General features: G+C 50.1%; 56 protein-coding genes and 2 tRNA genes (1 of these 58 cut by a window edge). 39 read left to right on the forward strand and 19 right to left on the reverse strand.

All coding sequences use genetic code 11. The annotated features are described in order from the left end of the window. Nucleotides 1-212 precede the first annotated feature (212 nt). From A8990_RS14515 to A8990_RS14525, 4 genes are all read left to right on the forward strand, one after another. Nucleotides 213-560 carry a hypothetical protein gene (locus A8990_RS14515; protein ID WP_116189762.1) on the forward strand — a complete coding sequence of 116 codons (348 nt, stop codon included), beginning with the start codon at nucleotides 213-215 and terminating at the stop codon, nucleotides 558-560. 47 nt (nucleotides 561-607) lie between these two features. Beyond that, nucleotides 608-784: a hypothetical protein gene (locus A8990_RS31560; RefSeq protein WP_181909583.1), complete on the forward strand. Its 177-nt coding sequence runs from the start codon at nucleotides 608-610 to the stop codon at nucleotides 782-784. Nucleotides 785-818: 34 nt separating this feature from the next. Then, nucleotides 819-974 (forward strand): small acid-soluble spore protein P, encoded by a 156-nt coding sequence (locus A8990_RS14520; RefSeq protein ID WP_116189763.1) that lies wholly within the window; start codon nucleotides 819-821, stop codon nucleotides 972-974. A 189-nt stretch (nucleotides 975-1,163) separates the two neighbouring features. Continuing rightward, on the forward strand, nucleotides 1,164-2,246 hold the full coding sequence (locus tag A8990_RS14525) for a hypothetical protein (RefSeq protein WP_147306814.1): 1,083 nt from the start codon (nucleotides 1,164-1,166) through the stop codon (nucleotides 2,244-2,246). 65 nt (nucleotides 2,247-2,311) lie between these two features. On the opposite strand, the gene A8990_RS14530 is transcribed toward A8990_RS14525, so the two are convergent. From A8990_RS14530 to A8990_RS31565, 4 genes are all read right to left on the reverse strand, one after another. Beyond that, a complete protein-coding gene (locus tag A8990_RS14530) occupies nucleotides 2,312-4,312 on the reverse strand; it encodes a methyl-accepting chemotaxis protein (protein ID WP_147306815.1) in 2,001 nt (666 codons plus the stop codon). A gap of 163 nt (nucleotides 4,313-4,475) precedes the next feature. Beyond that, nucleotides 4,476-4,937 (reverse strand): VOC family protein, encoded by a 462-nt coding sequence (locus A8990_RS14535; RefSeq protein WP_342772846.1) that lies wholly within the window; start codon nucleotides 4,935-4,937, stop codon nucleotides 4,476-4,478. 3 nt (nucleotides 4,938-4,940) lie between these two features. Further along, the gene (locus tag A8990_RS14540) at nucleotides 4,941-5,495 is read right to left on the reverse strand and encodes a GNAT family N-acetyltransferase (protein WP_116189766.1); all 555 of its coding nucleotides are present in this window, start codon (nucleotides 5,493-5,495) and stop codon (nucleotides 4,941-4,943) included. A 65-nt stretch (nucleotides 5,496-5,560) separates the two neighbouring features. Continuing rightward, nucleotides 5,561-5,666 (reverse strand) — tRNA-Ser (locus A8990_RS31565). 485 nt (nucleotides 5,667-6,151) lie between these two features. On the opposite strand from A8990_RS31565, the gene A8990_RS14545 reads away from it, so the two are divergent. Next, entirely contained in the window at nucleotides 6,152-10,573 is a 4,422-nt protein-coding gene (locus tag A8990_RS14545; protein ID WP_116189767.1) for an S-layer homology domain-containing protein, read from the forward strand. Nucleotides 10,574-11,026: 453 nt separating this feature from the next. Here the strand turns inward: A8990_RS14545 and A8990_RS14550 are convergent. Further along, nucleotides 11,027-11,103, reverse strand: a tRNA-Arg gene (locus tag A8990_RS14550). 392 nt (nucleotides 11,104-11,495) lie between these two features. On the opposite strand from A8990_RS14550, the gene A8990_RS14555 reads away from it, so the two are divergent. After that, nucleotides 11,496-11,756: an aspartyl-phosphate phosphatase Spo0E family protein gene (locus tag A8990_RS14555; protein ID WP_281272508.1), complete on the forward strand. Its 261-nt coding sequence runs from the start codon at nucleotides 11,496-11,498 to the stop codon at nucleotides 11,754-11,756. Here A8990_RS14555 and tadA read toward each other — a convergent pair. After that, nucleotides 11,662-12,147, reverse strand: coding sequence for a tRNA adenosine(34) deaminase TadA (gene tadA / locus A8990_RS14560; RefSeq protein ID WP_116189769.1), 486 nt, complete (start codon nucleotides 12,145-12,147; stop codon nucleotides 11,662-11,664). The genes A8990_RS14555 and tadA overlap by 95 nt on opposite strands. A 336-nt stretch (nucleotides 12,148-12,483) precedes the next feature. Between tadA and A8990_RS14565 the strand changes: the two genes are divergently transcribed. From A8990_RS14565 to cuyB, 5 genes are all read left to right on the forward strand, one after another. Further along, nucleotides 12,484-14,697, forward strand: a complete 2,214-nt coding sequence (locus A8990_RS14565; protein WP_245996023.1) for an ATP-binding protein — start codon at nucleotides 12,484-12,486, stop codon at nucleotides 14,695-14,697. A 43-nt stretch (nucleotides 14,698-14,740) separates the two neighbouring features. Next, complete coding sequence (locus A8990_RS14570; protein WP_116189770.1) at nucleotides 14,741-15,445, forward strand: oxidoreductase; 705 nt, start codon at nucleotides 14,741-14,743, stop codon at nucleotides 15,443-15,445. Between the two features lie 34 nt (nucleotides 15,446-15,479). Next, nucleotides 15,480-16,175: a 23S rRNA pseudouridine(2604) synthase RluF gene (rluF, locus tag A8990_RS14575; RefSeq protein ID WP_116189771.1), complete on the forward strand. Its 696-nt coding sequence runs from the start codon at nucleotides 15,480-15,482 to the stop codon at nucleotides 16,173-16,175. 316 nt (nucleotides 16,176-16,491) lie between these two features. Continuing rightward, a complete protein-coding gene (locus A8990_RS14580) occupies nucleotides 16,492-17,988 on the forward strand; it encodes a Mur ligase family protein (RefSeq protein WP_116189772.1) in 1,497 nt (498 codons plus the stop codon). 25 nt (nucleotides 17,989-18,013) lie between these two features. Then, nucleotides 18,014-18,724 (forward strand): cysteate racemase, encoded by a 711-nt coding sequence (gene cuyB / locus A8990_RS14585; protein WP_245996024.1) that lies wholly within the window; start codon nucleotides 18,014-18,016, stop codon nucleotides 18,722-18,724. Nucleotides 18,725-18,771: 47 nt separating this feature from the next. Here the strand turns inward: cuyB and motB are convergent, their stop codons facing one another. Beyond that, the gene (motB, locus tag A8990_RS14590) at nucleotides 18,772-19,602 is read right to left on the reverse strand and encodes a flagellar motor protein MotB (protein WP_116189774.1); all 831 of its coding nucleotides are present in this window, start codon (nucleotides 19,600-19,602) and stop codon (nucleotides 18,772-18,774) included. Then, nucleotides 19,586-20,386: a flagellar motor stator protein MotA gene (gene motA / locus A8990_RS14595; RefSeq protein ID WP_116189775.1), complete on the reverse strand. Its 801-nt coding sequence runs from the start codon at nucleotides 20,384-20,386 to the stop codon at nucleotides 19,586-19,588. The genes motB and motA overlap by 17 nt, the downstream gene beginning before the upstream one ends. Before the next feature lie 204 nt (nucleotides 20,387-20,590). Between motA and A8990_RS14600 the strand changes: the two genes are divergently transcribed. Both A8990_RS14600 and A8990_RS14605 read left to right on the forward strand, forming a co-directional pair. After that, entirely contained in the window at nucleotides 20,591-20,890 is a 300-nt protein-coding gene (locus tag A8990_RS14600) for a hypothetical protein (protein ID WP_425463907.1), read from the forward strand. A 39-nt stretch (nucleotides 20,891-20,929) separates the two neighbouring features. Continuing rightward, nucleotides 20,930-21,244, forward strand: coding sequence for a 4a-hydroxytetrahydrobiopterin dehydratase (locus tag A8990_RS14605; protein WP_342772848.1), 315 nt, complete (start codon nucleotides 20,930-20,932; stop codon nucleotides 21,242-21,244). A 118-nt stretch (nucleotides 21,245-21,362) separates the two neighbouring features. On the opposite strand, the gene A8990_RS14610 is transcribed toward A8990_RS14605, so the two are convergent. The 3 genes from A8990_RS14610 to A8990_RS14620 form a co-directional block, all read right to left on the reverse strand. Continuing rightward, the gene (locus A8990_RS14610) at nucleotides 21,363-21,566 is read right to left on the reverse strand and encodes a DUF378 domain-containing protein (protein WP_116189776.1); all 204 of its coding nucleotides are present in this window, start codon (nucleotides 21,564-21,566) and stop codon (nucleotides 21,363-21,365) included. A gap of 161 nt (nucleotides 21,567-21,727) precedes the next feature. Then, a complete protein-coding gene (locus A8990_RS14615; RefSeq protein WP_245996025.1) occupies nucleotides 21,728-22,249 on the reverse strand; it encodes a GNAT family N-acetyltransferase in 522 nt (173 codons plus the stop codon). Nucleotides 22,250-22,310: 61 nt separating this feature from the next. After that, on the reverse strand, nucleotides 22,311-22,976 hold the full coding sequence (locus A8990_RS14620; protein WP_245996026.1) for an HAD family hydrolase: 666 nt from the start codon (nucleotides 22,974-22,976) through the stop codon (nucleotides 22,311-22,313). A 78-nt stretch (nucleotides 22,977-23,054) separates the two neighbouring features. Between A8990_RS14620 and A8990_RS14625 the strand changes: the two genes are divergently transcribed. The 3 genes from A8990_RS14625 (at nucleotide 23,055) to A8990_RS14635 (ending at nucleotide 28,061) form a co-directional block, all read left to right on the forward strand. Next, the gene (locus tag A8990_RS14625; protein WP_245996027.1) at nucleotides 23,055-24,206 is read left to right on the forward strand and encodes an aminoglycoside phosphotransferase family protein; all 1,152 of its coding nucleotides are present in this window, start codon (nucleotides 23,055-23,057) and stop codon (nucleotides 24,204-24,206) included. A gap of 146 nt (nucleotides 24,207-24,352) precedes the next feature. Continuing rightward, nucleotides 24,353-26,092: an ABC transporter ATP-binding protein gene (locus tag A8990_RS14630; protein ID WP_116189779.1), complete on the forward strand. Its 1,740-nt coding sequence runs from the start codon at nucleotides 24,353-24,355 to the stop codon at nucleotides 26,090-26,092. Further along, nucleotides 26,085-28,061, forward strand: coding sequence for an ABC transporter ATP-binding protein (locus tag A8990_RS14635; RefSeq protein WP_245996028.1), 1,977 nt, complete (start codon nucleotides 26,085-26,087; stop codon nucleotides 28,059-28,061). The genes A8990_RS14630 and A8990_RS14635 overlap by 8 nt, the downstream gene beginning before the upstream one ends. Before the next feature lie 404 nt (nucleotides 28,062-28,465). Here A8990_RS14635 and A8990_RS14640 read toward each other — a convergent pair whose 3' ends face one another. Then, nucleotides 28,466-28,981, reverse strand: a complete 516-nt coding sequence (locus tag A8990_RS14640) for an SRPBCC family protein (protein WP_116189780.1) — start codon at nucleotides 28,979-28,981, stop codon at nucleotides 28,466-28,468. A gap of 216 nt (nucleotides 28,982-29,197) precedes the next feature. Here A8990_RS14640 and A8990_RS14645 point away from each other — a divergent pair, with 216 nt between their 5' ends. The 7 genes from A8990_RS14645 (at nucleotide 29,198) to A8990_RS14685 (ending at nucleotide 37,625) form a co-directional block, all read left to right on the forward strand. Next, nucleotides 29,198-29,854, forward strand: a complete 657-nt coding sequence (locus A8990_RS14645) for a DUF2306 domain-containing protein (RefSeq protein ID WP_116189781.1) — start codon at nucleotides 29,198-29,200, stop codon at nucleotides 29,852-29,854. Between the two features lie 42 nt (nucleotides 29,855-29,896). Then, nucleotides 29,897-30,751, forward strand: a complete 855-nt coding sequence (locus tag A8990_RS14650; RefSeq protein ID WP_116189782.1) for a sulfurtransferase — start codon at nucleotides 29,897-29,899, stop codon at nucleotides 30,749-30,751. Between the two features lie 853 nt (nucleotides 30,752-31,604). Continuing rightward, nucleotides 31,605-33,344 (forward strand): ABC-F family ATP-binding cassette domain-containing protein, encoded by a 1,740-nt coding sequence (locus tag A8990_RS14665; protein WP_116189785.1) that lies wholly within the window; start codon nucleotides 31,605-31,607, stop codon nucleotides 33,342-33,344. Between the two features lie 31 nt (nucleotides 33,345-33,375). Further along, nucleotides 33,376-34,932, forward strand: coding sequence for an ABC-F family ATP-binding cassette domain-containing protein (locus A8990_RS14670; protein ID WP_116189786.1), 1,557 nt, complete (start codon nucleotides 33,376-33,378; stop codon nucleotides 34,930-34,932). 278 nt (nucleotides 34,933-35,210) lie between these two features. Beyond that, complete coding sequence (locus A8990_RS14675) at nucleotides 35,211-35,498, forward strand: hypothetical protein (protein ID WP_116189787.1); 288 nt, start codon at nucleotides 35,211-35,213, stop codon at nucleotides 35,496-35,498. Between the two features lie 212 nt (nucleotides 35,499-35,710). Beyond that, a complete protein-coding gene (locus A8990_RS14680) occupies nucleotides 35,711-36,865 on the forward strand; it encodes an enolase C-terminal domain-like protein (protein WP_116189788.1) in 1,155 nt (384 codons plus the stop codon). A 49-nt stretch (nucleotides 36,866-36,914) separates the two neighbouring features. Then, nucleotides 36,915-37,625: a phytanoyl-CoA dioxygenase family protein gene (locus A8990_RS14685; RefSeq protein ID WP_116189789.1), complete on the forward strand. Its 711-nt coding sequence runs from the start codon at nucleotides 36,915-36,917 to the stop codon at nucleotides 37,623-37,625. 307 nt (nucleotides 37,626-37,932) lie between these two features. Here the strand turns inward: A8990_RS14685 and A8990_RS14690 are convergent, their stop codons facing one another. Then, complete coding sequence (locus A8990_RS14690) at nucleotides 37,933-39,159, reverse strand: hypothetical protein (RefSeq protein WP_116189790.1); 1,227 nt, start codon at nucleotides 39,157-39,159, stop codon at nucleotides 37,933-37,935. Between the two features lie 754 nt (nucleotides 39,160-39,913). On the opposite strand from A8990_RS14690, the gene A8990_RS14695 reads away from it, so the two are divergent. The 5 genes from A8990_RS14695 to murI all read left to right on the forward strand — a co-directional run bounded on the left by A8990_RS14695 (nucleotide 39,914) and on the right by murI (nucleotide 45,226). Further along, nucleotides 39,914-41,386 carry a DHA2 family efflux MFS transporter permease subunit gene (locus A8990_RS14695; RefSeq protein WP_245996029.1) on the forward strand — a complete coding sequence of 491 codons (1,473 nt, stop codon included), beginning with the start codon at nucleotides 39,914-39,916 and terminating at the stop codon, nucleotides 41,384-41,386. 176 nt (nucleotides 41,387-41,562) lie between these two features. Continuing rightward, nucleotides 41,563-42,342, forward strand: coding sequence for a DeoR/GlpR family DNA-binding transcription regulator (locus A8990_RS14700; RefSeq protein ID WP_181909585.1), 780 nt, complete (start codon nucleotides 41,563-41,565; stop codon nucleotides 42,340-42,342). Continuing rightward, nucleotides 42,339-43,112, forward strand: a complete 774-nt coding sequence (locus A8990_RS14705) for an alkaline phosphatase family protein (RefSeq protein ID WP_116189793.1) — start codon at nucleotides 42,339-42,341, stop codon at nucleotides 43,110-43,112. Before A8990_RS14700 ends, A8990_RS14705 begins: the two co-directional genes overlap by 4 nt. Further along, nucleotides 43,100-44,395: an MFS transporter gene (locus A8990_RS14710; protein WP_116189794.1), complete on the forward strand. Its 1,296-nt coding sequence runs from the start codon at nucleotides 43,100-43,102 to the stop codon at nucleotides 44,393-44,395. Before A8990_RS14705 ends, A8990_RS14710 begins: the two co-directional genes overlap by 13 nt. 66 nt (nucleotides 44,396-44,461) lie before the next feature. Further along, entirely contained in the window at nucleotides 44,462-45,226 is a 765-nt protein-coding gene (murI, locus tag A8990_RS14715) for a glutamate racemase (RefSeq protein ID WP_116189795.1), read from the forward strand. Nucleotides 45,227-45,326: 100 nt separating this feature from the next. On the opposite strand, the gene A8990_RS31570 is transcribed toward murI, so the two are convergent. From A8990_RS31570 to A8990_RS14725, 4 genes are all read right to left on the reverse strand, one after another. Continuing rightward, a complete protein-coding gene (locus A8990_RS31570; RefSeq protein ID WP_181909586.1) occupies nucleotides 45,327-45,488 on the reverse strand; it encodes a hypothetical protein in 162 nt (53 codons plus the stop codon). A gap of 94 nt (nucleotides 45,489-45,582) precedes the next feature. Further along, nucleotides 45,583-46,272 carry an LbetaH domain-containing protein gene (locus tag A8990_RS14720; RefSeq protein ID WP_116189796.1) on the reverse strand — a complete coding sequence of 230 codons (690 nt, stop codon included), beginning with the start codon at nucleotides 46,270-46,272 and terminating at the stop codon, nucleotides 45,583-45,585. Nucleotides 46,273-46,332: 60 nt separating this feature from the next. Next, nucleotides 46,333-46,563, reverse strand: a complete 231-nt coding sequence (locus A8990_RS31255; protein ID WP_147306816.1) for a hypothetical protein — start codon at nucleotides 46,561-46,563, stop codon at nucleotides 46,333-46,335. Between the two features lie 90 nt (nucleotides 46,564-46,653). Next, entirely contained in the window at nucleotides 46,654-47,259 is a 606-nt protein-coding gene (locus A8990_RS14725) for an Hcp family type VI secretion system effector (RefSeq protein ID WP_116189797.1), read from the reverse strand. 240 nt (nucleotides 47,260-47,499) lie between these two features. Between A8990_RS14725 and A8990_RS14730 the strand changes: the two genes are divergently transcribed. Beyond that, on the forward strand, nucleotides 47,500-48,168 hold the full coding sequence (locus A8990_RS14730) for an RNA polymerase sigma factor (RefSeq protein WP_116189876.1): 669 nt from the start codon (nucleotides 47,500-47,502) through the stop codon (nucleotides 48,166-48,168). An 85-nt stretch (nucleotides 48,169-48,253) separates the two neighbouring features. Beyond that, nucleotides 48,254-48,664 (forward strand): VOC family protein, encoded by a 411-nt coding sequence (locus tag A8990_RS14735; protein WP_116189798.1) that lies wholly within the window; start codon nucleotides 48,254-48,256, stop codon nucleotides 48,662-48,664. An 80-nt stretch (nucleotides 48,665-48,744) separates the two neighbouring features. Here the strand turns inward: A8990_RS14735 and udk are convergent, their stop codons facing one another. Then, a complete protein-coding gene (udk, locus tag A8990_RS14740; RefSeq protein WP_116189799.1) occupies nucleotides 48,745-49,374 on the reverse strand; it encodes a uridine kinase in 630 nt (209 codons plus the stop codon). Between the two features lie 169 nt (nucleotides 49,375-49,543). Between udk and A8990_RS14745 the strand changes: the two genes are divergently transcribed. From A8990_RS14745 to A8990_RS14765, 5 genes are read left to right on the forward strand one after another with little or no spacing between them, the layout of a single operon-like run. After that, nucleotides 49,544-51,082 carry a YfcC family protein gene (locus A8990_RS14745; protein ID WP_181909587.1) on the forward strand — a complete coding sequence of 513 codons (1,539 nt, stop codon included), beginning with the start codon at nucleotides 49,544-49,546 and terminating at the stop codon, nucleotides 51,080-51,082. Further along, on the forward strand, nucleotides 51,079-52,188 hold the full coding sequence (locus tag A8990_RS14750) for a M14 family metallopeptidase (protein WP_181909588.1): 1,110 nt from the start codon (nucleotides 51,079-51,081) through the stop codon (nucleotides 52,186-52,188). Before A8990_RS14745 ends, A8990_RS14750 begins: the two co-directional genes overlap by 4 nt. A 26-nt stretch (nucleotides 52,189-52,214) precedes the next feature. Then, nucleotides 52,215-53,048 (forward strand): imm11 family protein, encoded by an 834-nt coding sequence (locus A8990_RS14755; protein WP_116189802.1) that lies wholly within the window; start codon nucleotides 52,215-52,217, stop codon nucleotides 53,046-53,048. Nucleotides 53,049-53,078: 30 nt separating this feature from the next. Continuing rightward, nucleotides 53,079-53,597: a GNAT family N-acetyltransferase gene (locus A8990_RS14760; RefSeq protein WP_116189803.1), complete on the forward strand. Its 519-nt coding sequence runs from the start codon at nucleotides 53,079-53,081 to the stop codon at nucleotides 53,595-53,597. Nucleotides 53,598-53,604: 7 nt separating this feature from the next. Continuing rightward, nucleotides 53,605-54,597 carry a Gfo/Idh/MocA family protein gene (locus tag A8990_RS14765; RefSeq protein WP_245996030.1) on the forward strand — a complete coding sequence of 331 codons (993 nt, stop codon included), beginning with the start codon at nucleotides 53,605-53,607 and terminating at the stop codon, nucleotides 54,595-54,597. Nucleotides 54,598-54,648: 51 nt separating this feature from the next. On the opposite strand, the gene A8990_RS14770 is transcribed toward A8990_RS14765, so the two are convergent. Continuing rightward, nucleotides 54,649-55,272, reverse strand: coding sequence for a DUF2306 domain-containing protein (locus A8990_RS14770; protein WP_116189805.1), 624 nt, complete (start codon nucleotides 55,270-55,272; stop codon nucleotides 54,649-54,651). Between the two features lie 268 nt (nucleotides 55,273-55,540). Between A8990_RS14770 and A8990_RS14775 the strand changes: the two genes are divergently transcribed. From A8990_RS14775 to A8990_RS14790, 4 genes are all read left to right on the forward strand, one after another. After that, nucleotides 55,541-56,002 carry a phage tail protein gene (locus A8990_RS14775; RefSeq protein WP_116189806.1) on the forward strand — a complete coding sequence of 154 codons (462 nt, stop codon included), beginning with the start codon at nucleotides 55,541-55,543 and terminating at the stop codon, nucleotides 56,000-56,002. A gap of 162 nt (nucleotides 56,003-56,164) precedes the next feature. After that, a complete protein-coding gene (locus tag A8990_RS14780; RefSeq protein WP_116189807.1) occupies nucleotides 56,165-56,467 on the forward strand; it encodes a hypothetical protein in 303 nt (100 codons plus the stop codon). 112 nt (nucleotides 56,468-56,579) lie between these two features. Then, entirely contained in the window at nucleotides 56,580-56,780 is a 201-nt protein-coding gene (locus tag A8990_RS14785; RefSeq protein WP_245996031.1) for a fibronectin type III domain-containing protein, read from the forward strand. 169 nt (nucleotides 56,781-56,949) lie between these two features. Next, nucleotides 56,950-57,671: the 5' end (the start) of a WG repeat-containing protein gene (locus A8990_RS14790; protein ID WP_116189809.1), read on the forward strand. The gene runs 1,354 nt beyond the window's last position; 722 of the gene's 2,076 nt are visible here — the first part of the coding sequence; it begins with the start codon at nucleotides 56,950-56,952; its stop codon lies beyond the right edge, outside the window.

Raw genomic sequence — 57,671 nt, forward strand, 5'->3', positions numbered from 1 at the left:
ACACACCGTGTTTGTAGGCCCAGGCGTGATAGTCGCCCAAACAGCGCCCGAAATGGGCGCTGTGCGACGGAGCGAATCCCACCCTCTCCGCCATTCATAACAGCGCTCACGCGAACCAATCGCTTTGGCGCTTTTTGCTGTTGCAGACGGTGCTGATGACCGCATAAAAACACCGCCAAAGCCGCATATTATCGGCATGGAGGTGGTAAGCGATGAGCAAGTACGATGAGCTCGCAATCGATCAGCAGCAGCTGACGGAAGCGTGGCAGCGCACACTGCCAACGACGATCAATGAGGCGGATCGCGCCGAAGTGCATGCCGACGAAGCGGATCCGGCAGCTCTGCGCGTCACGATTCATGCAGCTGGGCACCAGATGTATGATTTTGACTTTAAGGTCGCCTATGTGGATGGCCGTGAAGTGCAAACGACACTTATCGACGTGGAGAAGGACGGCCGCACGGTCGACGAAAGAACAGAGATCGTTCAAGAATTGGTGCAGGACTACACCCGTCATATTCATGAATGTGCGCAAGCGCTGCATGATCTGACGCATCCATAAGCCTTCTGGCCGTATAACGCATAAGGAAAGGCAGGCGAACCGAACTCATGACGAAAGTAAAAGGCACTGCAGATAAGAACCTAAGCAATGTCGTCGAGGATCTCGATAAAAATCCGGTTAACAGTCATCATGCCCAGCAGCTGCAGCAGGATACGAATGACCGTCGTCATCAGGACGACATTAATCATGATCAGCCATCCGACCTGTTCCACTCGCGCAGCTAGTTTGTGAATTCTTAGTAAAGAGGTGCTATCCAGTATGGGCGGCAAGTCCAAGAGCGTTCCTGTACCTAATCCGGATGAACAGCGTGCCAAGTCACGCTCGAATAATGATTCGAATCAGCCGGTAGCCCACTCGGGCTCGAAGAAAACGAAGCAGGCGAATCACGTAAGTCATCATAACCCGCAAGGGTAAGCACGAATCAGATACGTAAACACGCAGCCCTCTGAGACGGAATAAGGTCCGTTGTCAGGGGGCTTTTTGGCATGGGGAAAGATAGGAATTGGGAGCATTTCAATCTTCCGATCAGCCGGAGGATCAGGTAAAATGGAAAGTGCTTGTTTGTTTGCTTGCTTATGTGTTCATGGGAGAGGGGTTATTTCATTGAAAATGTTGAAGACAAGTGCAATTGTGCTGCTCACAGCAGCATTAGTCGTCCTAAGTGGATGCAGCAGCTCCAAGTCAGCGAAAGAAACGATGCTTAGTGCAATGGCGAATAATCAAGCAGCCAAGAGTATGACATATACCGGCAAAATCACACTGGATGAGCTGACACTGCCACAGACAGCAGCAGGGGCTGGCCAATTGCCGGCTGCAGCGCCGCTCGTGCTGTCCGTCCTCAAAGGTGCCGTCATTAACATTCACGGTAAGCTGCAGACTTCACCGGAGCGGGCTGAGTTGACGATGGATATGACGCTCGGCAGCGGGGATGTGAAGCTGAATCTATCGATTCCGATGATCATTACGGCGGATAAAATGTGGATTAAGGTGCCGCAGGTTCCCGGCTTCCCGATCCCTGAGACCATCTCGGGCAAGTTTGTTGAGATCGATGTGAAGATGCTGGAGCAGGAGCAAGGGGCTGGAGCAGGATTAGGCGATCTTACTGCCGTACAAAATATCGGTCAGGATCTGCTTAAGCCGCTGCTTGACAGCCTGGACGAGAAGACGTTCTTCTCCGAGCCGAAGGCCGCAGATATTAGCGGACTTCCGGAAGGCCAGAAGGCAGACAAGTTCGTACGGTTTTCTGTGGATGAGTCGAACAAGGATGCAGCTATAACGGCGGTAATGGAGAAAGCGGCACCGCAGATTATTGATCTATTACTGGGTAATGAAGCGTATATGAAGGCACTCCAACTGAAGAAGGAGCAGCTGGAAACCGCGAAGAAAGAGCTAGCAGACGGCGGCAAAATGAAGGATACTGTCGATACGCTCAAGAAAAGCGTGAAGATCGACCAGCTGGATGTGACAGGCGGCATCAAGGACGATTATTTGACATACGAAGCGATGAATATGAAGCTCGAATCGACAGATGCGGATACGGCTGGAATGAAGGTCGGCATGCGTTTCGAGATGTCGTTCTCGGATATCAACAAAGAAGTGAAGTTTGAGTACGAGCTGCCGAAGGATGCGATTCCGGTGGAGCAGCTGCAAGGCATGCTCGGTCTGCCGAGCGCAAGCGGGTCTTAAATTTGCAAAAAAAGAAGAAGCGTCCTCTCCATTGCGGGGGGCGCTTCTTTTGCTTTAATGACGCATTAAAATTTGAAGCTCGCCGCAGATTGCGTCAGCTTGTTCGCCAGGCTGTACAGTGCCTGTGAGTTAGCCGCTGTTTGCTGGGAGCCTGCAGAGGCTTCTTCACTGAAAGCGGCGATGCCTTCGATGGAGCTGAGCACGTCCCTGGTCTGGGCGGACTGCTGCTCGCTTGCGGAGGCGATATCAGCGACTTGACTGGTCATTTCGTTGATTTTGTCCGTGATGGTCTCGAACGATTGACCCGTCCGTTTGGAATATTCCATTGCACTTGTCGCAGCTTGCACGCTTTCCGTGCTGTTATTCTGCATATCGTGAATGATACGCGTTATCTGCATGGCGGCTTCGCTGCTGCGCTCTGCCAATCTGCGCACTTCATCCGCTACGACGGAGAAGCCGCGGCCTTGCTCGCCAGCACGGGCTGCTTCAATCGCCGCATTAAGTGCCAGCAGGTTCGTCTGCTGGGCAATTTCTTCGATCACCTCGATGATCTCGCCAATTCGCATGGAGGCATCTTGCAGTGTCGTCATTTTGCTGCTGAGCGTACCCATGCTGTCGATAGAGAGCTGTACGATTCGGCTGCTCTCGTCGGAAATTTGCTTCGTATCCATGCACAGCTGCGACGTATGCTCCGCATTGCGGGCGACGAGATTGATCGCGTCTGCTTGCTGCATGAGCAGCTCGTTCATCTCCAGCGTGGAGCGGGCCTGTTCGCTGCTGCCTCTTGCAATTTCTTCTGTGCTCATCGAAATGTCCTTGGATGCGCTGGAGACGGCAGCGGCGCTGTCTTTCATATGACCGATGACCGTACGCAAGCTGGCGACCATATGGTTGAAGGACTTGGTGAAGGCGCCGATCTCGTCCTTAGGCGCGTAGTCGCTTGTTACGGATAAGTCGCCGCTAGCGATGTGGTGCGATAGCTTCTCCAAATTCGTCAGTGCGCCGACGGTCGAGATGCAGAAAGCGACGGACAGATAAAGGGCGAGCGCCAGTAGAATAGCGATGAAGATGATCGCCTGGTACAGCTGGGAAGTGAAACTGTCGATACGTTCGTGCAGCAGCTGATCCAGAACAGGAGTGGCTTGCTCAGTTAGCTTGAAGACGGCATCAATAGCCGATGTGGACCTGCTTGAGAATTCCGTAAAGCTGGGCGATGTCTGGTCGGCGTTCAGGATCTGATTGTTATAGAGCTTGATCAATTGCTGAATGAGGCTTGTAGCCTCCGTAAGTTGATTATTAAGGAGCGGCTTGATCGCTGGATTGCTGTTAAAAGCGGTTTGCAGATCAGCTTGCGCAGTATCCATGTCATATTGCAGCAATGTCATGTAACGCAGCAGCTGTGTGCGAGACTCGGGAGAGAATTGATTACTGCGGCTAGCCTCTGCCGCAATTGCACTGGAACGGCTGAGCAGGTTCGAAATAGCCGGAAGCTTCACTTGCGTGACGTCCATGATGTAATAGCTGTCGAGATCGGGATCGAGGATCAAATTTGAATTGTTGGCGACAAGCTCCGTAAGCTTGAGGAGGTCATCGACAAACGTGAGATGATTAGCGTATTTGGGGTCGGTGATGCTATCTTGAAGGACGGTGCTTTTATAGGACTGCCAGTCGGACTTTATGCGGCTCCAAGATTCACTTGTGCCAAGCTTCTTGCCTAGGTCCTTATCGAGCTTGTCCTGTTCTGTAAGTGCAGGTTCCATCTGCTGTTGCAAACGCGTGATCGCTGCTGAGGCTGCAGAAGCATCGCCTCCTTGGCTGTTGCGGTAGGCTTCCGTCTGTTCGCGCAGCTCTTCCGCCGTGAGTAGCAGTTTGGAGACGCCCGCGTTATACTCGCTGCCAAGCAGCTCTTGCTTGCCGAAGTGAATGCCGACATTCTTCGAAGAGATGTAGAAGTACATGAGGAATACGATAGGAATGACGAGGACGATACCGATCAGCATAAACTTCTTGGCATAGTTCTGTCGATCGAGCAGCTTGATGGCGAGGTTGAAGAAAGGCATTTTCATAGGTAGCACGTTCCCTTCGTTGATGTTAAAATACCTAACGCGTAATTTCGACAAAATTTGTAATTTTCCTCCTTGTATGAAGTGAAATACCTAAAATAAAAAGAACCGCGTTGTCGAACGCGATTCTTTCTTGTGAGCTTAGATGAGGTTAGGGCAGGCTAGATTAGCTCTGCTGATGCAGCGCTCGCCATTCGCTCAAATAAGGGACATAGCCAAGCTCTCGCGGCTCATCCGGCAGCCATGCGATGAAATCGAGCTCATTGCCGTCCGAATCGTTGAAGTAGACGGCCGCTGCAGGCATCCACGTGTGGACAATAGGTTCGATCGGCTCGCGGCCAAGCGCCGGGATCGGGGATAACCCTTTGGCTTGCAGCCAATCGATCGATTTCTCCAACTGTTCGAGGTCAGTGCCGAATGCAAAATGTCTCCTGCGTACCTCCGTACCCGCCGGAACCTCCCATACGCCCAGCAGCTGCCGGTCCCTGCCGATGTAGAAGAAAGCGACTCGGCGTTCTTCGATGACAAGGGACAGTTCCAGGCCGAGGTCTTGGTAGAAGGCGATGGAGGCTTGCAGATCCTGCACTTGAATATGGGTTTCGTACAGATTTTGAATCATATTGGTCATAGTTTACTCCTCCTCCGACTTCGTCTCCGACAGGATAGCCAGAATCTGATGGTCTTCCCAACGACCATTGATCTTGACCCCTTGGCGCTCGATGCCTTCTTTGTGAAAACCCGCCTTCTCCAACACGCGCATGGAGCCGGTATTACTAGGCATCACTCCTGCTTCGATCCGGTGCAATTTCAACTGCTGGAAAGCGAATGCGACGGTTAAGGAAACGGCTTCTGTGGTCAGTCCTCTACCGTTATATTGCTCGTCGAGCTGATAGCCAATCATAGCTCGTTCCAGCGGGCCGCGATACACATGATTGAGGGACACGCTGCCGATTAAATCGCCGGTCTCTTTGAGAAAGATCCCGAAGTTATACTTCTTATCCTCTTCGCGCTGCACGATCGAATCGCTAATGGACTTACGCTTCGATCCAAGGGTGTAGAAGTCATCCGGAAACGTTGGGGAAAACTTCTGAAATAATTCGCGGTTATTCACATGTAGATTGAGCAGCGACTCGGCGTCCGTGACTTCCAAGAAGCGAATAAATACGTTGTTACCCGTAAGCTCCATACCACTTACCTCCCGATATAAATAAAAACCCCTTGAATAACAAGGAGTTTAAGCATCTTCTTACATGGCGCGCCCGATACGATTCGAACGTACGACCTGCAGTTTAGGAAACTGCGATATGTGCAAATATAAAAGTGGAACATTCAAATGCTTCGAGCCTTTCCCTGACGCGGTTTGTGGATATAAGGGCTTTTTGTATTTCGACCATATGCTTGGTGGTCCTGTTGTTGTCACATAATTTCTGAAAGTATACCTAAGTACGTTTCTTCAAGATAGTCGTTTTTCTGCTTGAGCAGTTGCCCAACATAGACGTTGAAAACATGGAAGAACTAGATAGACTGCTCCCATGGCCCGAAAATCTGCCGGACCCAAATCAAAAATTAAATGAAAAAACTCCCTTCCCGGAAAATCTATTCTGATGCTACAACAGGGGCGTGCTGTATTCATATGTATTTTATTCACCAATAATGATTGATAATGACCATTTGAAATCATTCCAATAAATAATGCACCGAATCATGATAGATTTTGTTAAATAAACTATATTGATACTACTTATTAGATTAATCATAATGAAGTTGCAATGAGAAAACCCCCTTATTGTAAGCGGTTTCAACACCGGTGTGATGCCATAAAAAACAAAAGGAGCACAGAGAATGTCAAGAAAAACGAGAAAAACTTCGCAAGTCATTTCTTCAATCGCTATTGGCAGCATGTTATTCACAGGCACAGCAGCCTTTGCAAGTCCTTCTGTGGTAAATGAAAATGTTTCTACACACTGGGCAACGAAAGAATTGCAAAAATGGTTATCTATTGGACTATTGAAAGGTGATGCTAATGGTAACCTAAACCCTAACGATGCTATCACGCGCGCGGAATTTGTTACGATTCTGAATCGCGTTTTCAATCTTCAAAGCACAACTAACTCAAAAACTTTTGCTGACGCTAACCCTAGCGATTGGTATTTTGGAGAGCTTCAAAAGGCTTCTGCGGCCGGATTACTAAACGGAGACTCCAAAAATAACGCGAATCCTAGAGCAGCTATTACTCGTCAAGAAGCCGCTGCTCTTATTTCAAGAGGATTCCAAGTTGTTTCTGGAACTAATAACACTAATTTCAGTGATTCCTCACAGATTGCCAAGTGGGCTTCAGAAGCAGTTTCTACTCTTGCGTCAAAAGGATATCTAAATGGAAGAGGCAATGGTAATTTTAATCCTCTTGCTAAGATCACTCGCGCCGAATCTTTTGTTATGACAGATCGAGTAATGGGAACATTAGTTAGAACGCCTGAAGACCTTGCTAACCTTCCATCTACTATCACTGGAAATGTTACAATCGCTCTTCCTGGCGCTACGCTAAAAGGCCTTACTATCAACGGTGATGTTTATGTGACGGATGCGGCAGCAGCAGACCCAGTTGTTTTGGACCACACAACAGTAACGGGTGATCTAAGTATTGTAGTTGCACAAGGGGTAAACTTAATAGCTTCCTCTATTACGGGTACAACAAATGTAGCGGATGCGCGACATACGATATCGTTAAACCTAGACTCTGATTCTTCTCTTAACACGCTAGTACTAAACGCTCCTGCTAATGTTACAGGTACTGGTAGTATTCTAACAGCCAACATCAATTCAACCGGTGTTACAGTAGCCCAGCAACCGACTACTGTTAAGGTTGCAGCTGGTATTACTTCTACTGTTGCTGGTAAGTCTGTAGACAATACAACTTCTACCGGCACTGACACTGGTAACAACCATGGCAATGACACCGGGAACAACACTGGGGGTAACAACAGCGGCGACACTGGCAATATTAATCACAACACGCCGGTTGTTTCTGCAGTTTCAAATGGAAGCAAAGTCAACATGTACAGTACTCAAATCACTCGTTTGCAGCCTGAAGGATTGGATATAACGCAACCAATCAAATGGACAACTTCTGATCCTTATATTGCTTATGTGGATACCATCGGTAACAGCGCTGGCAACTTCGCAGGTAAAGTGCTTGGCGTTTCTGACGGGACAGCTACAATCACAGGTAAACAAGGCGAGACTACTGTTACTGTTTCTGTTACTGTTACAAATGATCCTAAAATAGCTACCAATTTAGAAAAAATCGTTTACTACTATAGCGCCGGCGATGATAAGATTCCTGATTCCTCTGATGCCCCTGCGCTAAATACGGATAATTTTACAGCTCTTGTTGGAAGAACTTGGCCTTCTGCAAGTTATGCTGGATATCTTAACGGTCCGAATGGTGTGAAGTGGATGCTCTCTTCCGACCACGCTTCGGTAACACTGTATGATCCTAACAAGGCAAACCCAGCAGACCAAATCCAATACCTGCAAGGCGGAAGATATATCCCTCAAGATGCATCCGGTACAACTCAATCAATCGACATAATGATGACCGATGCAGCCGGAGGACTTTGGATTATAGATGCAGCTGGAAACGCTACTCACATTGTGAGAAAACAAATATCCGTTATGGCATTGTCTTTGCAACAAGTTGAGTATTCAAGAAACTTCTTAGACCGTACCGGTTTCCAAGACGGCAAGAACAAATTCAGCTCTCAAGCGGATAAAATCGCTTCTTTGATGGGGACAAAAGATACAACAGATGTATCTGTAGCGAATCTGGAGAGCGATAACAGTGGCACGTGGACCTCGCTTTTCGGTATGGGTGAGCTAGGCCGATATAACTATATGAAATCCGTATACGGTTCTAGCGACCAACGTACGATTGACGCTAAATCCTCTGCTATTCGCGCTACGGAAGCGGTTACTCTGCTAGCTTACATTTCGGGCACGCAATTAACTGTTCCTGCCAAAGACAATGTTAATGACTCTGATGTTCTAGCATTCCTTGGAGCTGATATTGACGGTAAGGATGAGGGCAAACCTGTATATATTGATTCTAACGGTCAATATACATTAAACCCAATCGGAACCACGCCGGCTCCCGGAGATGTGTTTGTTCGTGATTACCTTGTAAACCCTGCTAACCCAATGGCGATTGGAGATACAAACAGATGGGTTCATAAGAATGCTGGAACGACGACAGATATCAATGGTACAACCGTTAGCTACTCTAGCTTGATTAAAAACACAGGTGATTTAGCTAACCTCAAATCATATAACACGCTTCCCGTTCCTACTCGCTTAGCTAAGTTATATGACCCTAATGCGGGCACTGCCAACGCAATTCCTGATAACCAAATATACTACAAGCCAGACGCAAGCTCTGATGAATTTGTACAAGATTTCGCGTTCCTTAATATGGCTTATGACACCTTCAAAACAGATGATAAAGAGCTTGCATCTCTAATAAAGACGGCTATCATCTCGAGTGTCAACGCAACCATTATAAACAACTACTACCACATGGCTCTAAGCCCAAGAGTTGGCATCGATCCGGCATATAAACCAACTGGTCCTAAATACTCTGCCGGCTATGTAAACAGTGGTAATGGATTAAATGTTCCTACAACACCGACTAGATGGGGTAACTTTAATCCTGAATATCTGGATGGCGCAAACAACGTTTATAACAAATCCGATTATGAAGATGGACCCCTAAACGCAGGAATTGCTCTGCAGATGTTGCAATTAGGCATGAAAATCGCTTCCGACACATCCGTACCTGCTTATGCTGCAGAGGGCATTGTTTGTCCGCCGGCATTCGATTATGCACAGGAGTTCTCTGTAATGACAACTCCTAGCCTATACGAAGCAAGATATCCTAAAACATACAATTCAACTTCTTTGCTAGATATGATGGAGCAGTATCATTCAAGATACTTTGGTATCTCCGAGCATAATGGAAATGACATTGGAGCTGCTGGCTCAAGCTTTGAATCTTACCTAAACTACTCGGATGAAGAAGAAGTGGCAAGCTTATTCTTTGGTATTGCTACATCTCTACCTGCAAATGTTTCAAATGAAGTGTTAAACAGCTACCACAGAACTCTTAACCAATGGTGGTATAACGAAAAGAGAAGCAAGAACCCCTTCTTGTCATACTACTATGCTGTTGCATTGCAACAATTAGCTAACCGCGGAGTAGATATTACCAAAGACGCTGTCGATACAAACGCAGCTGCTTGGGCTTTGACTCGTATGCCAAGCAACCTGGGTGTGTGGGACGTTTCGAACAGCACAAGAAATGATGTAACAGATGTTCTAGACTATGGTCTTCTTCTAAAGAAGCCAATGCAAACAGATGATTTCCGTGTAGATCAACTGTTGCCAAGAGATGAATTTCCGACTTTCAAGTATAATGGAACTTGGTTTGAACCTGAAGGAGACAACGCTCTATCTGTCGAGGCATCTACGATCCTTTCAATGCCATACTGGTTTGCTTTAGACCCGAGTAATAATTCTTCTATTGCTCGACTCGGTTCAAAAGCAACACCTCCAAACCTGCCGGTTCCAAGTATAAGTGCAGTAGGAAGCACAGATGTAACTATTCATGTAGGCGAGACTGTTGACCTAGATGTTACAGGAAGCGAAAATTCCTATATTTCAAATATCTCTTGGGCAACTACTGCATGGGATAACCAAGACGATGACGGTTATGTAGCTAATCAAGTTGTCGATTTAAGAACACGATATAACCTTAGTACTAACGGTAGATATTACGGCTCTCAAGTTACTGGCTTAAATATCGGCACTACTACCGTTATCGCCATGACTACTGATGCTGGTTCTGATGCTCCTAGAACTGTTACATTTAACATAACAGTTGTAGACCCTAATACCAGCGCAACCCCAGTTCAAGACCTAGCACAAGTAACACCTGCAAACTTTGCGCTGCCGTCTTGGTTGACAAGCGTGCTTTCCAACGCTAACTTAGGCACAAACGGAAATGCTTATGCTTCAATTGAGTATTCTTCTAGCGATGAAACAAAAGGAACAGTAAACCCAGAAACAGGTATGATCGTTTATAATACTGAAGGTCAATTCAATGTAATTGCTACAGTTACTTACAGTGATATGACAGTGAACGGCAGCCCTATGTTCGAGAAAAGCCATGTAATGACGTTTGTTTGTCCTGTTGTCAAAGCAGCTAATTAATGATCCCATTATCGCGTCCGTAGTTTGATGGATAGCATTAATTTAAATGGAAAGGGGGCTGTCCCAGGTTTTCTAACCTTTCGGGACAGCCCCTTCATTATTTATTCCTTTTTCTTCAGCCTCTCAAAGCGAGCAATCAAAGATTAGCTTACTGTTGTCGATGCTCAAGCCTTGTTGCAGTAAAGTTAGCTTTTGTGTCCATACTATCTTACGGGTTATCACAGCTCCATGTGGTTTTTTTTATATAGCCGCCCTACCCAGTGCTGAATGAACTCATCCTTCAACCACATGCCAGTGTAACAACTTCACGTGGTTATTAAAACCAGTATCTGCTGTCCTATTGTTGTCCAAATGACAACAATAGGACAAACTTGCTCACAAGGGTCTCCCCGACAATACGTTTACAAAAACAAAAAGAACCGCACACTGATGCGGTTCTTTCACTTTTATGGGTGGCGCGCCCGATACGATTCGAACGTACGACCTGCAGTTTAGGAAACTGTCGCTCTATCCTGCTGAGCTACGGGCGCGCGGTAAGGATAATAATAGCATGATTGGCGCGCAAGGCGCAACGTACGCGTGTGGATATTGTGGGGATGATGTGGGCAGATTGCCTTCAGAAAGATATCCACATATGAATAACTATTTTAGGACCAAAGAACTACGAAGTGTCTGAATAAAGTGTGAATAAAGTCGCGAGAACGCTATTTTATGCTGAGGAATGTCGAAAGTTTAAGCGTATTCACTGCCATATTGTCGACATGGTATTACAAACAAGTTTGTCCGAACCGTATATAATAAGGAGTATACTTATTAAACTTTCTTAAACAATTAGTCATCCACGAATGCCGCACACTTCCTTGCACCGTTATTTCCAATTGAATGTGATAGGAGCTGTCCCAAAGCCGCCATGAATGACAAAATGATTCTTCTCCATGAGCTGCAGGTGCTTCGCATAAAGCTGTTTGAAATGGCCGAAGCCCGCGGAAGTTTAACCGACCCTGAAGTCATCGCCATCAGTGAAGCTGCTGACGAAGTCATTGTGACGCTGCAGCAGCTCCATAAGGAAGAACAGGCGAAATATAATACTAGGTGCGACCTCGCAATCGACGGAAAAATTGAGTTAGCAGGTGCGCACACTCTTGCTGAAGAAGCCCTCCAAGCAGCTCCGTTTCGTGATTGAAACGCGGCTCTTGCAGCAAATTCATCAGCGTTCCGGCACAGCCTGCCTTCGGGTCGGTTGTGCCGTACACTACTTTTTGAATCCGGCTCTGCACGAGCGCTCCCGCACACATCGGACACGGCTCCAGTGTCACGTACAGCGTGCAACCGAGCAACCGCCACGCCTCCAGGTGCTGGCTGGCCTCCCGAATAGCGATCATCTCTGCGTGCGCAGTGGGATCGAGGTTCGTCTCCCTCAGATTGTACCCTCTGCCGATCACCTCTCCATCCTTCACAATAACCGCCCCGATAGGCACTTCACCGATCGCATCCGCTTTTCTCGCCTCAGCAATCGCCTCTTGCATCCATTTATAATCTTCCTCGCGAAAATAATCCGTTTCTGTCGTCATCATAATAAATAAGCCTCCAGTCCCAACAACTCTAGATATACGCAGCAGTGACACGAATCGACTGTCGAATTGTGCTACGAACAAATATTCGTTGTTAACAGGTTGTTGATAAAACTGTGGATAAAGTCGGATTACTCACAGTTCTGTACACAGACTATTCAATAACCCTGTGAATATGGGGAAAAACTTGTGCATAAGTTGCGGGATAACTGCCTTTTCTTCAGGTATAACTTCGTTCTCGCCGGTAATAATGGTGCTGCAGATTGCTTTTATTTTAGTACAATTATGATATGATCCAAGTAAGATGTCCACAAGCTGGTTTAAAGGGTGTGTCGCATATTGTCGGTCAAGACGAAGCTGTCCTTTATGATTTCATTGCTTGTATTTATCATGCTTGCGTTAAATGTCATTTTGAGTGCCTATTCGACACGCGTTAATTTACAATCCGACGTGGAAGCGAATATGATGGCGATTAGCCAGCAGATCGCGGTTAATGTCATGCAGAACTCGCGGGAACATACATTTATACATACGATGCTAGCCGAAAAACTGAAAACGGTTTCCGATGAAGTGGCCGGCCAGCTGCCGAAGTCCGCCTATCTCGTTACGAATCAGCACCTCGTGGAGTTGGCGAAGCAGCTTGACATTGCGGGCGTTTCGGTGATGCTTCGCGATGGTTCGGAATATCTGACCGTCCGATCATCGGATCCATTGGAGATTGGCGTATCACGGACTGCAGCGGAAATCCACCAGCCAAGCAAGAGCTTCTGGACACCGTCTTATCAAACAACGCTTACGGATCACAGTGCGTTCGGTCTGGACAGTTACTACTCCGAGAATGACACGAATTACGTCATTCACTGTTATATGCGAAGTGATCAGCTCAGCGATTATGAGGAGATTGCACATACGACATCATTTTTGACGGAAATGCGTGCAGGCAACCCTACGATCCTGGAAGTGACGGGATTTAACCCGACTTTATTCGCACATATGCCAGAGTCGCAGGTCCCGCAATACGTGAGCGAACGGGACCGGACGAAGGATTCGATCCCGTTCGGCAGTTATGGCTATCAGGAAATCGTGCAAGATAAGAAGAGCGTGGGGGAGGCGCTGGCAGGCAAGCCGGTGTTCCGATATGAGAACCTGAATAACCATTCGGTAATCAAAAGCTTCGTGGCCGCGAAGGAGCCTATCCCTTACGTCATTGGGCTCGTATTCGATCAGGAGCCGATGATCGAATTAATGAAGCAGCAGCGCAATAATCAGATTACCATATCGGTCCTGCTGCTCGTCGGCGTCATATTCTGCAGCTACTGGCTCGCGGGACTGCTTTTCCGCCCGGTTCGTTCGATCCTGTGGAAAATCAACGAGGTGTCGTTCGGCCGCTTCGACAATTCAATTGAAGTGCGCCGCAAGGATGAGCTGGGTCAGCTGGCACAGCGGGTCAACGCGATGTCGAAGAACCTCGGCATCTACATGACGAAGCTGAAGATGGCGTTCGAAGAGAACCGTTCCATGAAAGAGCATTTGGAATCCTTCATTAATCATACAACCGATGCCATCCATGTCGTTGACCTTGATGGACGCACGACGCAAGTGAACCGAGCGTTCGAGGAACTGTTCGGCTACGATGCAGAAGCAGCTGTCGGTCAAGTGCTGCCGCTCGTGCCCGAGCATCTGGCCTTGGAGGAGCAGAAGTCGATCGAGCAGCTGCGCGGCGGCAAGACGCTGGCTGCACGCGAGACGCTGCGGGTGACGAGCAGCGGAGAATGGATCGCGGTTAGCGCCACGACATCGCCGATACGCGACAAGAACGGCGAGATTCGCGGAATTGCGAGCATTACGCGAGATATGACGAGCCGCAACAAGATGGAGGAGCTTCTTCGCAGATCGGAGAAGCTGACGACGGTAGGTCAGCTTGCAGCGGGCGTTGCACATGAGATTCGCAATCCGCTGACGACGCTTCGCGGGTTTCTGCAGCTGCAGCTCGAGACGAAGCGGCTGAATGCGCAGCATGTCGACTTGATGCTGTCGGAGATTGACCGCATCAACCTTATTGTCGGCGAGTTCCTCATATTGGCGAAGCCGCAGGCGACACGCTTCGAGGAGAAGGACGTTCGCTTCATACTCGGCGATGTCATCTCGCTTCTCGATAGCGAAGCGCATCTGTGCAATATCGAATTCCTCACCGTCTTCGAGCAAGCAGAGTGCCGCATTTCCTGCGAAGAGAATCAGCTGAAGCAGGTGTTCATCAACGTGCTGAAGAATGCCATCGAAGCGATGCAAAGCGGCGGCCAAATTACGATCGAGGTCAGACACGATGACCCGCATCATGTTAAATTGTCCATTACGGACGAAGGCATTGGCATTCCGGAGGATCGTATTCCGATGCTTGGCAACCCGTTCTATACGGATAAGGATAAGGGAACGGGGCTTGGCATTATGGTGAGCCAGCGCATTATCCAGGGCCATCATGGAACGCTGGAGATCCAGAGCAGGGTCGGCGTCGGTACAAAGGTCATTATTACGCTTCCTTTATTGAAGCCATAGCTTAGCTTGATCGTCTAAAATACATCCCAAGGAGTGAACAGGCATGAAAGAGGCAAGCGGCGGTTACCGCGCGCTGGTGCTCGGCGCGACGGGTCTGGTCGGCTCAGCGCTGCTTCAGCAGCTGCTCGCTGACCCGCAGTGTGCGGCGGTTACGATTCTGGTGCGCAGGCCGCTGCGACCGTCGCCGGATATGGGGACGTACGGCAGCAAGCTGACCGTCCTGACCGCCGACTTCGACCGGATGGAAGAGGCGCTCACCGGCGTGGAAGCCGATACGGTGTTCTGCGCGCTCGGCACGACGATCAAGAAGGCGGGCACGCAGGAAGCATTCCGCGTGGTCGACCTGGAATATCCGGTCAGGCTCGCGGAGTGGGCGAAGGCGCATGGCGCTGACAGATATATGGTGGTCTCTGCAATGGGCGCGAATGCATCGTCTTCAATTTTTTACAACCGGGTCAAGGGAGAAATGGAGGCGCGGATCACGGAGATCGGCTTGCCCGAGCTGCATATCGTCCGTCCATCGCTGCTGCTCGGGAAGCGGGAGGAATTCCGCCTTGGCGAGAAGTTGGCCATCATGCTAAGCCCGCTCATGAAGCTGCTGATGGTTGGGCGGCTGCGTATGTATCGACCGGTACAAGCGGAGGATGTTGCTGCCTTTATGGTGAAGTGTGCGCAAACTGGACTGGCTTCGGGCGATCGTCCAGTGGTCGAGCTATATGAGAATGGGGCAATTACTGCTACAATATAGAGGAATACGGATAGGTGCGGGGTGAATAAGTCAGTTGAGGATTAACAAGTTTATTAGCGAAACCGGCTATTGCTCGCGGCGTGAAGCAGACAAGCTGGTCGAATCGGGCCGCGTTACGATTAACGGCGTGACTGCAGAGCTTGGCAGCCAGGCGGAGCTGGTCGATGATGTCCGTGTCGATGGCCGCAAGATTGGGGAGCAGCGCTCCCATGTCTACATTGCCTTGAATAAGCCGGTAGGCATTACGAGTACAACAGAGGAACATGTGCAAGGCAACATCGTGGATTACGTCGGGCATTCGGAGCGGATTTTCCCGATTGGGCGATTGGATAAGGATTCGGAAGGGCTCATTCTGCTGACCAATGACGGCGATATCGTGAATAAGATATTGCGGGCGGAAGGCAAGCATGAGAAGGAGTATGTCGTTACGGTAGACCGCCCGGTGACGCCGAGGTTTATGCAGGCGATGAGCGAAGGCGTCCGCATTCTGGGCGCGATGACGCTTCCATGTAAGGTGGTGCGGGAAGGTGACCGCGTGTTCCGGATCACGCTGACGGAAGGGAAGAACCGTCAAATTCGCCGCATGTGCCAGACGTTCGGCTACAATGTGAAGAAGCTGCGCCGCGTGCGGATTATGAATATTCAGCTGGGACAGCTGGGCTACGGAAAGTGGCGGGATTTGACGAAGGGCGAGCTCATGGACCTGTTTACGATGCTCGATTATAAGTAAGCGAGAGAAGGGGCCTCGGAGTGCTTTTCCCGGGAAATAATACAATAGCAGTACGCGGAAGATCAGAGAGAATCGGCTTGAAACAGGCATCTCTGGTCTTTTTTTACGGTTTTTTACGTAAAACAAACATTTGTAATCCTAGAAAACATGAAGTAAAATTATAAAGGATTGTTCACGCTTTGCATAGAGGGAAATGTAAATAAATTGCGTTTAACGGGGAAGCCGCCACGGGTAATGGATTGGACAAGCCCGGTGTGCAGAATCGCGAACTTGCTAGGCGCGAATACGATTTCATGGGTAGAAAGGGACTTATTCCATGACAAGATTACAAGAGCTGCTTCAAGCGACAGCTATTATGGATACCTATCAGGCTGCCGAAGATTTGACGATTGGCGGCATTGCCTATCATTCCGGGAAAGTGAAAGAGGGCGACCTCTTCGTCTGCATTACCGGTTACGCAACCGACGGGCACAAGTATTTGCGCGATGCAGTCGCGAAAGGCGCAGTTGCAGCTATCGTAGAGCGCGTGCAGGATGACATTCATGTGCCGCAATATGTCGTGCCGAACAGCCGGATTGCGCTTGCGCAGCTGGGGAGTGCTTATTACGGCCATCCGTCCGAGAAGATGAAGATGATCGGCATTACGGCGACGAATGGCAAAACAACGACGACCTATATGACGAATGCGATTCTGGAGCAGCATGGGTTGAAGACCGGTCTCATCGGCACCGTCATCATCAAGATCGACGATACGAAGATTCCGTCCGAGCTGACGACGCCGGAATCGCTTGATCTGCAGGCCTACTTGGCGCAGATGGTGGAGCGGGGCGTGTCCCATGTGAGCATGGAGGTATCCTCGGCGGCGCTCGAATCGCACCGCGTAGAGACGGTCGATTACGACATCGTCTGCTTCAACAATCTTAGCCGTGAGCATATTGATTCGCACGGCACGTTCGATAACTATTTTGCGGCCAAGTCGAGCCTCATTAAGGGCGCCAGCGAGCATAGCTTCGCCGTGCTTAACCTGGATGACGAGTTTGCGGCATCGCTCGTGACGGAGACGGCGGCGCAGGTCGTCACCTTCGGCATGAAGAGCAGCGAGGGCACGCTCCATTGCAAGGATCTGGATCTCTCGACAGGCCGTGCCAAGTTTACGGTCGAGATCAAGAAGCCGTTCAAAGCGGGCGCAATCGAGTATACGCCAGGCGAGTTCCGCGTGGATCTGCGCATTCCGGGGCTGCACTCCGTCTACAACTCGATGGCGGCCATTACGGTGGCGCTGCTGTGCGGCATTCCAGTTGCAACGATTCAAGAGGCGCTGCGTACATTTGGCGGCGTAGAGCGCAGATTCGAGTTCATTCATGAGGATGAGTTCATCATTATCGATGACCATTTTGCAAATCCGGGCAATATTGATGTGACGCTTGAGACGATGCGTTATATGGACTATGAGCAGTTCCATCTCGTCTACGCGATTCGCGGCAACCGCGGACCGGTTACGAACCGCGAGAATGCGGAGACGATCGTGAAGTGGCTGAACCGACTGGAGACGCGCGAGATTATCGCAACGCGGAGCGAGTCGCATGTGAACAAGAACAACACTGTCTCTGATGAAGAAGCGGATGTGTTCCTCGAAGTAATGAAGGAAGCGAACATTGATGTACACCTGTATAGAGAGCTGCCGGACGCGATCGCAAGTGCGTTGTCCAAGGCAGGCCGCGGCGACTTGATTCTGCTGGCAGGCTGCCAAGGGATGGACCCTGGCGCCGAGATTGCGCATAAGCAGCTGGACGAGCTCAGCAATAACCGATAACGGATTAACGGATAAAGTAGGTAGAATGATGGAACATAAAAGGCGTTTAGGTGTTCTTGGCGGGATGGGGCCGAAGGCGACGTCCGTATTTATCGATCAAATTATAGATGCAACAGCAGCCGACAGAGATCAGGATCATATCGATATGATTATCCTGAACCATGCTTCCTTGCCGGATCGGACCCATGTCATTCTGGAAAATAACCCGGAGCCGTTCCTTCGCGAGATCGAGAAGGATATTCGGCTGCTCGAGCATGCCGAGGTTGCCTATATTGCGATGCCCTGCAATACGGCGCACTATTATATCGAGGAAATGCAGCGGATGACGTCGATCCCGATCATCGACATGGTGGAAGAGACGATGAAGGAGATTCATGCGCAGCATGGCGATGGCTGCAAGGTCGGCATTCTGGCGACGAACGGCACGCTGCACAGCGGAATCTACAGCAAGTCGGCGCTCAAGTACAACATGGTGCCGCATGTGCCTGAACCTGAGGTACAGCAGCAGGTGATGAATATCATCTATAAAGATATTAAGGGCGGCTTCCAGGTCGACCCGAAGGAAACGGAAGAAATCATTCATAACTTGGTTACCATAGACGGCTGCCAGTGCATTATCATTGCCTGTACGGAGCTCTCGATCATTCCGTTCAGCGCGGAGGCGAAGCGGGTCTCCATTGATGCGATGGACGTACTCGTGCGCAGGTCGATCGAGCTGTCGCAGCAGCGCGACTAGCATAAATAAAGAAAAACCGTCAGGCTTCGGGCCTGACGGTTTTTTGGTTACTTCGCAGGTGAGACAGGAATCGTCACGAACTTCGTCGTATCGGTGTACTTCCGGATAATCGACACTTCAACGCGACGGTTCTTCGCACGGCCTTGCGCCGTCTTGTTATCCGCGATCGGACGATATTCGCCATAGCCGATGTTGCTGAAGTGGCGCGGGTTAAGCTTCTTGTTCTCCAGCAGAATATCGGTAAACCGGATGGCCCGTATGGAGCTTAGATCCCAGTTCGAATTGAATTCAGCGGATTTCATAGGCACATTGTCCGTGTGACCAGAGACGATGACCTCGTAGTCGTTATACTTCTGCAGCATAGTAGCGATTGCGACGGCCAGCTTACGGGATTCCGGCTTTACATTCGCACTGCCTGGCGCGAAGAGGGAGCTGTCGCTAATCGTAATCGTCAGCTGCGACTGATTGAGCTTCGTATCGAGCTGTGTCGTAAGTCCGTTCTGCTGGATATACTTGTCCATCTGCTTCTTCAGCTTCTCGAGATCCGCTTGTTCCTTCTTCATCAGCGCTTCGAGCTGATCATCCGTCGGAGCGCCGTTCTTCTTCAAGGAAATGTTATCTTCGTCTCGTGCTTCGGTTGTGTCGACCACTTGCTCCATCGGATTGACGAGCGAGGATTGATCCAGTACGCCGGTGCCGCTGTTCAGCGCGATATTGAAGGCCTTGCTCATCTCTTCAAACTTCTTGGAATCAGAGGTGCTCATCGCATAGAGTACGATGAACAGCGCGAGCAGCAGGGTCAGCAAGTCGGCATAAGGGATGAGCCACGTTTCGTCAGCGTGCTCCTCGTGGTGCTCGCTTTTATGCTTTTTGCTCAACGGCTTCGGCTCCCTTCTCATTCATCTTCAGACGCTCAGTCGGTGTCAGGAAGACCGATAGCTTCTGGTTGATTGCGATTGTCGATACGCCGGATTGGATCGAGAGCAAGCCTTCTACCATCATGAGGCGAAGCTCGACTTCACGCTTCGAGAGACGCTTCAGCTTATTGGAAATCGGGTGCCACAAAACATAACCGGTGAATATACCTAGAAGAGTAGCAACGAACGCAGCTCCGATCGCATGCGCGAGCTTCTCCATATCGCTCATGTCTGCCAGCGCCGCGATCAGACCGATTACGGCACCAAGTACCCCGAGCGTTGGCGCATACATGCCGGCTTGGGAGAAGATGAGCGCGCCTGCGCGGTGACGCTCTTCGGTTGCGGCGATGTCTTCCAATAGAACGTCGCGAACGAGATCTTGGTCGTTACCGTCGATAATCATCCGCATGCCGTTGCGAAGGAACGTATCTTGAATCTCGTCGACCTTCGACTCCAGTGCAAGGAGACCTTCACGACGCGTAATCGTAGCCCATTCCATGAAGAGGGCGATGACTTCTTCACGAGGAAGCAGCTTCTGGACAACGAAAATCATCTTAATGAGCTTCGGAAATTTCTTTAGCTCGGCAAGCGGAAAACCGATGAATAACGAGGCTCCTGTACCGACGATAATGATAACGAATGCAGCAGGGTTGATGAGAGCGGTGATCGGGGCACCTTTGAGCGTCATACCTAGCAAAACCGCAACGAGCCCTAGACCAATACCAATGACAGTAGATTTTTCCATGACACACCTCAACTAGTTAAGAATATAAGGATATTAAAGGAACGGCAGGACCGCTCATGCCTTATGTACGGAAGATAAAACTCTATATTATTTATCGGCAAAATGCGCGTTCACATTAGAGCGAAAAAGGATGTTTATTCGTTTTCGCTCGATTTCGTGTAGAATGGTAGATATTGTTGTCAAAAAAGTGCGGAAGGCGAGGAAATGGAAATGGGAGTTAAGCATGCAAGGGAGTACAGCGACATTCTGAGCGACCTGACGGAGGCGCTGGTTTCGATCGAGGATGGGTATCTCTTCTTCGAGATGGAGACGGAAGATTGGGAACAGCTGGAGCAGCCGCAGCGGCTCGAATTAATGGAGGCGCTCGCGGACGATGTGTTCTATGCGCTTGGCGAGGATCCGGTTCTTCATGTCGGCGGGGGGATTGTGACGTACCGTCCGAAGCATCATATTATCGAAGTTTCGGTGGATCAGAAGGAAAGCAGAATCATTCGGCTAATTTAGTAGAGGATGATGCGTTAAGACGAGGGCGGAGGTGCTTCCTTGGCGAAGCTGGAAAAGATGGCGCAGGACGCCGCGGATGCTGCGATCGCAACGCTTCCCGGATGGTCCCGTCAGGATGAGAAGTGGATGCAGGGGAGCTATCGGTTCAGCACGTATCCGGCTGCGATCGCATTCGTGGACCGGGTGGCCGAGATAGCAGAGGCGATGAATCACCATCCGTTCATCGCGATCGATTACAAGAAAGTAACGCTGCGCCTGACGACTTGGCATTCGGGCGGCTTGACGGAGCTCGACATGGAGTCGGCCCGGCGCTATAACGAGACGTATGAAACGTCGACCGGAGAACGCGGGTAATCCGCGTTTTTCTGCATGAAAAGAGCCCGCCGTGCGCTCAGGTAGAGCGCACGCAGCGGGCTTAGGCTGTACGTCTGGAAGTGTGCGGTGGAGCTGCCTATCGGATCAGCAGATCAGTTCAGTCGTCGGCCGCCACTTTGGAGAAGAACGATAGACTGTAGAGTGCCGCCAAGCCTACGATAATGTAGACGATCTTGGCGCCGACGGAATCCTGCCCGTCGAAAATTTCCGACACCACGTCGTACTCAAACAGACCAATGACAAGCCAGTTCAACCCGCCGAGAATGAGGATCAGTAAGCTTACGATATTAAGCGCCTTCATGAGACCCGCCTCCTTTGAGTAATAGTGACTCGTGACACTACTACGGATATGCGGGAGGGAATGCTTTTAGCACGATAAAAAATGTAAGCGCTTTGTAAAGGGGCGCCGTTGTCGGGGTAGGCGTGTGCGTACTGTAGGTGCGTACTGGTGTTAGGCTAACGCTAGTCTATCGCTTGCGGCACATAGCACATACAGTGAACGTCGACGGGTCCGGCTGCGGTCGGCTTCGAGTAGGTGTCGGCGATGACGAAGCCCGCCCGTTCATAGGTGCGGATGGCGCGCTCGTTCCAGACATGCACCTCGAGGTCGATCTCGTCGCCGGGCGACTGCCGTTCGGCCTCCGCTACGATCGCTCGCACGAGCGCAAGACCGAGCCCTCGCCCATGCCCGCACAAGTCCGGCCGCAAGCCGAGCCCAAGCCTCGTCACGCCGAGCAAAGGGAAGAACTGCGCGAAGCCGACCATCTCGCCGGCCTTGTTCGTCACCGCGCGATACTGCTGGCTCCGTACGATCGGATCGCCGAACTCCATGCCAAGCTGCTGCATCACTTCCCATGACGACCAGTTATAGAAGTCGAAGGGCGGCTCATAGCGCCAGCCCGTCAGCTGTTCGGCGAGCGGGTCGGATAATGGAACAACGATGAGCTTGTCGGTTGAGATTGGGGACGGGAATGGTGCGGTCACGGGAGGGCTCCTTTGCGGATGGCATGTATCGGTTTCAATAATGTCTATAATATCGGCAAAGCTAGCTCTTGCTATGAATAAGTTCAAGAAACGACCTTACATCTCGGAAAATCAGATCAGGCTCTATCTCGAAATTCGTGCTCTGATAAGTGGACAACCACTGGACGCCGTAGGTTGGCAGACCAGCTGCTCGGCCTGCGCGAATGTCGGCGTTGCTATCTCCAAGGAAGACGGACTCGTCTTTGTCCGCGCCAAGGATGTGCAGTGCCTTGAAAATCCCCTCAGGATGCGGCTTCGGCTGCTCCACGTCATCCCCGGTGATGACGACATCGAAGAATGAAGCGAGCTGCAGCGCTTCGGCGGAGATCAGGAACGCCTTCTTGCTTTTGCCCGTAATGACGCCGATCTTCATGCCTTTCTCTCGAAGCTCTGCAAGCATATGCACGATTTCGGACGGAAGGGGGCCGACGTCATCGCTGCCGAAATGGCCGTTTCTGTAAAGCTCATAATAGAGCGCGGTCGCCTCTTGTACCGCCGCTTGATTGATTAAATTGCGCGCGATAATGTCGTCTTCCGTCGGTCCGAACATGGCGATAATCTCATCTTCAGAAACGGTGCGGTTGTCGTATTGCGCAAACACGGCTTGAAACCCTCTAAACGACAAGGGCAGCGTATCGGCTAGCGTGCCGTCGAAGTCAAACAACACCGTACGGGTTGGCGTATGCAAGTCTACCACACTCCTTACTAAGCGGAATACAAGTAGTATACTAAAGTCATAATCTGGAATATAGCGGGAGATGATCACGTGCTGCAGGTGCAGGTGGAGGGTCGTACAGGGTTGCCGATTGAGGGGAAGCTCGAGCAGCTGAACCGTTGTCTGGAGCAGATTTTTGGCCATGATGGCGTGGAACTCCTATCCGTAGTATGTGAGGATTTGGTCAGCGGGTCGTTGAATCCCACGACGGCAGGCATTTACCGGGTGCATGGTCTGGCGCATGTTCGGGGCGAGGAGAAGTCTTGGTCACTAGTTTTGAAAGTGAGTAAGGCGGATAGCGACGACAAGCTGAAGGATGACATTCAGCATCATAACTACTGGCTGCGGGAGGCGCTTCTCTTCGAGTCCGGACTGTTGGACGAGCTTCCGGAATCGATCCTTCGTGCTCCAAGAAGCTATCTGGTCGAGGAACAGGCGGATGGCACGGCGTGGCTGTGGATGGAGCATGTTGACGGGTATTACCCACGGACGAAGGAGCAGCTTGTACATGTCGCTCACCAGCTGGGACGGTTCGGTGGAGAGTACCTCATGGGTCGCAGCGGGCTTCCGAGCGAGACTTGGATTTGCCGAAGTTGGCTGAAGTCTTGGATTGTCGGGAGCCGCCAGTATGCGCCCGATCCGCATCCTTACGTGGATCAGCTGCAGAAGGAGAATGAGCGCAGCATTTGGGCGTGGTTTCAGCAGTTGGAGCGGGAGGAAGAGCAGCTGTTAGCGTCGCTTCAGCGTCTTCCTCGAGTGCTGGCCCATCAGGATTTGGGACATAAAAATATACTGCTCGTTCAGGATCCGCAAGGCGCCGAGCAGGTCGTGTTCATTGATTGGCAGTTCATGAGTATCTCTGGCGTCGGCGAGGACCTTGCGAAGATGTTTGGCGTAAATATGTCCAATGGTGTGATTCCACTTGGACATTATCGGGAGTATCGAGAAGCGCTGTTCGATTCCTACATAGCGGGACTAAGAGCGGCGGGCTGGGATGGCGATGCTGCGCTTGCGCGATTCGGGTTCTGTGCGGCTGCTGCGTTTCGGAGCGTCTGGGAAGTGCCGAGATATCTGGCATGGGCAACGCAGTTGGAAGAGAATCCGCAGGATGAGCAGCTAATTCAGCGTATGGAGCGGCTTGAGCAGGTTATTGCTATCCATATGGAAATGTGGGCAGAGGCACAGGCAAAGGCACTTATTTGAAATAATACGAAAACGCTTCTATACGGCAGGGATGGCCCTTTTATGAGGGGATCCCTGTCTTTTTTTACATATGAGCGGATTTCCATTTTGCTTCCTGCAGTAGGTAAAATAGAGGAAAGAAGAATGAGAAAAGGGAGTCCTGAACCTTGAGTTTTCTGAAGCCGTATTTTCGCCAATTTGGTAAACCGTTCGCCGTTGCTATCCTGTTTCTCATGCTCGAAGCGTTCTGCGATCTGCTTCAGCCGACGCTCATGTCGCGCATTGTGGATGTCGGGGTCGCGAACAAGGATCTGGACTACGTATTCCAGTTCGGCGGCTACATGCTGCTCGTCACTGCGATCGGCGCCATCGGCGCGACGCTGCGAAACGTCATTTCCAGCCATGTCGCCCTGAACTTCGGAACGAAGCTTCGCTCGGACCTGTTCCGGCAAATCCAGACGCTGTCCTTCGACAGCATCGACAAGTTCGATCGCGCTTCGCTCGTGACCAGGCTGACCAATGACGTGACGCAGATTCAGAACTTTACGAACGGACTGATGCGCATCTTCGTGAAGTCGCCGCTGATCTGCATCGGCAGTCTTATCATGGCGATTCGCCTTAACCCGCCGTTATCCGTGGTACTTGCCGTAGTCGTGCCGCTCGTTGCGGTGCTCATCGTGTTCAATATGCGGATCGGATTTCCGCTCTTCTCGCGCGTGCAGAAGGCGCTCGACCGGGTGAACGGCGTTTCGCGGGAGTATCTGTCCGGCGTTCGGGTCGTCAAAGCGTTCGATCGGTTCGACTACGAGAGCGAGAAGTTCGGCGCCGTCAATGACTCGTACCGTCAAGCGTCCACGCGTGCGATGCGCATGCTGTCCGTCTTCAGCCCAGGCATTATGTTAACCGTTAACTTCGGCATTGGCGTGGTCATCTGGATCGGCGGCTCGCGGGTCGACGCGGGCCATATGCAAGTCGGCCATATTATTGCGTTCATCAATTACATGACGCAGATTCTGTTCTCGCTGCTCATGATCTCTAACGTATTCACCATGTTCGTCCGGGCAAAAGCTTCCGCTGAGCGCATTGGCGAAGTATTCGCGGAGCAAGATGCGATGTCGTGGAAAGACGAAGCGGCGCTGGGCATGCGTGCAGCTGCTGCTCGGGGGAGCGTTGAGTTTAAGCAGGTGTCCTTCGCTTACTCGCAGTCGGAGACGGTGCTTCGCGACATTACGCTGAGCTGCAAGCCTGGCGAGACGGTCGGCATTATCGGTTCAACGGGCTCGGGCAAAAGCACGCTCGTCAACCTTATTCCGCGCTTCTATGACGTAACGGGCGGCATCATCGAGGTTGACGGGCAGGATGTGCGCGATATGGAGCCGAAGCGGCTGCGGGAGCGGATCGCGATTGTGCCGCAGAAGACCGTGCTGTTCACCGGCTCGATCCGCGACAATCTGCTGTGGGGCAAGGAAGACGCCACCGAGGCAGAGATGGAGCGGGCGGCGCGCATGGCGCAGGCGCACGAGTTCATTATGGGCACGCCGGAAGGTTATGACACGCTGCTTGGTCAGGGCGGGGTCAATCTGTCGGGAGGCCAGAAGCAGCGGCTGTCGATTGCGCGGGCGCTCGTTCGTCAGCCGTCCATCCTGATCTTGGACGACTGCACGAGCGCGGTGGATACGTCGACGGAGTCGCTCATTAAGGAAGCGCTGCGGGAGTATGCGCAAGGGCTGACTTGCATATTGATCGCGCAGCGGATGTCCTCGGTCATGGACGCGGACCGGATCATTGTGCTGGACGGCGGGGAGGTCGTCGGCTCGGGCACGCATGACGAGCTGATGCGGAGCTGCACGGCGTATCAGGAAATTTATCGGTCGCAGACCGGCAAGGAGGCGCATGCGAATGTCTGAGGAGCAGAAGAAGAAGGCAGGGGCGGCTGGGCAGAGCTCGGGGCAGAGAGCTGCGTCTGGAACTGCGTCTGGAACTGTGTCAGGAGCTGCGCCTAGTGGGGCGTCTGGTGCGAACTCTGGGGAGTCTGCACCGCCGCCTGCGCCCGTGGTGAATGTTCAAGGCCGAGGCGGCTTTATGCGCCGCGGTCCGGTGGTGAAGCCGAAGGATCTGCGGGCGACCGTTCGGCGACTATGGTCGTATCTCGGCAAAGAGCGAGGACTGTTGTCGGTGATCTTCGCCATCGTGCTGGTGGATTCTTTCATTACGTTATCGGGCCCGTATTTGATTGGGCGGGCGGTTGATGCGATGACCACGACCGGAGCGGCTGGCGGCGGCACGGTCGACTTCGGCTTGCTGGAGTTCGTGCTTATCGCGTTAGTGGCCTCCTATATCGCCGACGGCGGGCTGACGTTCCTGCAAGGCTGGCTGATGGCGGGCGTATCGCAGCGTATCGTTGGGCGACTGCGGGAGTCGCTGTTCGCGAAGCTGCATAAGCTGCCGATCCGCTTCTTCGACACGCGGACGCATGGCGAGCTGATGAGCCGGATGTCCAACGATATCGACAACGTCAGCAATACGATCGCGCAGTCGGCGGTGCAGGTCATGACCGGCTCCATCGCGATTACGGGCGCACTCGTTATGATGCTCGTGCTCAGTCCGCTGCTGACGCTGGCGAGCTTGATCACGGTGCCGGCGGTATTCCTGCTCACGCGGACGATCGCTCGTTCGACGGGTCCGCTGTTCAAGGAGCAGCAGAACAAGCTCGGCAAGCTCAACGGGCATATTGAAGAGACGATCTCGGGTATCCAGATCGTAAAAGCATTCAACCGCGAGGAGAAGGCGATTGCCGAGTTCGAGGAAGTCAATAACGAATTGTGCAGAATCGGGATCAAGGCGCAGATTCGTTCGGGCTTCCTGATGCCGATTATGAACGTCATCAATAACATAGGCTTCGCGGCGGTCGCGATTGTGGGCGGTATACTGGCGGTGAACGGGCATATTACCGTTGGCGTTATCGCGAGCTTCCTGAGCTATTCGCGCCAGTTCGTCCGCCCGCTCATTGAGCTCGCGAACTTGTTCAACACGCTGCAGTCCGGCGTGGCCGGTGCGGAGCGGGTGTTCGAGGTTCTCGACGAAGAGGAGGAGCCAGCCGATCCGCCAGGCGCGGTGCGGCTCGCGAACCCGCGCGGACACGTCGTCTTCGAGGACGTGTCGTTCGGCTACCGCGCCGACGTGCCGATTCTGCGGAGCGTGAGCTTCGACTCCGCTGAAGGCACAAGCACCGCGCTGATCGGGCCGACCGGCGCGGGCAAGACGACCATCGTGAACCTGCTCACGCGGTTCTACGATGTGACAGGCGGCTCTATCCGCATCGATGGGCGCGACATTCGCGACTATACGAAAGACAGCCTGCGGCAGGCGTTCGGCATCGTGCTGCAGGATACGTATCTGTTCTCCGGTACGATCCGGGAGAACATCAAGTACGGCAAGCCGGACGCGACCGATGCCGAGATGGAGCAGGCGGCGAGGCTCGCGAACGCGGCGCCGTTCATCCGCAGGCTGCCGCTGCGGTACGACACGGTGCTCGCCGAGAATGGCTCGAACCTCAGCCAAGGGCAACGGCAGCTGCTCGCGATCGCGCGGGTCATCTTGGCCGACCCGTCGATCTTGATTCTCGATGAAGCGACGAGCAGCATCGATACGCGGACAGAGCTGCATATCCAGGACGCCCTGCGCGGCGTGCTGCAGGGGCGGACCAGCTTCGTCATTGCGCATCGCTTGAACACGATTCGCGATGCGGACACGATTATGGTTATCGACCACGGCGACATCGTGGAGCGGGGCTCGCATGACGAGTTGCTCGAGCGGCAGGGCGTATATCATCGGATGTTCACGAACCAGTTCGGGGCTATTTTGGGCGAGGGCTAGTTGTGGGAGATAGAATTGTGAGATAGAAGGACGAAGAAGGACCGCCTTGAGTAGGCGGTCCTTCAGATTGTCGAGAAACGTGCGATTTCTCCCATAGTGGAAAAATCCACTCATTTTTGCCGGAAATAGCGATTCCTATTGGCTATAATGGATTTTTCCACTTATTTGAGGAAGAGTAAGCGAAAAAGAGGTGCTTTAGGTTGAAATGAGTGGATTTATCCAACATAGGATGCATTTTTGCTTGTTTGGGCCGTTTTATAATGGAATTTTCCACTATAGCAGGATATGACTCTCTGCTCTCCAAGCTGAACCGTTGCCAGAACTTTATCGACATCAAGAAGGACTGCCCGTTGTGGGCGGTCCTTTTGTGCTGTTGTTGATGCTGATGCGTTGGCGCGGATGGGTTAAACCTGCGTCGCCAGGTAATCTTCGAGCTGCTTGAACGTGCCGCCGAAGCCGCCTTGCATCGACTCGTGCATCGCTTTGAAGAATGCGTGCTCGGCCGGGCTGCCGTTGTGCGGGCCGCCTTGGAGCGTAATGGTCGTCTGGCCATCCTGTTCCGCAAACGTCAATGTGTTCATGACCTCTAACGGAAACTCGTCTGAGAATGGAGGACGAATCGTGTTGCCTTCCGCATCTGCGAAAGAGTTCGCGAACACAAGCTTCTCCGGCGCATCAACTTCATAATATACGAATTTTCCGTACATCTTGTTGCCGTCAGGTGCAGTCATGCTGTAGTGAAAGATGCCGCCAGGGCTCACGTCCAGCTTAATCACTTCCAGATCAAGACCAACCGGCCCCCACCAGTGCTTGAGGTGTTCGGCTTCCGTCCATACACGGAAAACGAGATCACGCGGAGCTTGGAGCGTGCGGGAAATAACCAGTCTGCTTTCTTCTGCCGTAACGTTATTCGTTGTCATTTTGAATCTATGCCTCCATTGGGTTCATTTTGTGTGCTGCTGCTGTTATTTCTCTGTGACTAGAATATACCCTATTAGGAATATTCCTGTCAAGGAATATATAGATGTTATGTGCTGGCGCTGTCGTTAGGTGCTTGTCAGTGGACCCCGGAATATTTTACGCTAGTGTTAGAGAATTTCATCGGTGACAGAGAGACAGGGAGTGGAGTGATACCTATGAAGCAAAGTCGAAGCTGGTGGCTGCTCGTCATCGTCAGCTTGGCCGTAATGATTCCGTTCATGGCACCGTATATGACGCTGAACCCTGACTCGAGCCGTGTTGAAGTTTCTTCGCGAACGGTACAGTTTCCGGCGTTGGTTGCGCATATCGGGTTTGCTTTTGTCGCGATGGTGTCTGGCTTCATGCAGTTCATCCGTGTTCTTAGGCAGCGCCATCCGAAGGTGCACCGCTATGCGGGCAGGGTCTATGTCGCGAGTGTCTTTATCAGTGGCTTGCTGGCGCTGGTCGTGATCGGTTATGTAGATGATTTCTCGAAGGCGGTTTCCTTTCTCGCGCTCACGCTGCTCTGGCTCATTACATGCTGGAAAGGCTATCGGACGGCGGTACGTCGGCGGTTCGACGAGCATCGCATCTGGATGATTCGCAGCTTCGGCATTACGCTCGTGGCGGTGTGCGCACGGTTGATGGTGCCCGTCCTGTTCCTGACCTATTATGTGCTGAATGGGCTGACCGTACCCGGCGGTCGGGAGACGATGATCGACCGCGTGCTGAACGTGAATATCTGGGCGGGGCTAGTGGTGGAGCTCGTCCTTGTGGAGTGGCTGATCGTTTCGAGGTATAGAGAGGCGAAGAGGGGCTCCGTTGATGTATAATCGAACTATTAATGTTAGTGAATCGCAGGAGGCGGAAGCTCTATGAAAAATATCGTATCGTTAAAATGGTTGCTCGCACGCATGTATGAATCGGACATCGTCATCGTCGATTGCCGCTTCCAGCTTGGCAAGCCGGAGTCGGGGCGTGAGGCGTATACGGAATCGCATATTCCGGGCGCTGTTTATTTGGACTTGGAAAAGGACTTGTCCGCTCCTATTGAGGAGCACGGCGGACGCCACCCGCTGCCGGACATCGCGGATCTGACAGTCACGCTGAGCAAGGCGGGCATCGGCAATGCATCGCGCGTTGTAGCGTATGACGACCAAGGCGGGGCGATGGCTTCGCGGCTGTGGTGGTTGCTGAAGTATTTGGGGCACGAAGAGGTTTACGTGCTGGATGAAGGGTTTACGGCTTGGAAGAATGCGGGGTTCCCAGTGAACGCGGAGCAAAAGGTGCTTATTCCGGCGCAGTTTCTGGCGACTGTACAGCATAACTTGCTGGTAGAGGTCGACGAGGTGCGCGAGAAGCTGGGCAACGAGGCGGTGACGATCATCGACTCGCGCGAGGGCGCACGCTACCGCGGCGAGGTCGAGCCGATTGACCGCGTAGCTGGTCATATCCCAGGCGCTGTGAACCGCTTCTGGGCGGAAGGTCGTGACGCGGACGGCAAGTACAAGAGCGGAGAAGCGCAAGCCGCGCGCTTCGAAGGGCTGCCGGTGGACGGCGAGACGATCGTCTACTGCGGTTCTGGCGTAACGGCGTGCCCGAACGTGCTGGCGCTGGATGAAGCGGGCTTCACGAATGTGAGGCTGTATGCGGGGAGCTGGAGTGATTGGATTACGTATGAGGGGAATCCAATTGCGACTGGAGACGAGGAAGCGCAGAAAGGCGAATAGCAGTATGTAAGTTCACAAAACAGAGCACGGCTAGAGAGATGCCGATGCTCTGTTTTTTTATCCGTTTACTTAACAATCGTCTGCTGAAAAAACTTACAGAGTGGGTCGGACTGCGCCTTAACGACTATTCATACTTTTCTTGATAACCTAGAATTCTGGCGAGGGGTGCAAGTGTTGTGAAAATGATTTTTTGGAGATACCAAGGTGGCTTAACGACCTGAATTGCATGTTGATGATATAAAGCGGGACGTGACATGCGAACCAAATTAGGGAGCCCTTTTTTATTGAGTTTGCCGTCTCTTGCCCATGCGAAATAGGTTGTGAAAAATTCATCCATATTCAATGCAGGTGAGAATCTTTGAATCGTATGAGCCTCCACAATAGCATCTTCATTCCAAAAACGATGAGGTACCCCGGCAGGAACCTCGATGCTATCGCCCGTAATACTCTAGTATTGCCTTCAACTTCAAAATGAACGTTTCCGGAAATAACCTCACAGGAGCTTTTTTGTTTGGGATGAATATGTATGGGCAAAAAACATTCTTTGTCCGGTAAAGGGATTTGTAATGTGAGCATCAGGCCTTGTCATCGGTAACCTCCTAGGCTAAAATCATTGTCAATTTGCTAACTAGCTCTATCATATTTCATGCAGAATAGAAAAGGTTGTAGAATACCTTTTCTTAATATAAACATTACAATTTCGCATTCTCATATGAGGGGAATTCCGATGGGATACACATCCCATTGATGTTGCTTGTAAACAGTGTTACTCTAACAACGGTAAACTGAAAGTCAATGTTTTGCTTTACAACGAATAATAGTCACTATTTTAGTTATACAGAGAGGTAATACGATGATAAAAGTGGATAAACTATCCTTCTCGTTTCCGCAAAAAGAACTCTATAACAACGTTTCATTTACGATAGAAGAGGCGCAGCATTGCGCTTTTATAGGAACAAGCGGCAGCGGGAAGAGTACATTGATCGATATACTGATGGACCCGGAAAGATATCTCTATGATGGCAAATTAGAGATCGACCCCGATTGCACAATTGGTTATGTAAGTCAGTTCTCGGAATTAGACAAAACGAAGGAAACAACTGTTTTTGAATATATAGCAGAAAGATTTATACAGCTAGAAAATGAAATCCAATCGATTTGTGCGGAAATGGAAACTTCATCAGATATAGAACCGCTGCTGGAAAAGTATCAATTCGCTTTGGAAGCATTGGATGCAATGGGCGGAGATGATTACGAAAGTATCATTCATAAGCAGCTCAATCTGGCCAACCTCATGAAGCGCAGAGATACTAAGGTAGCCGACCTGAGCGGCGGGGAATTCAAGCTTATTCAAGTGATGAAGGAAATGCTTAATCGGCCCGACTTATTGATTATGGACGAACCGGATGTATTTCTGGACTTCGAAAACCTAAATGCGCTCAAAAAACTGATTAATTCCCACAAAGGCATGCTGCTGGTTGTTACGCACAACCGATATCTATTGAATCATTGCTTCAACAAAATGATTCACCTTGAGAACACGGAGATCCAAGAGTTTGATGGGCGATATATCGAGTACAACTTCTCCTTGCTTCAGACTAAGATTGAGCTGCAAGAAATCGCAGTCGCTGAACAGGAAGAGATCGAGAGAAACGAGACCATCATCAATAATCTTAGAGTGATCGCAACTTACAATTCAGAAGCATCAAGAGGGAGAGCGTTAAAAGCTAGAGTTCGGTTTCAAGAACGATTGGAAGCGCGAAGAATTAAAGCGCCATTCGTTGCGATTAAGCAGCCGAATATCAGTCTCGGTATTGAGAATGAAATGGAAGACGCTACGGTTGTAACGGTCAATCATTATAGTGCTGCCTTCGATGAGCTGCTTCTGGACAATGTTAGCTTTGAGATAAAATCTACAGATAAAGTAGCCATTATCGGTGCGAACGGCACCGGGAAAACGACTTTGCTCCGAGATATCTTTAACAATAATCATCCTTCAATTGAAATTAATGCTGATGTTAAAGTGGCCTATTTATCTCAGATGCAAGGCGAAATGCTGAACGATTCGAATACAATACTAGAAGAATTCATCGATGCCGGGTTTAACACTTATGATGAGGTAAGATCGTATGTTTCAAGCTATGGCTTTGAAGGAGAAATCGTTAACCAGAAGATAGCATCTTTATCCGGCGGAGAAAAAAATGTGCTGCAGCTGGCTAAGGTTTCTGCCAGTAAAGCAAACGTATTGCTTCTTGATGAACCGACAAGCCATTTGGACACGTATACGCAAATTGCACTGGAGAAAGCCATTGAAGACTACAAAGGTGCGATTATCATGATTTCCCATGATTTCTATTCGGTTGTCAATGGTATGGATTATGTGCTCATCATTGAAGATAAGACGATTCGAAAGATGAGCAAGCGTAAGTTCAGGCAGATGATATATGCGAGTCATTTTGATAAAGACTACTTGGAAGCGGAACAAAATAAAAAAGCTGTTGAAATGAAAATAGAATTGGCTTTAAAAGATACGAATTTCGAACTTGCAAAAGGTTTGGTTGATGAGCTGGAAGAGCTGATTAAGCGGCTTTAAATCGTGCATACAGGAATGGAGATCAAGCAAAATGAGTTTGTTGACAGTGGAGCAATTATCCCATACGTTTGGCGACCGGGTCTTGTTTAAGAATGTATCTTTCCGGTTGCTCGAGGGGGAACGTGTCGGGCTGGTTGGCGCGAATGGTACAGGGAAATCCACGCTTATGAATATTCTTACAGGCAAACTGTTGAAGGATGAAGGTAAAGTGGAATGGACGCCACGCGTTCGTTACGGTTACTTGGATCAGCATACGAAGCTTGAAGCGGGTAAAACCATTCGGGACGTGCTCAAGGATGCTTTCCTGCCCTTGCTTGTCTTAGAAGAGGAACTTAATGAGATTGCCGCGCAAATGGGCGATGCTGACCCGGATACGCTCGATCAGTTATTGGTGCGTATGGGCGAGATCCAAGAGGAGCTTGAAATCGGCGATTTCTATCTCATCGACGTGAAGGTCGATGAAATGGCCAACGGCCTGGGTCTTAATGTGATCGGGCTGGACCGCGAAGTGACGGCGCTTAGCGGCGGACAGCGGACGAAAGTTCTGCTTGCCAAGCTGCTGCTTGAGAAGCCGGGCGTCCTCTTGCTGGATGAGCCGACGAACTATTTGGATGAAGAGCATATTAACTGGTTGACGAATTATTTGAAGAATTATCCGCATGCATTTGTTCTGATCTCTCATGAAACGGGATTTATGAATCAGGTCGTCAACGTGATCTATCACCTTGAATTCACGAAGCTGAACCGGTATTCGGCCAATTACGAGAAGTTTCTGGAGATGTCCGAGCTGAACAAAGCGCAGCATATCGACGCTTACGAGAAGCAGCAGGATTATATTAAGAAGCAAGAGGAATTCATTAATAAGAATAAGGCGCGTGCTTCCACCTCCGGGCGGGCTAAGAGCCGCGAGAAGCAGCTGGACCGTATCGATCGCATCGACAAGCCGGAGGAATCGGCAAAGCCGACCTTTAACTTCAAAGAGTCCCGTACAAGCGGCAAGACTGTATTCGAAGCAGTGGGAATGGTTATCGGCTATAATAAGCCGCTCCTGCCTAAGATGGATATGGTCATTGAACGAGGCGACAAGATCGCTATCGTAGGGTGCAACGGCGTCGGTAAATCCACGCTCTTAAAGTCGATTCTCGGCGTTATTCCTCCACTGGACGGCAAGACCTATCTCGGCGATTATTTATCTCCTGCTTACTTCGAACAGGAATCCAAAGCGCCGACGATGACTCCGCTTGAGGATGTATGGGATGAGTTCTCCTCCATGAACCAGCATGAGGTTCGGGCCGCGCTTGCCCGCTGCGGTTTGAAGAACGAGCATATTACGCGTCCTCTTAACCAGCTCAGCGGCGGAGAGCAGGCGAAGGTTCGTCTTTGTAAGCTGATGATGCGAGAAAGTAACTGGATATTGTTCGATGAGCCGACCAACCATCTGGACATCGTCGCCAAAGCCGAATTGAAGCGTGCGCTGCAAGCCTATAAGGGCACCGTCGTGCTTGTCTCTCACGAGCCTGAATTCTATGAGGATTGGGTAACCAAGACGTGGGATGTGGAAGCCTGGGCTATGCAGAGTCAAAGGTAACTGATGGCTATTAAAGGCACACATTCAATGTGTGCCTTATTTATTTTTTGGTTAATTAAACGACTAGCGAGGTAGCCTTAACGTTTGGAAAATCGGATTGTTATTTTCCATTTCATCTAGAGGATTGGGGCTCGGCCGTTACCGATGGAATGGCGTGTGCTGGGTGATGTCGTACTATCGAAACTAAAAACTCACAGGCATAGCTCGGCTTTTCAAGCATAAGATTAGGATGTAAGCCTAGGTTTTCATTTATATGAAACCGTCTGGAGGTGATCTATTTGCCGAGAGTGGTGGACATCAACTTGGATGCCGAGGATATGGTGCTTACAATTGAACGAGAAAAGACCCCGAAGAGAATCGGGTATAGCAGTCTCAATCGTGTAGTAAAGGGAAAATTATCCGTAAGGAAGCTGCTTAGAACCATCGACGTGAAGAGTATCGAATTACACGTCAAAGGGATGGACGTTCCGATCGTTATCGCAAGCAACAACGTCAAGGATTACGAGAACGTCGAGAATCATTTGTTGAAGGTTGCGGAGAGGTACAACGTATCGATCGAGTCTTAATAGTCGGATGGAGCATCGAAGGACGGATAACAGTCTATAAATTGCTTACCAATACAGAGCGCGGTGTAACCAACCCCGTTGCTCTGTTTTTTTATGCGCCGAGATCCGGATTCTGTTAATTCAATATAATGAATATATTTTATTTTGACATATTCAATGCGTCATCATATATTGGATGCAGTTGGAATTATATTGCATGGGAGTGTATATCGATGAATGTATCTAATCTTCATTCGGAATGGAAAGTAGACAAGATCGAGATTGCAACTCTTACAGGTGAGCGTGCTAGAAGCGCGGGTTCAAACGGCAGGATAGGTGATCATGGCAAAAGCTGTTCGGTTCGAATCGCTCGCATTACAATTGATGGGGAGACGGGCTTTGGTCACTCAGGCCAGTTGACGGAGGAATTGGCGGAGCGGGTTGTTGGCATGCGGCTAATCGATCTGTTTGACGAGAATGGCAGGCTGCATGAGCCGTATCGCATTCCGCTGGAGTATCCGATTCTGGACTGGCTGGGGCGCAGGCAGAAGACTCCCGTATATAACTTAATTGCCTCTTCGAATAGGGTATCGGATGCTCCGCTTGTTGTACCTTGCTACGACACTTCGCTTTATTTTGATGATCTGCATTTGCAGAATGAAGGCGATGCGGTGGCTCTTCTCAAGGAAGAAGCTAAACAAGGACTTGCCAAGGGGCATCGGAATTTCAAGATCAAGGTCGGCCGCGGAGGCCGGCATATGCCGCTGTGGGAGGGAACAAAGCGGGATATCGCAATTATTCATGGTGTCGCTGAGTCTGCCGGACCAGACGGCAAAATTATGATTGATGCGAACAATGCGTACAATCTGAATCTGACTAAGGAAGTGCTCGCGGCCGTTGCAGACGTGAATTTACACTGGATCGAGGAAGCTTTCCACGAAGATGATGCCTTGTATGCCGATCTGAAGGCGTGGCTTCAAGCACGCGGGCAGCAGGTGTTGATCGCGGATGGCGAGGGGCTTGCATCTCCTCATCTCGTGAGCTGGGCGAGAAATGGCGTGGTTGACGTGCTGCAATATGACATCATTTATCCGGGCTTCACGCATTGGCTGGAGCTTGGCGCTAAGCTCGACCAGTGGGGGCTGCGGTCTGCTCCGCATTGCTATGGCAATGCATATGGCATCTACGCAACCGGGCATATCGCGGCCGCGATTCAGAACCTCGAGTTCGTTGAATACGATGATATCTCCATTGCCGGCATGGATACATCCGCGTATCAAGTGGAGAACGGTATGCTCCACATTCCGAACAAGGCAGGATTTGGCTTGGATTTTGACGAAGAACTATTTTGCAGTCAAGTTCAGGCAAACGGCTGGAGCCGCTCGTGAATGATGGAGGATAGAGGAGAGCGGCGGACTAAAGGAGGAGCAAGAGCAAATGAATAACAAGGAACGCTATTTATTTGATTTGCACGGTTACCTGGTCATTGAGAACGTGTTGTCTGCGGAGCAATTGGAACGAATGAATCGCGTTGTCGATGAGAAGCAGTCGCTGCCCGAAGATTCGATACTGGAGTGGGGCGAGGACTTCCGCGCACTGATCGATGATGCGAAGCTGAATCCGTACTTAAACGAGATATTAGGTGACAAATACCGCCTGGATCACGAGTATGCCATTATCCACCGTAAAGGCGCGCCTAAGCTTGGTCTGCACGGAGGCGCCACACCTTACGATCCCGGTCAATATTATGCCGTTCGCAATAACCATATCTATAGCGGACTAACGGTTGTCTCTTACGCTTTGACCGATATCGGTCCGGACGATGGCGGCTTCTGCTGCATCCCGGGCAGCCATAAGTCGAACTTCCAGACACCGGCGGAGTTCCGCAATTATTCGGAAATCGGGCCAACGGTGCATGTATCGCAAAAGGCAGGCGACGTGCTTATCTTCACAGAGGCGCTCACGCACGGCACGTTCCCTTGGCAAGCATCTCATGAGCGCAGATCATTGCTGTACAAGTTCGCTCCTGCCATGATTTCTTGGAAGGAGTACGATCGGGGACAAGAGCTTCTTAATTCGATGACGGATGCACAGCGGGAGCGTCTTCTGCCGCCTGCATCTCTTGGTCATCGGTATTTTGGTTACTAATTCTTGGGAGAAGCAGGATCTTTGGATTCTTAATTTCACAAAACAGAGCACGGCGTGAAGGCGCCGATGCTCTGTTTGTTACACTAGGGAAGTATAGAGGCCCATGTATTCTCCTTAATCAAAGTGACGAGATTTGTCTGTCATCTAGCTGTAGGTGTCAGAATCATACTTAGCATTACAACTAAATACAACAGGATTAGGCTACGGAGATATGAAAAAATAGGCGAATCAACAAATGTTGATTCGCCTATTGGTCTCTAATCTTCCATTGTTATCAGCGTTCAGGTTTACTTCAATACAACCTAAATTATTGATTAAAGGAGAAACTGGTTTCCTCTATTCTATCGATTTGCCATTTTTGTTTATCGCTACTTTTAAGTGTGAAGGCTAAGTCGTAGGTTTGGCCCAACCATACTTCTTTGACATAAACTTTTCGATAATTGACATTAGGTGCATCATCTTTTTGAGACTGTTCAGTCTCAGGTGTAGAGCAGACGTACCCGTAAAACTCACTAATATTTTTATCACGATAATTTTCATGATTCATTTTACTAGTTAGTATATTGGAGGATATACCGGTAATGCCATTCATATTGTTATATGTGTAGCCAGTCGTGAAATTGGACAAATACTGTTTTGTATCTTGCTTGTCTTTGTGCTTCGCCATACGGTACTTGTAGAAAGCGTCAATAGGTGCAATGATCTGTTTTTCTCCAGCATAATGTGGAGTAGTGGGATCGTATTTGCTTTTATTCTGTTGGTAATTGGTTTTAAAAGTCTCTATTGACTTGACTTTATCCTTCGGGATTATTTGCATTTTTTTTACCGTGATATCGTATCCAATAATAAAATTGGTATTAATATCAAATCGGAGTAATCGAAATTGTCTGTTGTCTTCACTGGTTACATTCATTAGTTGTAAGCCCGATTTGTCTTGTCTGTATGCATTGACGATTTGGCCTTGTGAGAAGAGTCCGTTTAGGTAGACAATCGTAACAAATACAATGATTGCAATAACGCAAAAGTACAAAATCCAGATTGGATGCTCAATCTGACGTTGAAGAAACAATCTGTTTATTTGAATAAATTGAAAGAATAGAAACGAGACAAAACAAAGTAAAAAATATATTGGTGAGTACACTAGTCGAGCATCAATAGAAGTATTCCACTTGAGTATAAAAGGTTGAAAGAACAATATTATGAATAAAACAGCTAAACAAAGTGCTGTGAAACACATTAACCTCCATTTTATATTGATTTTGTTAATTTGATTAATGATTATTACTCCAAGTAAACTAACAAAAATATGACCCAAAATGAGCGAGACGGTTATACAAGCAGAAATCATAATCCCATTGGTAATATATAAATAATATGATGCAGGAGTAACATAAAGGATTTTATTAAAGAAAAATCCTTCTGAAAGAAATGGAGAAAAAGCCCCTTGGACGTAGATAAAGCCTATTAGAAATATGGTGAATGGTGCGTACCAAAGCTTTTGAATATAAGCAAAGAACTTTTGGATAATTAGCATAGGGAATCCCCTTGATTTAATAATGGTTTAAGACTGCATCTAAGTTAAAAAGATATTATCAATAGTATAACAGGATAATTTTACAAATTTCCACAATGTATTCGAAATTGTTATCTCTGAATTATAATGAAGTTTCGAAAGAATAATAAAAGCTGCAAATAATACACGTATGGAGACAACATTAGGATAATCCTCGGCTCCAGTACATAACAAAACATATCACACAAAATAATTGTTATAAAAACCAGAGCATGGTCCCATTGTGCTCTAGTTTATTATTTCGAATCCAATCTTCTACTACTTTCGGATAATATCCGCTGCGCTGGACCGGTGCTATTGTTGAACTTGGTTGTAAGTAAAATTTCTAAAAAAGACGTTTGAGGAGGTGTTCGTATTCGTAAGGGATTCCTTGATTCACTCATGATGATAAGTGTAGTCTTAATGCTATTTAGCATCCTCTTGCCAAATATTCCCACGCTGCGGGCAGTAGCAGTGGGGAAGTTCACAGACGGTACGTTTAGTGAGAGTCACCATATTAGATCATTATTTTGGAAAAATATAGACTTATAATGACGGATGAGTTAAGCTAATAATATGCGTTACGAACACACGTTCTGGATTGTAAAAACGCCTGAATTCAGAATAGTCCTTTGGTGTGGAATTGCCAAGCTTTACCCAAAATATGTTTGCATTTTTCCATTCTGAATAGTACGTTTTGAAGGTGAAAGAAGTTAAACAGAAAAGAGGAGAGAAATTGTCTAATCAATCGAGTGCAGTTGCAAGTGCAGAAGCGCCTTTTAGCATGAAAGCAATCATGGGTCCGCTGATGGCGATCGTCGTCGGCATGATCATGGTTATTCTCGACAGCACGGTTATGAACATTGCATTGCCGACCTTGATGGAGGATTTTAAATCAACCGTTAATACGATGCAATGGTCGATTACGGCTTACACATTGGCGCTTTCCGCGGTTATTCCATTGGCCGGCTGGCTGACGGATCGATTTGGCGCGAAGCAAATTTTCTTGCTTACGATTTTCCTGTTTGCGGCTGGCTCGCTTCTTTGTTCTTTTGCCACGACGCCTGAACAACTCATTATCTATCGCATTATTCAAGGAATCGGCGGAGGCATGGTACAGCCGATCGGTATGGCCATTATCTTCAAGCTGGCTCCTCCGAACAAACAAGGCGCGGTCATGGGTATGCTCGGCATTCCGATGATGCTTGGTCCGGCGCTTGGCCCCGTACTGGGTGGTTATTTGCTGGAATACGCGACTTGGCACTGGATCTTCTTGATTAACCTGCCGATCGGCGTTATCGCCATTCTGGTCGGTCTCCGCTATTTGCCTAGAGTAGAACGCAAGGTCGTTCCAGCGCTCGACTTCTGGGGCATGCTGCTGGCGCCGATCGCGTTCGCTACCCTTTCTTACGCGGTTAGCGAAGGCGGTAAGGATTGGGGATCCCTGCATACAATCATCAGCTTGATCATTGGCGTTGTCGCTCTGGTCTTATTCATCGCTGTCGAGCTTAACCATAAACAACCGCTGCTCGAGCTGCGTGTGTTTAGATCCGGAGACTTCACGGTCGGAATCATCACTTCTTGGTTAATGTTTATGGCGTTGTTCGGATCGTTCCTGTTCGTACCGATGTACATGCAGCAGGTGTTCCATTATGCACCGCTCAAGACCGGCTTTATGATTCTGCCGCAAGTCGCGATGACGGGCGTGTTCATGCCAATCGGCGGCAAGCTGTTTGACAAATTCGGCGCTCGTCTCGTGTGCGTGGTCGGGATCGCTTTTGTCGCGGCTGGCATGTTCTACATGTCGCAAATTCAGGCCGATTCGGGGGCTGGATACGTAATCACAGCGACGATGATTATGGGTGTAGGCATGGGATTATCCATGATGCCGGTAAATACGCATATTTTAAAAGCCGCTCCAAGACGGCTTGTTGACCGGGTAACGCCGCTTACTTCGGCTGCCCAGCAGGTCGTGGTTTCGTTCGCCGTAGCAGGATTGGCAAGTTACCTGAGTACGCGAGTTGCGGATCATATGGCGGAGACCAAGGGTGATCAAGGCGTCTCGCTTGTATCCGCCTTCGGGGATACGTTCTTCATCGCAGGCTGCATCGCAGTTGCCGGCGCCTTGTTGGCGATTGCGCTGCGGAAGCCGAAAGCCTCGGAAGATGACAGCACAGAGGGTGCTCATGCTCCTGTTATGATGCACTAAGATACGCATGACAATGAAGGGCCGGGAAGCTCGCCGTTATGGCGGGGATCCTGGTCTTTTTTTGCGTAATATGTTGATCTCTTCGGGGGGAATCGGCAGTTATTGGAAAGTTAGTTCTTTACAATTTCTTATTATTTTTATAACATAAATGTGTATATATGAGGAGTTGGTTGTATTTGTTTGCGAATGAAAGGCGTATAAATATCATTGATCTGTTAGAGAAGCAATCATCGGTTACAGTGGCAGAGCTGATGACGCGGTTCCACGTATCCATTGAAACGGTACGAAGGGATTTGGAATTTCTTGAAAAGCAGCAAGCGTTGAGGCGGGTACACGGCGGAGCTGTGTCCATCTCGAAGCTGACGAGGCTGGATAAGCTCGAAAGCCGTCTATCTGAGAATATCTCGCTTAAACAGCAGCTTTCAAGAATTGCAGTTCGGTTCATCAGAGAGAATGACACGATTGCGATTGACTCGGGCAGCACCGCGCTGGAACTGGCAGCCTTGCTCAAAGAGAATTTCCGTCATCTTACTGTCGTAACCAATTCTCCGGAAGTATTCGAGATTGTCTCCGGGGCCGAGGACTTTGAGGTCATTCTAATAGGCGGGCAATACTTGCGCGAGGAGAAGGCATTCTACGGTCACCTGGCGTTGGATGCGGTTTCGCGTCTGCATTATTCCAAAGTGTTTGTGTTTCCGAATACCGTATCTTTGCGTCAAGGAGCAGGCATATTCGTTCATGAATTATTCGATATTCAACGAGCTTTTATTCAGCATGCGGACGAAGTGTTCATCCTGGCAGACAGTTCAAAGTTCGAAACGACAGCCGCCATTAAGCTGTGCGATTTATTGCCGTCGTACCGCGTAATAACGGACTCTCATTTCCCGGATGATTTGCTGCAGCTTTATAAGAAGAGGGGAATCCAGGTACATCATTCTGAGGAGGGATTAAATTGAGTGAAAAAGTACTGCTAATATCGATCGATGGGATGCGTGCCGACAGTCTGGAGCGGGCGAATCATCCATTTATCGCAAAAATGATGAATAATGGAAGCTTTACATTACATGCACAGACGGTCATGCCCAGTGTGACGTTACCCTGTCATATGTCCATGTTTCATAGTGTCCCTCCGGAGCGTCATGGCATTATGACCAATATCTATACGCCCCAGGTGAGACCGATTGACGGAATATGCGAACATCTCCGCGCCTCCGGCAAAATATGCGGCTTCTTTCATAATTGGGCGGAGCTTCGCGATCTGACGCGCCCCGGTTCCCTAGCTTTCAGCTGCTATAGCTCCGGCGATATCGACTACGAGAAATCGAATCAATTCCTAACCGATTCAGCTATGGAATATATCAACAAGGAAAAGCCTGATTTTACGTTCTTGTACTTAGGCAATGTCGATGAAGTCGGTCATAAATACGGTTGGATGTCCGACGAATATATAACATCTGTTTATGATTCATGGGCATGTGTAGAGCGGATCGCGGTCGCCCTACCGGAAGACTATACGGTTATCGTTACTTCCGATCATGGCGGACATGGGCGTGGACACGGGACAGATATCCCGGAGGATATGACCATTCCCATCTTGATTCAAGGGAGAACAACAGCCTCAGGACAAGAGATCGGACCTGCGAGCATTCTTGATATTGCGCCTACTATTGCCGTTCTGCTTGGGCTGCAGAGCAATAAGAATTGGGAGGGCAAATGTCTGCTATAGAAGGACCGGCCGCGCTTACGAAAAAACAAGCTTTTATATTCAGCCTGCTATGCTGCTTGGTATATGGCGCCAGTTATCTTACGCGATATAACTTCATGGCGGCCGTCTCTGCTATCGCAGACGCATTAGAGGTATCCAACCGGTTTGCCGGTTTGGCCGTTGTTGGCAGCTTTATTGCATACGGAATCGGTCAGCCGATCTTCGGCGTATTGGGGGACCGTTTTCATCCGCGTATTCTTATTTTTAGCGGGTTATTGTCATCGGCTGTTTGCAATGCACTCATTTCGTTCATGAGCGACATGACAGCTTTAATAGTCATTTGGTTTCTAAATGGTATTTTTCAATCCATGCTTTGGCCGCCGCTTGTCAGGATCATGTCTCAGAATCTAACCAGGGATCAGTATAGAAAGACGAGCGTCGGAGTCACGACGGCTTCCGCCATAGGCACAATTGCGGTTTACTTGCTCGTGCCGTTAAGTATTCTGCTATCCGGCTGGCGTTTATCATTTGCGGTTCCTGCGCTAATTGGGATGTCCGCGGCTTTTATATGGCTTTTCGGGACCAGAGCTTATGGAAATGAGGCCAGAATCGGAGAGCAGACAACGACGGATCAACAGGAAACGCCGAAGGGGGCTGGCATGCCCGCCAGCGATATCAGACTCAGAACGCTTATCGGGACTTCGGGGATGATTCCTGTCTTGTTGGTGGTCGTGTTTCAAGGTGCTTTGCGCGACGGTATTACGACGTGGTTGCCGTCTTATATTCAGGACGTTTATCATATCCAGACCTCACTATCGATTCTGACCACCGTAATTGTACCTGTTTTCTCGATATTAAGCGTGTCTATCGCAGCTTACGTTCAGCGTTATGTGGCTAACGAGATAAAGACCACGGTGTACTTGTGGACCATTGTCGTTGCGGCTTCATTGGCATTGACGATATTCGCTTTGAATGCCATGGAGTCCGTGCTGTTGATGGCGATTCTGATGGGATGCATTCACGGCATTAATCTGATGCTGGTCAGTCACATCCCTGCGCATTTTGCCAATTATCGAAAAGTATCGACGGTTTCAGGAGTAGTGAATGCATTTGCTTATTTGGGAAGCGCGATATCTATTTACGGAATTGCGGCGTTAACGGAATGGGTAGACTGGGGCAACATTATGCTCGTCTTGGGATGTATTTCCATAATAGGGCTTCTTGTCAGCATGTTGTGCGTGGGAAAGTGGAGAGCATTTCTTCATTCAACGGAAGCGGCGCAAACAAACATGCACTTGCCCTAAACACTTCAATCGCGATATGGTGTAAGTAGTGTGATTACTACTACATGCGATAGGAATTGATCCCCTATGAAACTCGGTTTTTTTGATTCTGGAATGGGTGGACTTACGGTCTTGGCGGAATCGCTGAAGCTGCTCCCTGCCGAGAATTATCTCTATATGGCTGACACCAAGCACGTCCCATACGGGACCAAACCGAAGGAAGAGGTGCGTGCCTTCATCTTTGAGGCTGTAGAGAAGATGGTTCAGGAGGGCATCGATGCGCTTGTGATTGCATGCAACACGGCGACAAGTATTGCGATCAATGAGCTGCGGGAGCGGTATTCCTTTCCCATTGTTGGCATGGAGCCAGCCGTCAAACCGGCGGTGGAGATGAACCGGGCGACCGGCAAAAGAGCGCTTGTGTTTGCTACGCCTCTTACGCTGCAGATGCCCAAATACTATGCGCTTGTATCCCGCGTGGATCAAGACGGGATCGTGGATTCACTGCCATTGCCCGAGCTAGTCCATCACTGCGAATCTCTGCAATTCGATAAGCTCATTATGGGCGAATACTTCCGTGCTAAGCTTGCTCCTTACGATCTCGACAAGTACGGCATCATCGTCTTAGGCTGCACGCATTACCCATTTTATACGGATATACTCCGCGACGTTTTGCCGCCGCATATCGAGGTCATCAATGGAAACGCGGGCACGGTTCGAAGATTGTCGGCGCTGCTTAATCGTTATGGCATTGATACAGGCCTAGGGAGCGGAGATGTGACGTTCATGTGCACAGGCGGGGAAGAGGCATATATCGAAAAAATGAGGTTGGCGCTGAATCTCCTTAGATGAACATGAAAAGCAGTATGTATACAACAAACAAGCCACCATGCAACCATGGTGGCTTGTTGCAGCTATGGGGAGGCCATCGCTACGCTATGCTAAGCTTAGCTTAGCTATCATCCCTGGATTCGAACGAATCGGATTGTTGTTCTTCCAGATCATGATCCTTGTGGGACTCATCCTCATCCGGCGAGAGGGCGGCGGTCATTGCCGATAGAGCTTCAAAGCTTACAAGATCCTCGACTGCGTCAACTGGTCTGTTATCGGACATAAGCAATTCTCCTTCGAGAAGGGTTTGGTATCGAATCATTATTTGCCCGCGGTTCTCATTTTATTCAGGAATCTGGAACTGACGAGAGGGCTTCTTATTTGATCAACCGATCCTGATTATAAGTCACCCCGCAGGAGCAGCGGTGAGTACCGAACAGGAAGTGATAAGACGGAGGAAACTCGTTGTTCACCCGAATGACCTCTTGGGCGAATTCCTCGCTGTCCTTCGGAACGCTGCTCAATGAGTCGGCCTTGGCTTGCGTATCAATATGAGCGCCTGGCGGAACGAACCGATGGGGCGCGAGGTGGACGCCATTCGTCACGACGGCATCCATGGAAATATACGATCCACGACCGACGACTGCGTTAAAGACAATGGATTTGAAACTGACAAAGGTATCGTCTCCAATGTAACAAGGTCCATGGATAATGGCTGCGTGGGCGATGGATACATTGTTGCCGATGTAAATAGAGTACCGCCGATCCCCGACTTGAAGCGTCTCGTTAGCCAATCCGTGCAGAATGGCTCCGTCTTGGATGTTAGAATTCGAACCAATGGAGAATGGGGTTCCTTCATCGGCACGAAGCGTTGCGCTAGGGGCAACGTAAACATTTTCATGGATATGGACATCGCCGATGACGCATGAGAACGGACTTAGGAAGGCCGTGTAGTGGATGGCAGGGAAACGTGGAACCGGATTAATGGTTGTTCTAGGGTTCGGACTAATATATCGCGCGAACATATTATAAGGACCCGATGGAAGATGGTTAAAATCGTTATACATGCCGAATGCTCCTCATAGAGAGTGTTTTATTTAAGCTATTCGGAATGTGGGCGAACGTCACTAGAAACCGCACTGTATTATGCAGACGGTCTGCGCGGTCAAACAGATTGGCGCACAAGTCGTGCCGTCTTTAAAGCGAACTTTCTTCGACTTGGTGCACGAGCAGTTCTGATAGGCGCAGCCGAGCTTAATGGGAACGATCGCTTTTTTATTAATAAATCCTCTAGCGGAGAGCTTGCCGTTCTTATCTTGAAGAATGATATTGGCGCTGCATGCGCCTCGAAGCGGCATGCTTGGGCAACCGTATGAAGAGCAAAAAAGCCGGGAGCCACCACTCTGGTGTGAACCCGGCCTTGATTTTTCTTTTCAAACCGTTATCTATTAAGGAATGACCGGTGTCGCCGTAGTTCCCTTGCTGACATCCCAAGCTGACTTGATCATGGCATTCAATGAGCCGTCTGGCTTCTGTGTAGAATAGCCGACGGAGATGACCTGATATTTAAGCGAGACGGATTCATCCGTATTGTTGAAGGAATAATTGGTGACGAATACATTGCTGAGGTTGATCGTCAGGACTTTGACAGGCTTCTCGATTCCGCCGCTTCCTCTAACAAAGACAAAGGTTGCGCTCTTAATGGCCTTTCCTTGCGCGTTTGCAAGGAAGATCGGCATGGATGCGGCATCGAATGACTTGGAGAAGGAGAGAGCGCTAAATGATGGCTTCCCGACCGCCATACCCGTCCCTGCGAGGGTGGTGCCTTCGCTTTCAACACCGAACTGGACGCCAGTAACATTAATCCACTGTTCGTAACCTTGGGCAACCGATTCTCCCGGAATGCCGTCGAGCTTCAGATATACCTTGAAGTTGTCGTCCGATGAGATCGCCCCTGCTGTCGAGCCTCCAAACGATGCGGTAGCAAGCAGAATGGCGCAAGCAAGCAGAACGGTAAAAACCTTTTTCAACGAAACAGGCAATGAATGTGTCATAAAAATCCCTCCAATTGATTGGCTTTATGCATCTTGATCAATACGAATTGTATCATAAACAACGCCATTTTAGATACAATTTGTAGTAATTTAAAATCTCCTTAATGAAGAGCTTGCAGCACGCACAGGCAAAAAGGGATGTTATTCCAATTTGGAGAATTATAGTACTTTGATGAGCATCATGTGTTCGACATTTGGGGGGAGGGGAGGCAGTCGGAACTCCAGAAGAATTTGCTGCATATGAAAGACCTGATGTACCGCTATAGCTTACGAATGACGCACGACCCTTGGGAAGCCGAGGATCTTACGCAGGACGCATTGCTAAAGCTTCATCTTGCGATAGAAGCAGATCCAGAGCGACCCATCTCAAAAGCGTACCTATTCCGCATCGTAAGCAACGCCTCGAAGGATAAGCGGAAGCGTTCGAAGGGACAGGCCGCGAGATTGGACGTTGCAACTCCCGAAATAGCTGCACCAGATGAGGAGCTGGAGACGAGAGAGCTGCTGGAAGTGCTGGCGCACCGGCTGTCTCCTCGATCGATGGTCATTTTGCTGCTGAGGGATGTGTTCGACTTCACGGCTAGAGAAACGGCTGCCTTCCTATCGTCCACTGAAGACGCTGTGCAGGTAGCGCTTAGCCGCGCTCGGCACAGGCTGCGCAAGCTTGCCAAGCAATCAAAGGCGGAAGAGACGCCGAAGGAAGCGCAGGGTCAGGCAGAGCGATGGGAACCGTACGATTTCGACAAGCTGGTAGACGCCTTTCGCAGGCGGGACCCGAAGTCCATCTGCCGGGCGTATGCGGGGCTTGCAAGGCAGCGCGTACGGTTAAGCAAGCTGTTCTGGGCGAACGGCAAACTGGCTTTTTATATAACGGACCCGGATGGAAACGGGTTTATGGTGACGGAATAATTTTTTTGCAGAGGATGTTTGATTTCGGCTTGGATGGTCGTTTATTAAGTGTAGTGCATTCTCATACCAATTAGGAGGCAACAAAATGGGAGCTCAATCGTTAGGGGCAATATTCATTCGCGTTACGAATTTAGAAAATTCAATTCCGTTCTACTCGGCGCTTGGTCTGCGTTTCCGCGGAATCGAGGAGTGGGATCCAGGCCGTGGGGCAACGTTCTTCCTGGCTCCGGATCACGATGGATTTCCGCTGATGACGTTGATTGAATCCGACCAGGTTCAAGTAGTGGACTACCCTAGCTACAACCTGAATTCGACCCATGTACGGGACATGTATAGGGACTTGGAGCTGAGCGGGTACAAGCTGAAGCCGATCGAGGAGTGGACATCGCCGTGGAATCACCACATTATGTTCGACGTGCAAGACCCGGATGGCCATCTCATCAACATTATTGAAGTGATCCCGATACAGGCGGAGGCTTCGGAGCTTAGCAGTTAATTCACGACTACAAGAAACGACAATCGCATAGCGTGAGAAACCCGAATAGAGTTCCCGTATCGGTGAGATACGCGGAACTCTTATTCTGTTGTGCTTTTCTCGTTCAGGAACTTCTCCGTCAACACGGAAAGCAGCATAATACCGACCTCGTTCTGGCCGCCCTCGGGGATGATGATGTCCGCGTATTTCTTGGACGGCTCGATGAAGGCTTCGTGCATCGGCTTGACGGTTTGCAGATATTGATCGTGTACGGACTTGATCGACCGGCCGCGTTCCTCGATGTCGCGCAGCACACGGCGCAGGATACGTACGTCCGGATCGGTGTCGACGAACACTTTGATATCGAGCATCGCCCGAAGATTCTCGTCAGACAGAACGTGAAGACCTTCAATAATGACGATGTTGTAAGGCATCAGTTTCTCGGTCCGATCCTTGAACCTGGCATGATTGGTGAAATCATATACAGGCGCGTCGGCAGCCTGTCCGGACTTCAGCAGCTTCAAGTGTTCGATCAGCAGGTCGTTATCAAACACGAGCGGATGATCGTAGTTCAGCTGCTCGCGCTCGGCCATCGTCAGATGGGGATGGTCCTTGTAATAGTTGTCTTGCGAAATAAACGTGACTTTGTCAGATCCGTGATGGTCAATGACTGAGCGCGCAACCGTCGTTTTGCCCGATCCCGTGCCGCCTGCAATTCCAATAATAAGCATGGCTGTCAATGAGACCTCCCTTATGTAAAAATCCATTCAATTTCAGTATTGTAGCATAGTGGAAGAGCAGTTCGCCAATTCACGGAGCCTCGCGCATGGGAAATTAACTGTAACTGGGATTACAGCGCCTCATGTATAATAAATGTAAAAAATGAAGAGGGGTTTCACCGTGAAAGCTGCTTATGAGAAGTCATCCAACAAGCGAAATCCATCACCTGCATCCTCTTCTCCGGTTACGACATCCGGCTCAGCGGTATTCCGCATGGGGCAAACGATTTTCTGGCAGTCCGTGGCGATTCTCTTCGCTTTAATGCTGCTGTCCGGCGTTCTGACCCAGCTGATCCAAGCCGGCAGTTACGATCGCACGATGCGTGACGGTACGCTTATGGTTGTGCCTGATTCATTCCGCTATCTTTCCTCCGGCGAAGGACATGCCTATCCATTCTGGAGAATCTTCACCGCTCCGTTCGAGCTGTTTGCCTCCAGTGACGCATTAACCGTCATTATAATTATTCTCTTTATTTTGATCGTAGGCGGGGCATTTGCCCTATTTAACGAGACCGGCGTGTTCATGACGATGATTGATGGCATGCTCGCTCGCTTCCGTTCCAATTCAACGATGCTTATCGCGGTATTCGTGCTCTTCTTTATGTTGATGGGAGCGATCTTCGGCATATTGGAGGAGATTGTGCCTCTCATTCCTGTCATGGTGCTCGTGGCCAGACGACTTGGCTGGGACGACTTCATGGGACTCGGGCTAAGTCTGCTTCCCGCAGGCTTCGGCTTCTCGGCTGCGCTGACCAATCCGTTCACGATCGGGGTCGCGCAGGAGCTGGCGGATGTCCCTGCTTTCTCGGGCATGCTCTATCGGATCTTGATCTTCGCTCTTACATACGGAATTCTGGTTGTTTTCCTCGTAAGATACGCTAAGCAATTCGAGCAAGGCGGAGCCGGGGGCGACACAACGAACACAACCAACACAACGAACACAACCAACACAACCAACGCAGCCGTGTCGCAAATTGAGAGCCAGACAGCCGCCGACACGAGACGGCAAACTGCGGTACGAATCACCGCGATTGCCTTCGGCATCTTGCTCGTCTTGATGGCGGTATTCTCATTCGCCCACTTGTCCGACTATTCGATGCCGCTCATTGCACTCGGCATTCTGCTCGCGGCAGTAAGCGCCGCAGTGGTTGTCAAGCTTCCTAGAGGCAGAGCGTTCAAGCTCTTCGGAGCGGGAGTAGCCGGGCTTGCGCCGAGCGCGCTGCTGATCATTCTGGCGATGAGCGTGAAGCATATCTTCGAAAGCTCCAGCATTATGGACTCGGTGCTCTACTCGATGACGAATGCTTTTGACGGACTGGGCAGTGTAACTGGCGCGCTGGCGATGTATATGCTCGTGTTCGTGCTGCAGTTCTTCATCCCTTCCGCGACGGCAAAGGCATTCCTCGTCATCCCGCTGTTAACGCCGCTCGGAGACTTGCTCGGCATAACGCGCCAATCTGTCGTATTGGCGTTCAACTTCGGCGACGGGTTCAGCCATCTGTTGTACCCGTCCAACCCGATGCTGCTCATCGCACTTAGCATGACGACGGTCAGCTTCGTGAAATGGCTGCGCTGGACGATCGGCATTCAGCTCGTCCTGTTCGCCTTGACGCTGGTTATGCTCGCGCTCGCGGTTATTTTCGGGTACGGTCCGCTATGACGACGAAGAGCAACTGGTACCCAGACAACTATGAGCAGTCACGCGATCGGTTTCGGGCGAGACGGCAGACGCTGGCTCGCTACTGGAGCGAGACAACGCTCTCCAGCCTTGAGCTGTCGCCGGGTCTTGAGATGGACATGCTGACGGCGTCGCATCCGCACGCGGATCAGGTTCTAATCATCACGACGGGCCTGCATGGAATCGAGGGAATAGTCGGATCGGCGATGCTGGAGCTGCTGCTGGAAGATTTCGTACAGGGGCTGAATCACGAACGGACAGCGCTCGTCCTCGTGCATGCGATTAACCCATGGGGAATGAAGCACGAGAGCAAGACGAACGAGCACAATATCGACCTCAATCGTAACCTCGTCGTGGATTGGTCGGATCGGCCCGCTTTATCCAATCCCGACTATGAACGGATGCATAGACTGTTCCGTCCTCGCTCTCACCACAACATTCCCGCAATTGAGAAGCTTCGATTTCTCGGAACGATGGTGCGTGAGCTTCGTACCTCCAAGCCTGTCGATCTGACCCGGGCGGTAACGCTCGGGCAATATGGGGACCCGCAAGGCATCTACTATGGCGGTGAACAGGCGGAGCCTGCAACGGCGGCATTGCAGGAGCTCTATGAGCGATGCATGCGCGAGTATAAGCAGATTGTCCTGTTGGACATGCATACCGGGTACGGTCCGAGTGACCGGATGTTCCTCGTGAACTCGAGTTTGGAGCCCAGAGGGCGCCCGGAGCTGCAGAAGAAGCTCTCCTATGAGTCGATTACAGAGACGAAGGAGGGCGAGTTTTACCGCATCAACGGGGATATGATCGACTACTTGTATCGGCTTCGCGCGGCTCGTTATCCGGATACGGAGCTTTTCGCGACAGCCTTTGAATTCGGCACGCTTGGGGATTCGATTCTCGCCCAGATCGAGAGTCTGCATATCACTGTGCAGCAGAACGATCATCGGCACAGAGGGAGAGGTTCCAAGTCGAACATTCGGAGACGATTCCGGGAAATGTACGCGCCGTCTTCCGCAGCATGGAGAAGCAAGGCGATATCGGATTGCCGGCAGGCGTACGAGGGGATTATTCGCGGGTTTGAGTTATAAATCATGTAAGAGTTGAGGTGTTTATTATGAAAGCTTGGTGGCTCGATTATCATCCTGCATGGAATACAACCGAATTTCTCGATACGGATTCATTCTTTGCATTAAGGGAGTCTTTTCGCGAAGGGAATCCGTTGACCAATCAATGGGTTGAGCTTGAGGTGGAGTTAAGGGATAAAGGAAAACCAGCCGATTTCCTTCGAGAATTAGGCGGCGCGCTGGTGGTAAGCAAACGAGCAAGAAATGTCATGGAGCAGCTGCCGAATTTGAATGTGGAGTTCTTGCCGCTGAAGAGCAAGGACGGAGAATTCAGTATTCTGAACGTGCTTACCGTACTCGACTGCATCGACATGGCGCAATCTAACGCCAAAAGCCCTTTACATACGATCTATGATATTAAGGGACTTGCTCTGGTTGAAGATATTGTCCAAGGTCATGATATTTATAAAATAAAGCTTCCGGGTGGGGAGCGGAGTCTTGCCTCAATCTTCGTATCGGACAGGTTGAGGGAGATCATCGAGAGTCAGCTCGAAGGCTTCCAGCTCATCAATATGTGGGATTCGGAGTTCACATGGCAGCAGCAAGAAGCCAAGTTTGCTGCGATGTGCCTAGAAGTCGATGCCTCTCTGCAAACCACATTCAATTTCGACAAGGCGGTAAAGCACGTCAAGAAGCATAGAGGTGATATCGCCTATAGCGGCCAATGGGCGATCAAGACGAATGAGAAGAACAGTATTTTACTAGGGGATCTCTTGCTGGATGGCACGTATTCCTGGATTGATCCCATCTACTTTCCACCGATTATCTTGGGACTCACGTGGGGAATTAAAGAGAAGAAGAAGTCGTTGTTTGGTTGGCGGTAACGTGCGCGACCGTGAGGGAGGCAAAACCCATTGAATCGCACAAACTTCATTTTTCCCGAGCTAGAGACAGATCGATTAAGACTCGCTGTACTTACTCTGGATGACGCCGCCGCTGTTTTTGAGCACTTCTCGGACGAGAATGTGACTCGATTTATGGATATAGAGCCGTGCAGAACGATCGAAGAGGCGAATGAAGTCATTCAGTTTCATATCGATGATACAGGGACGCGCTGGGGGATATTCAATAAGGCGGACGGTCAACTGATTGGAACTTGCGGTTTCCATTGCTGGGTACAAGGCGAGAAGTCCAGAGCGGAGATTGGCTTTGACCTAGCCGTGGCACACTGGGGAAGAGGGTTCATGCGAGAGGCACTTCAACCCGTCCTCGCATTCGGCTTCAACCGAATGGGCCTAGACTTAATCGAAGCAACGGTAGAGCAAGGAAATGAGCGGTCCATCGGGTTGCTGAAGAGGTTTCAGTTTGAGCGGGAGATTGAACTGAGGGATGGGCTCATTTACTATTGTTTACATCGAGAAGGCTGGAGGTAACAGAAACGTGACGAAGATCAGAACAGCAGCAGTTGGGCTTGGCGTAATGGGCCAAAACATGATCCGCAATAATTTGTTTAAATATCCGGATGATATCGAGCTGGTTGCCGTCTGCGAGTCGAACGAAGATGCGCTTCGTAAGTTCGCCGAGGCGAACCCTAGCGTGCGGACATACAACGATTATCAGCAATTGCTGGACAAGGAGCAGGGAATTGAGCTGCTTTATATTGCCGTGCCGCCTTCCAAGCATCACGAGGTCGTGCTCGCTGCGATCAGCAAGCGGATTCACGTGTTCTGCGAGAAGCCGCTCGCGAACAGCTTGGAAGAAGCGAAGGAAATGCTCGACGCAGCGACTGGAGCTGGAGTGCTGCATGCGATTCACTTCATGATGCCGCTATTCCCGTCGTCTGTTAAGCTGCAGAGACTGCTCGCGGAAGGCGCGATCGGTCAGGTCACTTCGATCGATCTGATTCTTGAGTTCCCGCAGTGGCCGCGAGCATGGCAGAACAATCCATGGATTGCATCGAGACGCGAAGGCGGATTTATTCTGGAAGTGGGCATCCACTGGATTCACTTGATTCATAAGATATTCGGACCGATCACGCATGTACGCAGCAACGTCAACTATCCGGCCGATGCCAATGCCAGCGAGATTGAAGCAGAGGCAACTTTAACGCTGCATAACAACGTGAACATCCAACTAACCGGCACGACCAAGGCGGAAAAAGAACGCGTCTCGATGGTTATTCACGGCGAGCAAGGCGTTCTTGCGCTGGAGAACTGGGGCGATTTGTTTATGGGTGAGGCCGAAGGCTCGCTGCAGCCCGTTCCCGCAGACGAGGCAGACAATCAGCTTCCTGTCATCAGTCATATCATCCGCAAGCTGAAAGGCGAGCAGAGCACGATCTTCGACTTCAACGACGGCTATCGTGCGCAGCTTGTTCTGGAAGCGCTGCGGAACCCGGCAGACGGCACCATTTCCATTGATCCGAACGAATAGGAGAAAGGCCAGCTGCCTCGCAAGAGGACGCTGGCCTTTCTTCATCACCATCTAAAGCTTTCCCTGAACCCTAAAGATCACTGCCGGAGCCGCTAATACGACCGCAATCGCCCCATAAAGCCCAATTATATAGCTGTTTACATAATCAACGCCGGACTGGTGCAGCACGGAGCTGAACAGATGAATCAGCAGATTCGTAAAGCAGAACGCGTAGCTCCGAACCATCCAGCGGCGATGCTGGACAATTCGCTTCTTCCGAACATGGACGATCGCAATGACCGTAACGGCCATCCAGATCATGCTTAGCACATTAAGGCCGACGCTGCTTACTCGCCCGCCGGTAGCACATGGCGCCATGTAGCCGGAAGACAGCACGACCAAGAACACGGAGGCCGTATAGAAATAGCCGTTCACGCGATGAAATTTGCGGTGCTTCTCATAATTGCGGCTAACGAAATTAACGAGACCCGATGCCATCGCCAAGCAGCCGAACGCGACATGAACGTACATCACCTTTAACCAGATCTGAGGTTTCAGCTCATGCGATAGATCTGTTTTGTGGCTTAGAAATGTCGCCGCGCCGGGATGGACAACGAGGTTGATAACCAGCGCATATAGGATATAGATAACGCATAAGTAAACGAACAGCTTATAGTAGGATGGATGCCTGACCATGACCCTCACTTCTCTCCTTTAGACCCGCGTCCCCAAGCTGTGAGGTTGTACTCGGCTCAGTTGTACGGGACAATAGATGGATGTCTATTATTATAGGTGCAGTATCGGCATGAAGGCGAGGCGAATATGAACGAAATTCCAACAATCCTGGCCGCCGCCGACAGGGTTTTGACGGAGCAACATTGTTAATACTAGTTTAAGAGAACACATGGTATAGTAGTTGGTAAATAAGAGCAATGCGAGATATGAGAGAGAAGGAGATCGGGAAATGTCCTACGTCGTTGATTTTAAGAATGTATCTACGGTTGGTTTGGAATCTTCACCTGTGGCAGACAGACTTGCAGGGCTGCGCGCGAATGAAGCACGGTATTTCATGAACAAGTACAAGCATCAATTCGTAACGGTGCCGGCGAGCGAAAGCCAAGACACGCTTGATTACGTGAACCTCGTTCTGAAGGAGCGCAATATTGAGATTGCAGCGAAGCCGCTCGAAACATCGCTTTTTCAAGTGGAGGATATTAGATGGGCGTACGTCTTCTACGAGGATGGCCTATCCATCAACGTCTTGTATACGCTTGGCGATGGGAAGAAGCGGGCAGTCGGCTTCAAGCTGTCCGAGGGAATGGAAGTGCCGGCAGAGCTGGCAGAGAAGTTCAAGTTCGCTCGGCAGAAGTCCGCGCTGGCCGGAACGATTCGCGGTTCGTTCTTTGTCGTTAAAGGCGAATATTAAGCTGCAAAATAGAGAAGAGCGAAGGCAGATTGATGCCTTCGCTCTTTTTTATTATAAAATCAACAAGCTGTCTCTTCAGGAGCCGCTCACAGGTTACTTGCGCGAATCCGATAATAGAGGTGAATGGCGCGCGCATCTATGACTGGAAGGAGAGGTTCAAGAATGCATTATCTGTTTTGTCAGCAAGTGAAGATCGTGGATATGGATGACGAGATTATTTCGGAAGTATTATTCGAACATGGGGAGTATGAGACGGCCGCTCTGTCGATCGGTTCCTCCGTCCTGATTCACCAATTGGGATTGAAGCAGTTCGACGTTGTCTATGACAGAAGGGAGGGCAAAATCGCCCGGTACAAAGTTGCGGATATCGAGATCGATCTGATCACGCAGCCGGTCATCACCAGGGTGTTCCTGGAGCCTACGAAGCTAATTGTCGGTCAGCATGATATCGGGGAATTTGTCTAGTTCATGTTTAATCATTTAATCATCCTACATCGCCAGTTGGCCTAACAGCCTTTGGTGGTGTTTTTTTTGTCTTTATAAAATGAGTACAAGCCCATGCAAGCTGACGACATATATGGATCATAAAGTGACGGCAACCGGGCTGAAGCCGGGAACCGCATTTAGTTACAGAGCCGGCGACGGACAGAGCGGCAATTGGAGTTCTATGGGGACATTTAAGACGGAAGAGCGCGACTTAAACGCATTTACGTTCCTCTATACAACGACCCGGAGAACACGACGCAGTCGGGGTATACGACATACCGTAAGCAATTAATCGTTAGGTAAACCCGCTCGTCCATTTTGCGAGCGGGGTGTTTCTTTTATTTGGTGAGAAAAAGGGTACGATAACCGCGCTCGCGGATGAAAAATAAGGAAGGTGTATAGCGCTATTTGTCGAAACAAATAGTGGTATCAAATCTCATTTAATGTAAGGAGTCCAAGCCGTGCGTTCAAAAATTATTAAACTATCCTATTGCTTCATGCTATTTAGTGCACTACTTTGCGGTAATTCCTATGCTGCTGCCACTTCTGAGGGTAAAAGTAATGGGAATGTAACTTTTACAGATGTAGCCGGAGAGCACTATCACTTCCTTGCGCTAGACAGCACTGGGCATGTTTGGAGCTGGGGGAGTAACGTCGAGAATCAACTCGGGGAAATCCCTCAAAGCTACCGGGTGATTCCCGTACAGATTCAAGGAGTCGACGATGTAAAGCTAATCTCGGCGGGCTATGGTCATTCTACAGCCGTAAAATCAGACGGGACGGTCTGGAAATGGGGCTCGAATAGTTACGGTGTTCTGGGTAAAGATCCAAACACGGTTGACTATTCTATTAAGCCCATCCAAGTTGCGGGTATCGACCACGTCAAAGCAATTTCAGATAGCGCGTTCTTCACGCTAGCCATTAAGGAAGATGGCACCGTCTGGAGTTGGGGGAGGAACGATGAGGGGCAGCTCGGTATTGGACGCACAAGCGACTACGAAGCAAAGCCCATTCAAATTGCAGGCTTAAAGGATGTAGCAGCTATCTATGCTGATTTTTCCGAGGGCCTCGCTCTTACGTCAGATGGCAGGGTATGGACATGGGGGAACGTAACGGTCTGCGGAACCGAGTATTGTGAACGAGAGGTGAGTTCTACGCCGACCTTGTTCGAAGGTTTGCAGAA

Source organism: Paenibacillus taihuensis (assembly GCF_003386535.1).
Classification (GTDB): domain Bacteria; phylum Bacillota; class Bacilli; order Paenibacillales; family Paenibacillaceae; genus Paenibacillus_Z; species Paenibacillus_Z taihuensis.

What these genes read in the sequence shown, in the direction of transcription:
- A8990_RS14515 (WP_116189762.1), top strand. Translation starts at nt 213, where the DNA reads ATGAGCAAGTACGATGAGCTCGCAATCGATCAGCAGCAGCTGACGGAA.
- A8990_RS31560 (WP_181909583.1), top strand. Translation starts at nt 608, where the DNA reads ATGACGAAAGTAAAAGGCACTGCAGATAAGAACCTAAGCAATGTCGTC.
- A8990_RS14520 (WP_116189763.1), top strand. Translation starts at nt 819, where the DNA reads ATGGGCGGCAAGTCCAAGAGCGTTCCTGTACCTAATCCGGATGAACAG.
- A8990_RS14530 (WP_147306815.1), bottom strand. Translation starts at nt 4,312, where the DNA reads ATGAAAATGCCTTTCTTCAACCTCGCCATCAAGCTGCTCGATCGACAG.
- A8990_RS14535 (WP_342772846.1), bottom strand. Translation starts at nt 4,937, where the DNA reads ATGACCAATATGATTCAAAATCTGTACGAAACCCATATTCAAGTGCAG.
- A8990_RS14540 (WP_116189766.1), bottom strand. Translation starts at nt 5,495, where the DNA reads ATGGAGCTTACGGGTAACAACGTATTTATTCGCTTCTTGGAAGTCACG.
- A8990_RS14545 (WP_116189767.1), top strand. Translation starts at nt 6,152, where the DNA reads ATGTCAAGAAAAACGAGAAAAACTTCGCAAGTCATTTCTTCAATCGCT.
- A8990_RS14555 (WP_281272508.1), top strand. Translation starts at nt 11,496, where the DNA reads ATGATTCTTCTCCATGAGCTGCAGGTGCTTCGCATAAAGCTGTTTGAA.
- tadA (WP_116189769.1), bottom strand. Translation starts at nt 12,147, where the DNA reads ATGATGACGACAGAAACGGATTATTTTCGCGAGGAAGATTATAAATGG.
- A8990_RS14570 (WP_116189770.1), top strand. Translation starts at nt 14,741, where the DNA reads ATGAAAGAGGCAAGCGGCGGTTACCGCGCGCTGGTGCTCGGCGCGACG.
- A8990_RS14580 (WP_116189772.1), top strand. Translation starts at nt 16,492, where the DNA reads ATGACAAGATTACAAGAGCTGCTTCAAGCGACAGCTATTATGGATACC.
- cuyB (WP_245996024.1), top strand. Translation starts at nt 18,014, where the DNA reads ATGATGGAACATAAAAGGCGTTTAGGTGTTCTTGGCGGGATGGGGCCG.
- motA (WP_116189775.1), bottom strand. Translation starts at nt 20,386, where the DNA reads ATGGAAAAATCTACTGTCATTGGTATTGGTCTAGGGCTCGTTGCGGTT.
- A8990_RS14600 (WP_425463907.1), top strand. Translation starts at nt 20,591, where the DNA reads ATGGAAATGGGAGTTAAGCATGCAAGGGAGTACAGCGACATTCTGAGC.
- A8990_RS14610 (WP_116189776.1), bottom strand. Translation starts at nt 21,566, where the DNA reads ATGAAGGCGCTTAATATCGTAAGCTTACTGATCCTCATTCTCGGCGGG.
- A8990_RS14635 (WP_245996028.1), top strand. Translation starts at nt 26,085, where the DNA reads ATGTCTGAGGAGCAGAAGAAGAAGGCAGGGGCGGCTGGGCAGAGCTCG.
- A8990_RS14640 (WP_116189780.1), bottom strand. Translation starts at nt 28,981, where the DNA reads ATGACAACGAATAACGTTACGGCAGAAGAAAGCAGACTGGTTATTTCC.
- A8990_RS14645 (WP_116189781.1), top strand. Translation starts at nt 29,198, where the DNA reads ATGAAGCAAAGTCGAAGCTGGTGGCTGCTCGTCATCGTCAGCTTGGCC.
- A8990_RS14650 (WP_116189782.1), top strand. Translation starts at nt 29,897, where the DNA reads ATGAAAAATATCGTATCGTTAAAATGGTTGCTCGCACGCATGTATGAA.
- A8990_RS14665 (WP_116189785.1), top strand. Translation starts at nt 31,605, where the DNA reads ATGATAAAAGTGGATAAACTATCCTTCTCGTTTCCGCAAAAAGAACTC.
- A8990_RS14670 (WP_116189786.1), top strand. Translation starts at nt 33,376, where the DNA reads ATGAGTTTGTTGACAGTGGAGCAATTATCCCATACGTTTGGCGACCGG.
- A8990_RS14680 (WP_116189788.1), top strand. Translation starts at nt 35,711, where the DNA reads ATGAATGTATCTAATCTTCATTCGGAATGGAAAGTAGACAAGATCGAG.
- A8990_RS14685 (WP_116189789.1), top strand. Translation starts at nt 36,915, where the DNA reads ATGAATAACAAGGAACGCTATTTATTTGATTTGCACGGTTACCTGGTC.
- A8990_RS14690 (WP_116189790.1), bottom strand. Translation starts at nt 39,159, where the DNA reads ATGCTAATTATCCAAAAGTTCTTTGCTTATATTCAAAAGCTTTGGTAC.
- A8990_RS14710 (WP_116189794.1), top strand. Translation starts at nt 43,100, where the DNA reads ATGTCTGCTATAGAAGGACCGGCCGCGCTTACGAAAAAACAAGCTTTT.
- murI (WP_116189795.1), top strand. Translation starts at nt 44,462, where the DNA reads ATGAAACTCGGTTTTTTTGATTCTGGAATGGGTGGACTTACGGTCTTG.
- A8990_RS31570 (WP_181909586.1), bottom strand. Translation starts at nt 45,488, where the DNA reads ATGTCCGATAACAGACCAGTTGACGCAGTCGAGGATCTTGTAAGCTTT.
- A8990_RS14720 (WP_116189796.1), bottom strand. Translation starts at nt 46,272, where the DNA reads ATGTATAACGATTTTAACCATCTTCCATCGGGTCCTTATAATATGTTC.
- A8990_RS31255 (WP_147306816.1), bottom strand. Translation starts at nt 46,563, where the DNA reads ATGCCGCTTCGAGGCGCATGCAGCGCCAATATCATTCTTCAAGATAAG.
- A8990_RS14725 (WP_116189797.1), bottom strand. Translation starts at nt 47,259, where the DNA reads ATGACACATTCATTGCCTGTTTCGTTGAAAAAGGTTTTTACCGTTCTG.
- A8990_RS14730 (WP_116189876.1), top strand. Translation starts at nt 47,500, where the DNA reads ATGAAAGACCTGATGTACCGCTATAGCTTACGAATGACGCACGACCCT.
- A8990_RS14735 (WP_116189798.1), top strand. Translation starts at nt 48,254, where the DNA reads ATGGGAGCTCAATCGTTAGGGGCAATATTCATTCGCGTTACGAATTTA.
- udk (WP_116189799.1), bottom strand. Translation starts at nt 49,374, where the DNA reads ATGCTTATTATTGGAATTGCAGGCGGCACGGGATCGGGCAAAACGACG.
- A8990_RS14750 (WP_181909588.1), top strand. Translation starts at nt 51,079, where the DNA reads ATGACGACGAAGAGCAACTGGTACCCAGACAACTATGAGCAGTCACGC.
- A8990_RS14755 (WP_116189802.1), top strand. Translation starts at nt 52,215, where the DNA reads ATGAAAGCTTGGTGGCTCGATTATCATCCTGCATGGAATACAACCGAA.
- A8990_RS14770 (WP_116189805.1), bottom strand. Translation starts at nt 55,272, where the DNA reads ATGGTCAGGCATCCATCCTACTATAAGCTGTTCGTTTACTTATGCGTT.
- A8990_RS14775 (WP_116189806.1), top strand. Translation starts at nt 55,541, where the DNA reads ATGTCCTACGTCGTTGATTTTAAGAATGTATCTACGGTTGGTTTGGAA.
- A8990_RS14780 (WP_116189807.1), top strand. Translation starts at nt 56,165, where the DNA reads ATGCATTATCTGTTTTGTCAGCAAGTGAAGATCGTGGATATGGATGAC.
- A8990_RS14785 (WP_245996031.1), top strand. Translation starts at nt 56,580, where the DNA reads ATGGATCATAAAGTGACGGCAACCGGGCTGAAGCCGGGAACCGCATTT.